Below are 47,526 nucleotides of genomic sequence, written 5' to 3'. Positions count from 1 at the left end.
GATGTCTGGATATATAGGGGCAAATCCAGCTTCTGATGCGCAAGCTGAAGAAAAATGAGCATGGAGAATAATATGAATTTTTTAATGCGCGCTATATTCAGTCTGTTGTTGCTTTTTACTCTCTCTATTCCTGTCATTTCTGACTGTGTTGCAATGGCCATTGAAAGTCGCTTCAAATATATGATGCTACTTTTTTAAATGGTTTTTACCTGTCGGCATCCGCTCAAAACGGGCGGTTGTCGATAAACGCTCTCTTGGTTAATCATTTCACTCTTCAATTATCTATAATGATGAGTGATCAGAATTACATGTGAGAAATTATGCAAACGGAACACGTCATTTTATTGAATGCACAGGGAGTTCCCACGGGTACGCTGGAAAAGTATGCCGCACACACGGCAGACACCCTCTTACATCTCGCGTTCTCCAGTTGGCTGTTTAATGCCAAGGGGCAATTATTAGTTACCCGCCGCGCACTGAGCAAAAAAGCGTGGCCTGGCGTGTGGACTAACTCGGTTTGTGGGCACCCACAACTGGGAGAAAGCAGCGAAGACGCGGTGATCCGCCGTTGCCGTTATGAGCTTGGCGTGGAAATTACGCCTCCTGAATCTATCTATCCTGACTTTCGCTACCGCGCCACCGATCCGAGTGGCATTGTGGAAAATGAAGTGTGTCCGGTATTTGCCGCACGCACCACCAGTGCGTTACAGATCAACGATGATGAAGTGATGGATTATCAATGGTGTGATTTAGCTGATGTATTACGCGGTATTGATGCCACGCCGTGGGCGTTCAGTCCGTGGATGGTGATGCAGGCGACAAATCGCGAAGCCAGAATACGATTATCTGCATTTACCCAGCTTAAATAAAAAACCCCGACATTTGCCGGGGTTGTGAGCATAACGTAATGCTTATTTCACCGGACGCATCGCCGGGAACAGAATAACGTCGCGGATGGTATGGCTGTTGGTGAACAGCATTACCATACGGTCGATGCCAATCCCCAGACCTGCTGTCGGCGGTAAGCCATGTTCCAGTGCGGTAACGTAATCTTCATCGTAGAACATCGCTTCGTCGTCACCTGCGTCTTTCGCGGCAACCTGATCCAGGAAGCGTTGCGCCTGATCTTCCGCGTCATTCAGCTCGCTAAAGCCGTTACCGATTTCACGACCACCGATGAAGAACTCAAAGCGGTCTGTGATTTCCGGGTTAATGTCGTTACGACGCGCCAGCGGAGAAACTTCTGCCGGATATTCAGTAATGAAGGTCGGCTGAATCAGATGTGCTTCTGCCACTTCTTCGAAGATCTCGGTAACGATACGGCCCAGACCCCAGCTCTTCTCAACGTGGATACCGATAGATTCAGCAATCGCTTTCGCAGAGTCGAAGTTATCCAGATCCGCCATGTCGGTTTCCGGGCGATATTTCTTGATCGCTTCACGCATGGTCAGTTTTTCGAACGGTTTACCGAAGTCCAGCGTCACGTCGCCGTAGGTCACTTCCGTCTTACCGAGAATATCCTGTGCCAGAGTACGGAACAGCGATTCGGTCAGCTCGATCAGATCTTTGTAATCTGCGTAAGCCATGTAGAGTTCCATCATGGTGAACTCTGGGTTATGACGTACGGAAATACCTTCGTTACGGAAGTTACGGTTGATTTCGAATACACGCTCGAAGCCACCGACCACCAGACGCTTGAGGTACAGTTCCGGCGCGATACGCAGGTACATGTCGAGATCCAGCGCATTATGGTGGGTGATAAACGGACGCGCAGCGGCACCGCCTGGGATCACCTGCATCATCGGCGTTTCAACTTCCATAAAGCCGCGGTTCACCATGAACTGGCGAATACCAGAGAGGATCTGCGAGCGTACTTTAAAGGTGTTACGGGATTCATCGTTAGAGATGAGATCCAGATAACGCTGACGATAGCGCGCTTCCTGATCCTGCAAGCCGTGGAATTTATCCGGCAGCGGACGCAGTGCTTTGGTCAGCAGACGCAGCTCGGTACAGTGGATAGACAGTTCGCCGGTTTTGGTTTTGAACAGTTTACCTTTCGCGCCGAGGATGTCGCCGAGGTCCCATTTTTTGAACTGCTCGTTGTAAACGCCTTCCGGCAGATCGTCACGGGCAACGTACAGCTGAATGCGGCCACCCACATCCTGCAGGGTAACGAAAGACGCTTTACCCATAATACGGCGGGTCATCATGCGGCCAGCAACGGCGACTTCGATGTTCAGCGCTTCCAGTTCTTCGTTCTCTTTACCGTCGAATTCTGCGTGCAATTGGTCAGAGGTATGATCGCGACGGAAATCGTTCGGGAAGGCAATTCCCTGCTCACGCAGGTTCGCCAGCTTCTCACGACGCGTTTTCAGTTCATTGTTAAGATCGACTACCGCGTCAGCGCCCTGTGCGTGTTGTTCAGACATGTTGGTTCCTCATAACCCTGCTTTCAAACTTGCTTCGATAAATTGATCCAGGCTGCCGTCCAGCACGGCCTGCGTGTTGCGGGTTTCTACCCCGGTGCGCAGATCTTTAATGCGGGAGTCATCAAGGACATAAGAACGAATCTGGCTGCCCCAGCCGATGTCAGATTTGTTATCTTCCATCGCCTGTTTCTCGGCATTTTTCTTCTGCATCTCCAGTTCATAAAGCTTCGCTTTCATCTGCTTCATGGCCTGATCTTTGTTCTTGTGCTGGGAACGGTCGTTCTGGCACTGGGTCACGATCCCGGTCGGGATGTGGGTAATACGCACCGCAGATTCGGTACGGTTAACGTGCTGACCGCCCGCGCCGGACGCGCGATAAACGTCAATGCGCAGATCCGCCGGGTTGATTTCGATATCAATATCATCATCAACTTCCGGATAAACAAACGCAGAGCTGAACGACGTGTGGCGACGACCGCCGGAGTCAAACGGGCTTTTACGCACCAGGCGGTGAACGCCAGTTTCTGTACGCAGCCAGCCGTAAGCGTAATCGCCGGAGATTTTGATCGTCACGGATTTAATACCCGCCACTTCACCTTCCGACTCTTCGATGATTTCAGTTTTGAAACCACGCGATTCTGCCCAGCGCAGATACATACGCTCAAGCATGCTCGCCCAGTCCTGTGCTTCCGTACCGCCAGACCCCGCCTGAATATCGAGGTAACAGTCGGCGCTGTCATATTCGCCAGAGAACATACGGCGGAACTCAAGCTGCGCCAGTTTTTCTTCCAGGGCGTTGAGTTCAGCAACGGCTTCGTTAAAGGTTTCTTCGTCGTCAGCTTCTACAGCCAGTTCCAGCAGACCAGAAACATCTTCCAGCCCCTGTTTCATTTGGTCGAGGGTGTCGACAACGGCTTCGAGGGAGGAACGCTCTTTACCCAGCGCCTGTGCGCGTTCGGGTTCGTTCCAGACATCCGGCTGTTCCAGCTCGGCGTTTACTTCTTCCAGACGCTCTTTCTTGGCGTCGTAGTCAAAGATACCCCCTAAGAACGTCGGAGCGTTCCGTGAGGTCCTGAATGCGATTATTTACCGGATTAATTTCAAACATGGTCTGATTTCTTTTATTGAGCTAGTCAAAATGCGGTGATAAGAGCGGGATTGTACCCAATCCACGCTCTTTTTTATAGAGAAGATGACGCTAAATTGGCCAGATATTGTCGATGATAATTTGCAGGCTGCGGTTGCCGCGAAACTCGTTGATATCGAGCTTATAAGCCAGTTGCACTTCGCGCACGCCGTTATCCGGCCAGAGAGCGGTATCGACATTAAAAGCAATACCATCCAGCAGTGGACCGCCGCCGACCGGTTCGACCATCACCTTCAAATGACGTTCGCCCACCAGCCGCTGTTGCAGCAGACGGAAATGACCGTCAAACAGCGGCTCCGGGAACATCTGCCCCCACGGGCCAGCATCGCGCAGCAGCTGCGCCACTTCCATGGTCATTTCGGCCGGGCTTAACGGACCGTCTGACACCACTTCGCCTTGCAATAGCGAAGGGGCCAGCCACTCAGTAACCAGTTCGCCAAACCGTTGTTGAAAGAGTTCGAATTTATCCTCTTCCAGCGACAAACCCGCCGCCATCGCATGACCGCCAAACTTGAGCATCATGCCGGGGTAGAGTGTGTCTAATCGCTCCAGCGCATCACGCATATGCAGCCCCTGAATGGAGCGACCGGAACCTTTCAGCGTACCGTCACCTGCTGGCGCAAAGGCGATAACCGGACGGTGAAAACGCTCTTTGATACGCGAAGCCAGAATACCGACAACGCCCTGATGCCATTCGGGGTGATACATTGCCAGCCCGCCGGGTAGCGTGTCACGGCTGCGCTCCAGTTTCTCGCACAGGGTCAGGGCTTCAACCTGCATTCCTTGTTCGATCTCTTTTCGCGTCTGGTTTAGCGCATCGAGTTCATTTGCCAGCACGCGCGCTTCGCCGATGTTGTCGCACAGCAACAGCGCCACACCAACGGACATATCATCCAGTCGCCCGGCAGCATTGAGACGCGGTCCCAGCGCAAAACCTAAATCGCTGGCGGCTAGTTTTTGTGCATCGCGATTTGCCACTTCCAGCAGCGCTTTAATCCCTGGACGGCACTTTCCGGCACGGATGCGACTCATCCCCTGCCAGGTCAGAATGCGATTATTAGCGTCCAGCGGCACGACGTCCGCTACTGTCCCCAGCGCTACCAGATCCAGCAGTTCTGCCAGGTTAGGAATTGCGATGCCGCGCTCATCAAACCAGCCCTGATCGCGCAAAAAGGTGCGCAGCGCCAGCATCAGATAAAACGCCACACCCACGCCTGCCAGTGATTTCGACGGGAAATTACAGTCGCGCAAGTTAGGGTTAATGATCGCTTCCGCTGCGGGTAATGTGTCGCCCGGCAAATGGTGATCGGTAACAATAACCGGGATGCCCAACGAGCGAGCGTGCTCAACTCCCGCATGGGAGGAAATACCGTTATCCACCGTGACAATTAACTGCGCGCCACGGGCATGGGCCTGATCGACCACTTCCGGGCTTAAGCCGTAACCGTCTTCGAAACGGTTTGGTACCAGGTAGTCGATATTGCTGCAACCAAGCGAGCGCATCGCCAGCACGCTTAGAGCCGTGCTGGTCGCGCCGTCGGCGTCGAAATCACCGACCACAATAATCCGCGTTCCTTCGCGAAAAGCGTTGTAAAGGATCTCAACGGCCTTTTCGACACCGCTTAGTTGCTGCCAGGGCAACATACCTTTAACACTGCGTTCCAGTTCTTGCGCACTGCGTACTCCCCGGCTGGCGTATAAACGGCGCAGCAAGGGAGGCAATTCAGCGGGCAAGTCTGCCGTTTCATCGACTTCACGGCGACGAAGTTGTATCTGTTGTTTCACGCGAATTATTTACCGCTGGTCATTTTTTGGTGTTCGTCGAGGAATTCTTTCATGTCTTTCGGCGGCTGGTAACCCGGAACAAGTGTGCCATTGCTCAGCACAACTGCCGGAGTACCGCTAACGCCAAGCTGGACGCCAAGTGCGTAATGGTCGGCAATATCCACGTCGCAGCTGGCTGGTGCGACGCTTTTACCTGCCATCACATCATCAAACGCTTTGTTTTTATCTTTCGCACACCAGATAGCTTTCATTTCTTTCTCTGCATCGCTGTCCAGCCCCTGGCGCGGGAAAGCAAGATAACGCACGGTGATCCCCAGCGCGTTATAGTCTGCCATTTGCTCATGCAGTTTGTGGCAGTAACCACAGGTAATATCAGTAAACACGGTGATGACGTGTTTTTCCTGCGGCGCTTTATAAACGATCATCTCTTTTTCAAGCGCATTCAACTGCTTTAACAGCATCTTATTGGTGACATTGACCGGAGCCGTGCCACTAACGTCATACATTGGCCCCTGAATGATATGTTTACCATCATCGGTGATGTACAACACACCGCTGTTAGTCAGAACTGTCTTCATGCCAGCTACGGGCGCGGGCTGAATATCGCTGCTTTTGATGCCCATTTTGGCTAACGTTTGTTGAATTGCCGCGTCATCAGCCTGAGCAAAGCCTGAAAACGCCGCTAACAAAGTAAACAACATAAAACCTTTCTTCATAAATCTTCCCGTTCTTTTCAGACATCACGCCCGCGGGTGATGCTGTTGATGAAGTTGCCGCAGACGCTCGGTAGCGACATGCGTATAAATTTGCGTGGTGGAAAGATCGCTGTGGCCCAGTAGCATCTGCACCACGCGTAAATCCGCACCATGATTTAATAAATGAGTGGCAAAAGCGTGACGCAACACATGCGGTGACAGCTTTTCGCTGTCGATACCCGCCAGCACGGCATAATGTTTAATGCGGTGCCAGAAGGTCTGTCGCGTCATCTGCTGCGCACGCTGGCTGGGAAACAACACGTCAATTGACACACCATTCAGCAGCCACGGACGCCCATGTTCCAGATAGGTTTCCAGCCAGTAAACCGCCTCTTCCCCTAACGGCACCAGGCGCTCTTTGTTGCCTTTACCAATGACCCGCACTACGCCCTGACGCAGGCTGATATCACTTATTGTCAGCCCGACCAGTTCAGAGACACGCAGCCCGGTAGCATACAACACTTCAAGCATGGCTTTATCGCGTAGCTCCAGTGGCTGATCAATTAATGGCGCCTGTAATAAACGTTCGACCTGCGCTTCGCTTAAATCTTTTGGCAAACGCTGGGGCAATTTCGGTGAAGCGAGATGCGCACTGGGATCGTCTTCACGAAACTTTTCGCGATAAAGATACTGGAACAATCGGCGCACTGCACTCAGCAAACGCGCTGAGCTGGTGGCTTTATACCCGCCCTCCAGCCGTTCTGCCAGTAATGCCTGCAAATCGTCACTTTGCGCCGTCGCCAACGTCAACCCGCGGTGATGCAACCACTCCACCATCATTGACAGATCGCGACGGTAAGCGTTCAACGTATTTTCAGCCAGATTTTTTTCCAGCCACAGAGCATCAAGAAACTGCTCGATGCGTGTCAGATCCTGTTTCACTTGCGCCCCTTATGGTCACTCATTTGATCCATTATGCCTTATTGTGCCGTGACTAAAGCGATTCTGATACACTAGCTGCAAAAGCCACAGCAGAATCGAGAAGCTTACGTTATGAATATGGGTCTTTTTTACGGTTCCAGCACCTGTTACACCGAAATGGCGGCAGAAAAAATCCGCGATATTATCGGCCCAGAACTGGTGACCTTACATAACCTCAAGGACGACTCCCCGAAATTAATGGAGCAGTACGATGTGCTCATTCTGGGTATCCCGACCTGGGATTTTGGTGAAATCCAGGAAGACTGGGAAGCCGTCTGGGATCAGCTCGACGACCTGAACCTTGAAGGTAAAATTATTGCGCTGTATGGGCTTGGCGATCAACTGGGATACGGCGAGTGGTTCCTCGATGCGCTCGGTATGCTGCATGACAAACTCTCGACCAAAGGCGTGAAGTTCGTCGGCTACTGGCCAACGGAAGGATATGAATTTACCAGCCCGAAACCGGTGATTGCTGACGGGCAACTGTTCGTGGGTCTGGCGCTGGATGAAACTAACCAGTATGACCTTAGCGACGAGCGTATTCAGAGCTGGTGCGAGCAAATCCTCAACGAAATGGCAGAGCATTACGCCTGATCTCACTGACGGCTTAGCGCATATGCTTTGCCGTCATCTTTATCTTTGCGTCTCTTGTTGCAACAAAATCCGCCGTAAATCCCGCCATTCGGCTTCGTCCATGCTGTCGGCTGCCAGCCATAAATGTTGCCGTTTACCGCCATCAGAACGTAAACGCAGCATCATGCCGCTCTTAATCATCCACGGTGCTTTGACGATGCTCCACTCCTGCCCTTGCCAACGCAAACGCCCGTCCATCAACAAGCGAATTTCCCCCTGGCGAGCATTAATACACCGCTGGCTGCGAACGCAATCAAATACCACAAGCGAAAGTAACACCATCCATAACGGGGTGTAACTGAGCGGCCAGGGCATGAGTAAAATAACAGCGGCAACCAGCCCATGAATCAGCAAGGAAAGCCACTGTGCGCGCCAGGAGACGCGCAAATCAGATTGCCACAGGACCACGTTCCCGGTTCCGTGTCTGGATGAGTCGGACCATTATTTCCAGTTCTGCATCGGCCGGTTTACCGTGATTCATCAGCCAGTTAAACAGGTCCGGATCGTCACATTCCAGCAGACGAATAAAGATGCGTTTTTCGTCATCGCTTAAGCTGTCGTACTCATGTTCGAAAAACGGCATGATTGAAATATCGAGTTCGCGCATACCACGGCGGCATGCCCAATGAATGCGGGCTTTGTTGTTAATGTCCATCTTCTTCCTGTCTCACGAAAATCCAGTACCCGGCTATTGTAACGTGTTTTTCGACTTCTTTTACGGGAATATCAGTAAACACCATCGCGATCGCGAAATTAATTCACAACAATTCAAGGGCTTCATTTTTTTGGCAGTCGCCTCGCAGAAGGCACAGATCGCGTAGTGAAAGCACTTGCATTGCCTCATAGCTCTTTTACCATTAGTCATTAATACGCCGTTAAGCAACTCAGGACTCTATTATGGCTTTTACACCTTTTCCTCCACGTCAGCCTACGGCTTCTGCCCGTTTACCGCTGACGCTGATGACGCTTGATGACTGGGCGCTTGCCACCATTACTGGCGCGGACAGCGAAAAATATATGCAGGGTCAGGTGACAGCAGATGTCAGCCAGATGGCAGAAGATCAGCACCTGCTCGCCGCCCATTGCGACGCCAAAGGTAAAATGTGGAGCAATTTACGTCTGTTCCGCGACGGCGATGGCTTTGCATGGATTGAACGGCGCAGCGTGCGTGAACCGCAGCTGACTGAACTGAAAAAATATGCGGTATTCTCTAAAGTGACCATCGCGCCAGACGACGAGCGTGTGCTGCTTGGTGTTGCCGGTTTTCAGGCGCGCGCCGCGCTGGCAAATCTCTTTAGCGAACTGCCTTCGAAAGAAAAACAGGTAGTCAAAGAAGGCGCGACCACTTTGCTATGGTTTGAACACCCGGCAGAACGTTTCCTGATCGTAACCGATGAAGCTACTGCTAATATGCTGACCGATAAACTGCGCGGTGAAGCGGAACTGAACAATAGCCAACAGTGGCTGGCATTAAACATTGAAGCTGGTTTCCCGGTGATTGATGCCGCCAACAGCGGGCAGTTTATCCCACAGGCGACCAATCTCCAGGCGCTGGGCGGTATCAGCTTTAAGAAAGGCTGTTATACCGGACAAGAGATGGTGGCGCGAGCAAAATTCCGTGGTGCCAACAAACGCGCGCTCTGGTTGCTGGCAGGTAGTGCCAGCCGACTGCCGGAAGCTGGTGAAGACTTAGAGCTGAAAATGGGCGAGAACTGGCGTCGTACCGGTACGGTGCTGGCTGCGGTAAAACTGGAAGATGGTCAGGTCGTGGTACAGGTCGTCATGAATAACGATATGGAACCGGACAGCATCTTCCGCGTACGCGACGATGCGAATACACTGCATATCGAGCCGCTGCCGTATTCGCTCGAAGAGTAAATCTCTGTATCGCATCAGGCATTTATCGCCTGATGCGACGCTGACGCGTCTTATCATGTCTGGGATTTGATGCCTTTATCACAACAGGGACGAGGCCCGTAGATCGGATAAGGCGTTCACGCCGCATCCGGCGGTTGCGCTCCGATGCCTGATGCGACGCTGACGCGTCTTATCAGGCCTACAAAGGCATACCCATTACGCCTGCCCAATATACAAATAGATCGCCAGAAAGTGGCACACACTACCGCCGAGCACGAAGCCGTGCCAGATGGCATGGTTGTATGGAATGCGTTTGCAGACGTAGAAAATCACCCCGAGCGAATAAACCACGCCGCCTACCGCCAGTAAGGTAACGCTGCCCGCCGCGAGCTTAACTGCCATTTCATAAATTACCACCAGCGACAGCCAGCCCATCGCCAGATAAGTCACCAGAGATAAAATTTTGAATCGGTGCGCGATGGTCAGTTTGAACAGAATCCCCAGTAATGCTAGGCTCCAGATAACAATCATCAACCCGCGCGCTAACGGAGAATCCAGCCCCACCAGCAAAAACGGCGTGTAGGTTCCGGCAATCAACAGGTAAATAGCGCAATGGTCAAATTTCTTCAGCCACATTTTTGCCCGTTGATGAGGAATGGCGTGATAGAGCGTCGAAGCGAGGAACAGCAGGATCATACTGCCGCCATAGAGGCTGTAACTGGTTATCGCTGTGGCGCTGGCATTGAGATCCACCGCCTGAACCAGTAGCAACACCAGCCCAACGATACCAAACACCAGCCCAATGCCGTGACTGACGCTGTTGGCAATTTCCTCTGCCAGCGAATATCCCTGCTTAATGAGGGGCTTCTGAACCATAACTTACTCCAGAGAAACGTACACGCACATGTATACCTCTCCAGCGTAACTGAGAATAGTTCCAGTGAACACCTGTTAGCTAAAATAAATTCTGATTTGAGACTAATCTCCTAAAAATCATGAAATTAAATGCGAAATTTCAACAAACAGGCGTGAGTTCAATTTAAAGACATTTAAATTCAATCATATAAAATTGTGTCTGACCGGGATAGATGTCAGCAATGACCTTTTTCAGTTCAGGCAGGGTCATATTTTCCTGCTCTGCATGTTTTTCCGTCAGTGTATCCAGCGTTACGGTTGAGGTTGCGGTGACTTCAATCGTGCAAAAATAACCGTCATCTTCAAAACGTCCGACACGAAGCACATCACCCGTTTTGAAGTGCGATTCAGACTCGTCGCGGATGGTGATGGCTTTACGCCCAGCCAGAATGTCATCCTGGAAACGTTGAAAAAAAGTGATGTCGTTTGGCTGCATGGTACTATTTCCTGTAAGAATTGACTGATCTGGAGCCTATGATAGTGAAAAAACTCACCTTACCGAAAGATTTCTTATGGGGTGGCGCCGTTGCCGCTCATCAGGTCGAAGGCGGCTGGAACAAAGGCGGCAAAGGACCGAGCATTTGTGACGTTCTGACCGGTGGCGCACACGGCGTGCCGCGCGAAATCACCAAAGAAGTCTTGCCAGGAAAATACTATCCAAACCATGAAGCCGTTGATTTTTATGGTCACTACAAGGAAGACATCAAGCTATTTGCCGAAATGGGCTTCAAATGTTTTCGGACTTCCATCGCCTGGACGCGTATTTTTCCAAAAGGTGATGAAGCTCAGCCAAACGAAGAAGGGCTGAAGTTTTACGACTCTCTGTTCGATGAACTGCTGAAATACAACATCGAACCGGTGATAACCCTCTCCCACTTTGAAATGCCGCTGCATCTGGTGCAGCAATACGGTAGCTGGACCAACCGTAAATTCGTTGATTTCTTTGTCCGTTTCGCGGAAGTGGTATTCGAACGCTACAAGCATAAAGTCAAATACTGGATGACCTTCAACGAAATAAACAACCAGCGTAACTGGCGTGCGCCGCTGTTTGGTTACTGCTGCTCCGGCGTGGTGTATACCGAGCATGACAACCCGGAAGAGACGATGTACCAGGTGCTGCATCACCAGTTTGTCGCCAGCGCCCTGGCAGTGAAAGCCGCGCGTCGCATTAACCCGGAGATGAAAGTCGGCTGTATGCTGGCGATGGTGCCGCTCTATCCCTACTCATGTAACCCGGACGATGTGATGTTCGCTCAGGAGTCGATGCGCGAACGCTACGTCTTTACCGATGTGCAGCTATGCGGCTATTACCCGTCCTATGTATTGAACGAGTGGGAACGTCGCGGATTTAATATCAAAATGGAAGACGGCGATCTCGATGTACTGCGCGAAGGCACCTGCGATTATCTTGGTTTCAGCTATTACATGACCAACGCAGTGAAGGCCGAAGGCGGCACCGGCGATGCGATCTCTGGTTTTGAAGGCAGCGTACCGAACCCGTATGTTAAAGCGTCTGACTGGGGCTGGCAGATTGATCCAGTAGGTCTGCGCTATGCCCTTTGCGAACTGTATGAGCGTTATCAGAGGCCGCTGTTTATTGTCGAAAACGGTTTTGGCGCTTACGACAAAGTGGAAGAAGATGGCAGCATCAACGACGACTACCGCATTGACTACCTGCGCGCCCATATTGAAGAGATGAAAAAAGCAGTGACTTACGATGGTGTGGATCTGATGGGCTACACACCGTGGGGCTGCATCGACTGCGTGTCATTCACTACCGGGCAGTACAGCAAACGCTACGGCTTTATCTATGTGAATAAACATGACGACGGTACTGGCGATATGTCGCGTTCACGTAAGAAGAGCTTTAACTGGTACAAAGAGGTGATTGCCAGCAACGGCGAGAAGCTTTAAGTCGATGAAGTACCGGATGCAATACTTGTTGCATCCGGTCAGACAACTTTCCTGTTTTATTTCCCGCCCGCCAAATCGATAAAACTTCCCGTGACGTAAGAGGCTTTATCACTTAGTAGCCAGACAATGGCCTGCGCGACCTCTTCTGCCTGTCCACCACGCTGCATGGGGATGTTCGACTTAACGCGATCGACGCGTCCAGGCTCGCCGCCGCTGGCGTGCATTTCGGTATAAATAAACCCTGGCCGCACGCAGTTAACGCGGATCCCCTGCGCGGCGACTTCCAGCGATAGTCCGGTGGTTAACGTATCAATCGCCCCTTTCGATGTCGCGTAATCAACATATTCCCCTGGCGAACCCAACCGTGAGGCCACCGAAGAGACATTGACGATAGCGCCGCCACTGCCACCATTTTTAAGCGCCATGCGTTTTACCGCCTCGCGGCAGCAGAGAAAATATCCCGTCACGTTGGTGGAAAGTACTCGGTTGATTCGCTCTGCGGTAAGGTTTTCAACGGTGCACTGGGTAAACAAGATCCCGGCGTTATTGACCAGCGCTGCTAGCGGTTCATCGTGCTGATCGATTGCTGTAAACATCGCAACGACCTGGTTTTCGTCGCTGATATCCGCCTGGAGCACGAATGCTTTGCCACCGGCTTGCATTATTAAGTTCATCACTTCCTGCGCCGCGTGGAGGTTTTGCTGATAATTAACCGCCACCGTATACCCTTCTTGCGCCAACAGTAATGCAGTTGCCCGCCCGATGCCGCGACTGCCACCGGTCACAAGTGCTATAGCCATTTGTTTTTCCGAGAAAAATTAATTCGTTGACGTATCTTTGAGATTGCTAACAAACTGGCTCAATCTTCAATGTTGGCACGCTTTTCCCCCTCGCCCTTTCAGGGAGAGGGTCGGGGTGAGGGTAAATATTCGCGCCAGTGCCGGCCTGTTCCCCTCACCCTAACCCTCTCCCCAAAGGGGCGAGGGGACTGTCTGAGCACTTTTGTACTTTGTCATCTGACTAAAAAGGCGCCGAAGCGCCTTTAGAAAATACTCGAATCAGTGAATTACTGGTATTCGCTAATCGGTACGCAGGAGCAGAACAGGTTACGGTCGCCGTAAACATCATCCAGACGTTTCACCGTCGGCCAGTATTTGTCTGCCACGCCTGCCGGGAATACCGCAACTTCACGGCTGTACGGATGCGCCCACTCGGCGACCAGTTCGCTCTGAATGTGCGGCGCGTTCACCAGCGGGTTATCTTCCAGCGGCCAGACACCGGCTTTCACCTGGTCAATTTCTGCGCGGATAGCCAGCATCGCGTCGATAAAGCGATCCAGTTCCACTTTGCTTTCAGATTCAGTCGGTTCAACCATCAGCGTACCCGCCACCGGGAACGACATCGTCGGCGCGTGGAAACCGTAGTCGATCAGGCGCTTGGCAATATCCAGCTCGCTGATGCCGGTTTCTTCTTTCAGCGGGCGAATATCGAGAATACATTCGTGCGCCACGCGACCGTCGCGACCGGTATACAGCACCGGGAAGGCATCCTGCAGGCGGCTGGCAATATAGTTGGCGTTGAGGATTGCCACCTGGCTTGCTTTTTTCAGCCCTTCTGCGCCCATCATGCGGATGTACATCCAGCTGATTGGCAGGATAGAGGCGCTACCGAACGGTGCCGCAGAAACTGCGCCCTGACGGGTTAACATGCCTTCGATTTGCACCACGCTATGACCCGGTACAAACGGTGCCAGATGCGCTTTCACACCGATCGGTCCCATACCCGGACCACCACCGCCGTGCGGAATGCAGAAAGTTTTATGCAGGTTGAGGTGCGAAACGTCCGCGCCAATAAAGCCCGGCGAGGTGATGCCAACCTGGGCGTTCATGTTCGCGCCATCAAGGTAAACCTGACCGCCGAACTGATGCACGACTTCACACACTTCACGGATCGTTTCTTCATACACGCCGTGGGTAGAAGGATAAGTCACCATGATACAGGAGAGGTTATCGCCCGCCTGTTCCGCTTTCGCGCGCAGATCAGTCAGATCGATGTTGCCGTTTTTATCACACGCCACAACCACCACCTGCATTCCTGCCATATGTGCAGAAGCGGGGTTAGTTCCGTGCGCAGAAGCCGGGATCAGGCAGATATCGCGATGCCCTTCGTTGCGGCTTTCATGATAATGACGAATCGCCAGCAGGCCCGCGTATTCGCCCTGTGCGCCGGAGTTCGGCTGCATACAAACGGCGTCGTAACCGGTCAGTTTCACCAGCCAGTCAGCCAGCTGCGCAATCATCTGCTGATAACCTTCAGCCTGTTCCGGCGGGCAAAACGGGTGCAGTTCGGCAAATTCCGTCCAAGTGATTGGGATCATCTCGGCGGCGGCGTTCAGTTTCATGGTGCAGGAACCCAGCGGGATCATCGCCTGATTCAGCGCCAGATCTTTACGCTCCAGCGAGTGCATATAGCGCATCATTTCGGTTTCGCTGTGATAGCGATTAAACACCGGATGGGTGAGGATTTCGTCGTCGCGCAGCATCGCAGGCTGGATAGAGCGGCTGTCGTGAGCCACGTCTTTGTCCAGCGTGTCGATCTCCAGCCCGTGGTTATCGCCCAGCAGCACACTGAAAAGCTGCATTACGTTTTCACGCGTGGTGGTTTCATCAAGGGTGATCCCCACGGCGTTCAGGATATCGCTACGCAGGTTGATTTCAGCCGCTTCGGCACGCGTCAGTACGCCCGCTTTGTCGGCCACTTCCACACACAAGGTGTCGAAATAGTGCGCATGGCGCAGTTTCAGACCTTTTTGTTGCAGGCCCGCCGCCAGAATATCGGTCAGACGGTGAATGCGGTTAGCGATACGTTTCAGGCCAACCGGGCCGTGATAAACGGCATACAGGCTGGCGATGTTTGCCAGCAGTACCTGGGAAGTACAAATGTTGGAGTTCGCTTTCTCACGACGAATATGTTGCTCGCGAGTCTGCATCGCCATGCGCAGCGCGGTATTGCCAGCTGCATCTTTCGATACACCGATAATACGGCCCGGCATTGAGCGTTTGTATTCATCTTTCGCCGCAAAGAATGCCGCGTGTGGGCCACCGTAGCCCATCGGCACGCCGAAGCGTTGCGCCGAACCAAAAACAATATCCGCGCCCTGTTTACCCGGCGCAGTTAACAGCACCAGCGCCATAATATCGGCGGCAACGCTGACCACAATTTTGCGTGATTTCAGTTCGCTAATAAGCGCAGTGTAGTCGTGAATTTCACCGGTAGTGCCTACCTGCTGTAACAGCACGCCGAAGACGTCCTGATGGTCGAGCACTTTTTGCGCGTCATCGACAATCACTTCAAAACCAAAGGTTTCGGCACGAGTACGGACCACATCCAGCGTTTGCGGATGCACATTGGAAGCCACGAAGAAGCGGTTGGCATTTTTCAGTTTGCTGACGCGTTTCGCCATCGCCATTGCTTCGGCGGCAGCAGTGGCCTCGTCCAGAAGAGAAGCAGAGGCCATATCCAGTCCAGTCAAATCCAGCGTTACCTGCTGGAAGTTGAGCAGTGCTTCAAGGCGGCCCTGGGAGACTTCAGGTTGATACGGAGTGTACGCGGTATACCAGCCCGGATTTTCCAGCATGTTACGCAGGATAACCGGCGGTAGCTGCACGGCGGTGTAACCCATGCCGATGTAAGACGTGAAGCGTTTATTGCGACTGGCAATAGCCTTGAGTTCTGCCAGTGCGGCGTATTCGGTCGCCGGTGCGCCAACCTGCGGTGGTGTCGCAAGCTGAATATCTTTCGGCACAATCTGGCCGGTCAGCGCGTTTAACGATTGTGCACCAACGGCATTCAGCATTTCTTGCTGTTGCGCGGCGTCCGGTCCGATATGGCGTTCAATAAAAGCGCCGCTGTTTTCAAGCTGGCTTAACGTCTGTGTCATGAGCGATGGTTCCTGAAACGTGCAGTGAATTGTGAACCTCTCTCCTTACGAAGAGAGTGAGGGTGAGGCATAAATTTTCCTCACCCTGATCCTCTCCCGCAGAAGAGGAATAAAGCCGTTACTCATCTTCTAACAATGCTTCGTATGCGGTCGCATCCAGCAGTGATTCCAGTTCGCTTTCATCGCTGGCTTTGATTTTAAAGATCCAGCCGCCTGCATACGGTTCGCTGTTCACCAGTTCCGGGGAATCGCTCAGTGCGTCGTTTACCGCCACGATTTCACCGCTTACTGGCGCATAAATGTCTGACGCCGCTTTTACCGATTCGGCAACCGCGCAGTCATCGCCCGCGCTAACCGTTGCGCCCACTTCCGGCAGGTCAACAAACACCATATCGCCTAACAGCTCCTGAGCATGTTCGGTAATACCAACGGTGTAAGTGCCGTCGGCTTCTTTACGCAGCCATTCGTGTTCTTTGCTGTATTTCAGTTCTGCTGGTACGTTGCTCATCAATCAATCTCCAAAAAAGTAAATCACGCGACGGCTTTGCCGTTACGCACAAAAACAGGTTTTGTCACTTTAACCGGCATTTCACGGTTGCGAATTTGCACAATCGCCGTTTCGCCAATACCTTCCGGCACGCGCGCCAGCGCAATGCTGTAACCCAGCGTCGGGGAGAAAGTACCGCTGGTGATAATGCCTTCATGCTGGTTGCCCTGCGCATCGGTAAAGCGTACCGGCAGTTCATTACGCAGCACGCCTTTTTCGGTCATCACCAGACCAACCAGTTTTTCTGTACCATGCTCACGCTGCACTTCCAGGGCTTCACGACCGATAAAGTCACGATCTGTCGGTTCCCAGGCGATAGTCCAGCCCATGTTGGCGGCTAAAGGAGAAATAGTTTCGTCCATCTCCTGACCATAAAGATTCATGCCCGCTTCCAGACGCAGCGTGTCACGCGCCCCCAGACCGCAGGGCTTAACGCCCGCTTCCACCAGCGCACGCCAGAAATCGGCCGCTTTTTCATTGGGCAGCGCAATTTCATAGCCCGCTTCACCGGTATAACCAGTGGTGGCAATAAACAGATCGCCCACCTGCACGCCAAAGAACGGTTTCATCCCTTCCACCGCCTGAAGCTGAGCATCATTAAACAGTGTGGCAGCTTTTGCCTGAGCATTCGGCCCTTGCACGGCAATCATGGAAAGGTCATCACGAACGGTAATTTCGATGCCGAAAGGTTCAGCGTGTTGGGTAATCCAGGAGAGGTCTTTTTCGCGGGTGGCGGAGTTAACAACGAGGCGGAAGAAATCTTCAGTAAAGTAGTAGACGATGAGATCATCTATCACACCGCCAGAGGCATTCAACATCCCCGAGTAAAGGGCTTTGCCGCTTTTGGTGAGCTTCGCCACATCGTTCGCCAGCAGATAACGCAGAAACTCCCGGGTGCGGCTGCCGCGGAGATCGACGATGGTCATATGCGACACATCAAACATTCCGGCATCGGTACGTACCGCATGATGTTCGTCGATTTGCGAACCGTAATGCAGCGGCATCATCCAGCCGTGGAAATCCACCATGCGAGCGCCGCAAAGCGTGTGTTGTTCGTACAAAGGAGTCTGTTGTGCCATCTTGTCCTCATTGAATAAGCGGGGCTGACAACTTTTTCATGGTGAAATTATCACCACAAAACCCAGCATCGGAGCCACTCCCGGTCCCCAACGCAATCGTTCTCTTTTGCCTGAACTTACCACCGAAACAGACTGTTAACCATAAGGTAAAATTGATCATCACATTAGCTTATGGTTAAAAAATGCAAAAATCGCGACAGAATAAAAAACCAAAAAATACACCAATTTCTATACAAAGATGATGTGATGAGAAAGTCAATTTGAATAAGACAATATTAAGAGCTAAAAAAATGTCAAAAAACACTAAATCAAAAAATCATGGCATTAGAAAATATAATGCGAAAACGGAGGTGAAATTAGTTTATTTCAAATGAGGAAAATCTCCCGGCGAAAAAACCGGGAGATGAAAGTGTGATGGGTATCAAATAAACAACAGAGGAGAAATTTTTAACGCAGCCATTCAGGCAAATCGTTTAATCCCATTGCCTGGCGGATAAGTTGCGGCTTAACGCCAGGAAGCGTGTCGGCCAGTTTCAAACCAATATCACGCAGCAGTTTTTTCGCCGGATTAGCGCCGGAAAAGAGATCGCGAAAACCCTGCATACCAGCCAGCATCAGCGCCGCGCTGTGCTTGCGGCTACGTTCATAGCGGCGCAGGTAAATGTACTGCCCGATGTCTTTACCCTGACGATGCAACCGTTTCAGTTCAGCAATCAGCTCTGCGGCGTCCATAAATCCGAGATTAACGCCCTGCCCCGCCAGTGGGTGAATGGTATGCGCGGCGTCGCCCACCAGCGCCAGACGGTGTGCGGCAAACTGGCGCGCATAACGCCCCGTCAGCGGGAACACCTGACGCGCGCTCTCAACCTTGCATAAGCCAAGGCGATTATCAAAAGCGATATTTAACGCGCGATTAAATTCGTCTTCACTTGCCTGCTGCATCCGCTGCGCTTCCTCTGGCGACAGTGACCAGACAATCGAGCAAAGATGCGGATCGCTAAGCGGTAAAAAGGCCAGAATGCCTTCGCCATGGAAAACCTGCCGCGCCACCGCATCATGCGGTTCTTCCGTGCGAATGGTCGCTACCAGCGCGTGATGCTGATAATCCCAGAAAGTCAGCGGAATATCTGCTTTGTTGCGCAACCAGGAATTAGCACCGTCCGCGCCAATCACCAGACGCGCCGTTAACATGCTGCCATCTTTCAGCGTCAGGAAGGTTTCATTTTCTCCCCAGGCGACCTGCTGTAATTCTGTGGGGGCCAACAGAGTAATATCTGACGACTGCTGCGCTTTGTTCCACAGCGCGTAGTGAATCACTGAGTTTTCAACGATGTGCCCAAGATGGCTATAGCCCATGCTTTGATCGTCAAACGAGATGTGACCAAAACTGTCTTTGTCCCACACTTCCATGCCGTGATAGCAACTGGCCCTACGAGCGAGAATGTCCTGCCAGACGCCAAGACGGGTGAGTAATTTTTCGCTGGCGGCATTGATAGCCGAAACGCGCAGTTGTGGTAGTGCATCTACCGCCAGAGGTTCCGGTACGCGCTGCTCCAGTACGGCAACGCGTAAGCCGCTCCCCTGTAAGCCGCAGGCAACCGCCAGCCCCACCATGCCGCCGCCAACAATGGCTACATCAACACTTTGCATTGTTTATTCCTTAAAACCGCCTTCAACGCGCCACCCAACCGAGGGTGCGCTGCGCCAGCACATCGCGTGCCGGGGTGAATAATTCCATCGTCATCAGTCCGATGTTGCGCCCGACAACCAGCGGTGCCCAACGGTTGGCAAAAAGATGTACCAGGCTGTCCGTGACGCCGATGGTTGCTTCGCGATCGCTCTGTCGATGCTGCTGATAGCGGCACAATATGCCGTAATCACCGATGTCTTCTCCGCGCTCATGCGCCTGAGTCAGGGTTTCCGCAAGGCTCATGACATCTCGCATACCGAGGTTAAACCCTTGCCCGGCAATCGGGTGCAGAGTTTGCGCCGCATTGCCCACCAGCACAGTGCGATGGGTAATCGGTCTGGCGGCGCGGGTTAATGCCAGCGGATAAGCACTGCGTTTACCGGCGTGGGTAATTTGCCCCAGTCGCCAGCCAAAGGCAGACTGGAGTTCACGGCAAAACTTCTCGTCGCTCCACGACAGCACCTCTTCGCGCCGTTCCAGTGGATGACACCAGACCAGCGAACAGCGTCCGTCAGACATCGGCAACATCGCCAGCGGGCCATGTTGCGTGAAGCGTTCAAAAGCGCGGCCTTCGTGCGCAACAGAAGTAGCAACGTTGGCAATCACTGCCAGTTGTTCGTAAGGCTCCTGCTGCCAATCAACGCCGCACGCGGTGGCTAACGCTGAATGGGTGCCATCAGCGGCTATCAGCACGCGGCCCGTCAGCATCTCGCCGCTCTCCAGCGTCACTTCAACGTGACTCTGAGTACGGGCAACGTTAGCTACGCGATCGGGGCAATGCAGCATTACGCCAGGTGCTTTTCGCAGCAATGCAAACAGCCGTTGCCCGACATTATGCAATTCGACAACCTGCCCCAGCGCCGCCAGTTGGTAATCTTCTGCGGCGAGGGTGACGAATCCAGCATGACCACGATCGCTGACATGCACGGTAGTGATGGCGGTTGCGCAATCAGCCAGAGATTGCCAGACGCCGATGCGCGCCAGTTGCTGACAGGTACCCGCCGCCAGCGCTATCGCTCGTCCATCAAAGCCCGGATGAGCATGTGACTCTGGCGCAGTCGCTTCAATCAAATGTACCGGCAGCGCCCCGTGACTTAACCGGGAAATAGCCAGCGCCAGCGTCGCGCCCGCCATGCCGCCACCGACGATGATTACGCTCATTGCTTTCTCGCAGCAGCCATCAACGCTTCGATTTCTTCCGGCTTTTTCACCACGCTGGCGGTGAGGTTTTCGTTGCCGGTTTCGGTAATCACAATGTCGTCTTCAATACGAATGCCGATACCGCGATATTGTTCTGGCACATCCGCATCCGGCGCGATATACAGACCAGGCTCTACGGTCAGTACCATCCCCGGTTCCAGAATGCGCGAGCGATCCTGACCATAAACGCCAACGTCATGGACATCCAGTCCTAACCAGTGACTAAGGCCATGCATAAAGAAAGGACGATGGGCGTTCTGAGCGATCAGTTCATCAACATTACCTTTCAGGATGCCGAGTTTTACCAGGCCGCTAACCATGATGCGCACCACTTCACCAGTGACTTCCAGAATGGAAGTTCCCGGACGATACAGGCGCAGGCTGGTTTCGAGAGACTCCAGCACAATGTCGTAGATTTCACGCTGGGCCTGGGTGAATTTGCCGTTGACCGGGAAGGTGCGGGTAATATCGCCCGCGTAACCTTTGTATTCACAACCCGCGTCAATCAACACCAGGCCACCGTCGCGCAGTTCACTCTCGTTTTCGGTGTAGTGCAGAATGCAGCCGTTTTCACCGCTGCCTACAATGGTGTTATAGGAAGGATAGCGCGCACCGTGGCGGTTAAATTCGTGGTGAATTTCGCCTTCCAGATGGTACTCGAACATTCCCGGACGGCATTTTTCCATCGCCCGTGTATGTGCCATGGCGGTGATTTCTCCCGCGCGGCGGAGTACGGCAATCTCTTCTGGCGATTTGAACAGGCGCATTTCATGAACAACAGGACGCCAGTCGATCATCGTTGCCGGTGCGGTGAGATTTTGCCGCGAACCTTTACGCAGTTTTTCCAGCGCACTGTTCACGATTTCATCAGCATATGCATATTCGCCCTGGGCATGGTAAACCACATCCAGGCCGTTAAGTAGTTGATAAAGTTGCTGATTGATTTCGCTGAATGCCAGTGCGCGGTCAACGCCCAGTTTCTCTGGCGCGGCATCCTGGCCTAAGCGACGGCCAAACCAGATCTCCGCCGTCAGGTCGCGAACGCGGTTAAACAGAACGCTGTGGTTATGAGTGTCATCGCTTTTAATCAGCACCAGCACCGCTTCCGGTTCGTTAAAGCCGGTGAAGTACCAGAAGTCACTGTTCTGACGATAGGGGTATTCGCTGTCGGCGCTACGTGTTACTTCTGGTGCAGCAAAAATCAGCGCGGCGCTGCCGGGTTGCATTTGCTCCACCAGGGCCTGACGGCGACGCTGAAACTCTTGCCGGGATATCTCACTCATAACACTCTCCTTACGTTTTTTGTTTTTAGTGTAGAGTCGGTTTTTGTACTTCTGGCGCGGTCGGTTGCGGATGAGTAAAGGTGTCGTGGCATAACAGCGCGGCAACACGAACGTATTCGATGATCTCTTCAAGCGACATTTCAAGCTCTTCCTGATCTTCGTCTTCGTCGTAGCCCAGCTGCGCGATGTTACGCAGATCGTCGATGGCTTCACCGGTTTCGCCGGTCACTTTGTCCAGCTTCGGTTGCGTAACGCCAAGACCAAGCAGGAAGTGATTGACCCAACCTGCCAGTGCATCAGCCCGATCGAAAACGCTGACATCATCGCCATCAGGCAGATAAAGCTGAAAAAGGAAGCCGTCATCCTGCAGGGCATCGCTGGTGGCAGAGTGCATTTTACGCAGTGCCTGTGCCAGCTCATGACCGAAAGCCATGCCTTCGTTCGTCAGGTCGTGAAGTAGCGGCAGCCATGAGCTGTCATCGTTACCGCCACATATCATCCCACTGATTAAACCATGCATCTCGGCAGGGGTCAGACCCGTCCCTTGTTGGTTCAGATACTGGTTCATTTCGTTGTAACCAGGCATTTCGTTCTGTATAGACATAAGCATTCGTCGTCAAAGGGAGGAATATTCATGATATGCTACCACTTTGGGCCCTGGTGGACCAGAAAAGGGCTTGTCTCTTCTCATCAGGGTAGCTATAGTGTCGCCCCTTCGCAGACCATGGGTCTAAAGACGAAGGCAGCGCAGTCAATCAGCAGGAAGGTGGCATGTCTGCACAACCCGTCGATATCCAAATTTTTGGCCGTTCACTGCGTGTGAACTGCCCGCCTGACCAAAGGGATGCGTTGAATCAGGCAGCGGACGATCTGAACCAACGGTTGCAAGATCTGAAAGAACGCACTAGAGTCACAAATACTGAACAGTTGGTCTTCATTGCCGCATTGAATATCAGCTATGAGTTAGCGCAAGAAAAAGCAAAGACTCGTGACTACGCGGCAAGTATGGAACAGCGTATTCGGATGCTGCAGCAGACCATAGAACAAGCGTTACTTGAACAAGGTCGCATCACCGAAAAAACTAACCAAAACTTTGAATGACACTTTTCGGTTTACTGTGGTAGAGTAACCGTGAAGACAAAATTTCTCTGAGATGTTCGCAAGCGGGCCAGTCCCCTGAGCCGATATTTCATACCACAAGAATGTGGCGCTCCGCGGTTGGTGAGCATGCTCGGTTCGTCCGAGAAGCCTTAAAACTGCGACGACACATTCACCTTGAACCAAGGGTTCAAGGGTTACAGCCTGCGGCGGCATCTCGGAGATTCCCTTCTTATCTGGCACCAGCCATGACGCAACTACCAGAGCTCCCACTGACATTATCCCGACAAGAAATCCGCAAAATGATTCGGCAACGTCGTCGTGCGTTAACGCCGGAACAACAGCTGGAAATGGGTCAACAAGCCGCTACCCGGATGATGACTTATCCCCCGGTGGTGATGGCGCATACGGTCGCTGTATTCCTCTCTTTTGATGGTGAACTCGACACCCAGCCGCTAATAGAACAACTCTGGCGCGCCGGTAAGCGCGTATATCTTCCAGTTTTGCATCCCTTTAGTGCCGGTAATTTGCTGTTCCTGAATTACCATCCGCAAAGCGAACTGGTGATGAACAGGTTGAAGATCCATGAGCCAAAACTGGATGTGCGTGACGTGCTACCCCTTTCCCGATTAGACGTGCTGATCACACCGCTGGTCGCCTTTGATGAGTACGGTCAGCGCCTGGGAATGGGCGGTGGTTTTTATGATCGGACCTTACAAAACTGGCAGCACTATAAAACGCAACCGGTGGGTTATGCGCATGATTGTCAGTTGGTGGAAAAACTCCCCGTTGAAGAGTGGGATATCCCTCTTCCTGCGGTGGTTACACCGTCGAAAGTCTGGGAGTGGTAAGGGCGATACACCTGTATCGCCCTGATTGACATCGTTGATTCTTTAACCTAATTTAGTGAGTAAGGGTAAGGGAGGATTGCTCCTCCCCTGTGACTGACTGTTAATAAGCTGGGAAACTTATGAGTAACAGTACAATCAGTATGATGGCAAGTCGCATCATACCCCTTCTCCTTCAAGCCCTCGCTTCGGTGAGGGCTTTACCGTTACAGCCCCATGCTGCCCAGCTATCGTAAGATCTCTTTAAATAACCACAACGCATTGATCTACCTTTAAATCTTTTCTTCGAGCGTGCTCGAAAAACCCCATGCAAAACAGAGATAATTTTTGGGAAAAAGGATCTATTACGGCAGTAAACGTGGGCGATGAAGTGGCTATCAAAAAGTTCGGTTCAGGGCGATGCACCCCGCATCGCCCTGATTGACATCGTTGATTCTTTGACCTAATTTAGTGAGTAAGGGTAAGGAAGGATGACTCCTCCCTTGAGACTGACTGTTAATAAGCTCCGAAACTTATCAGTAACAGTACAATCAGTATGATGACAAGTCGCATCATAACCCTTCTCCTTTAAGCCCTCGCTTCGGTGAGGGCTTTACCGTTACAGCCCTATGCTGTCCCGCCATCGTAAATCCCCATTAAATAAACACAACGCATTGATCTGACTTTGATTTATTTTCTGGAGCAGACTCGCAAAGTAGAATGCGCAACGCGGCAACGGTGTGGAGAAGGGATAAAAAAACGGGCAAGTCAGTGACCTGCCCGTTAATTTTCAGAGAAGGGGAATTAGTACAGCAGACGGGCGCGAATGGTACCCGGAATAGCTTTCATTGCCTGCAGCGCTTTTTTGGCAACGTGTTCGTCAGCTTCAATATCAATAACTACATAACCCATCTGGGCGGAAGTTTGTAGATATTGCGCGGCGATGTTGACGCCCTGCTCGGCGAAGATTTTGTTCAGCGCAGTTAGCACGCCCGGACGGTTTTCGTGGATGTGCATCAGACGACGACCACCATGCAGTGGCAGCGAGACTTCCGGGAAGTTCACCGCAGAGAGCGTTGAGCCATTGTCAGAATACTTGATCAATTTACCCGCAACTTCCAAGCCGATATTCTCCTGCGCTTCCTGAGTCGAACCGCCAATGTGTGGCGTCAGAAGGACGTTGTCGAATTCACACAGTGGAGAGGTAAATGGATCGCTATTGGTCGCCGGTTCCGTCGGGAATACGTCGATTGCCGCCCCCGCCAGATGTTTGCTCGCCAGCGCATCACACAGCGCCGGAATATCCACCACAGTACCGCGCGAGGCATTAATCAGCAGCGAGCCGGGCTTCATTAGCGAAATCTCTTTCGCGCCCATCATATTTTTGGTGGACGGATTCTCTGGTACATGCAGACTCACCACATCGCTCATATTCAGCAGGTCAGAAAGATGCTGTACCTGAGTGGCGTTGCCCAGCGGCAGTTTGTTTTCAATATCATAAAAGTAAACATACATTCCCAGCGATTCAGCCAGAATGCCCAATTGCGTACCAATATGACCATAGCCGATGATACCCAGCTTTTTGCCGCGCGCTTCAAAAGAACCCGCCGCCAGTTTGTTCCACACGCCACGGTGCGCTTTAGCATTGGCTTCCGGCACGCCGCGCAATAGCAGCAGCAGTTCGCCAATCACCAGCTCCGCAACAGAGCGCGTATTTGAGAACGGTGCGTTAAATACCGGGATCCCGCGCTTTGCCGCCGCATCCAGATCAACCTGGTTTGTTCCGATACAGAAACAGCCAATAGCGACCAGTTTTTCTGCGGCGTTGATCACGTCTTCAGTCAGATGGGTACGGGATCGCAGGCCGATGAAGTGGGCATCGCGGATGGATTCTTTTAATTGTTCATCATCCAGCGCGCCTTTGTGAAATTCGATGTTGGTGTAACCAGCTGCACGAAGGCTTTCCAGCGCCTTTTGGTGCACGCCTTCTACCAGCAGAAACTTAATCTTGTCTTTCTCCAGCGATACCTTTGCCATTTACCCAATCCTGTCTTTTGAAATGTTGTGTGCGGATTTGCATCCGCCTTTCAACATATCAAAAAATAATATTGCGGCAATATGAACGTTTGCGTCGCGATGTTGAGGAAATATCACGCAAAGGTAATTCTTGGATGAATATGCTGGTTTAGAGGATTTATTTAGAGCAATCGACAATTGCCTGGTAAAAGCGTGACACATGTCACCAAATTTAATGAAGAGAATTTTTTTAACGGGGGAGGTTCCCCCGTCAGATCATTTCACAATGGTTTTGACACCGTCAGGTGTGCCAATCAGCGCAACGTCCGCGCCACGGTTAGCAAACAAGCCAACAGTCACCACGCCAGGAATCGCATTTATGGCGTTTTCCATCGCTATCGGGTCAAGGATTTCCATGCCGTGGACGTCGAGGATCACGTTGCCATTATCGGTCACCACGCCCTGACGGTATTCCGGACGACCGCCCAGTTTCACCAGCTGGCGCGCCACTGCACTACGTGCCATCGGGATAACTTCTACTGGCAGCGGGAATTTACCCAGAATATCAACCTGCTTGGAGGCGTCGGCAATACAGATAAATTTTTCCGCAACCGAAGCAATGATTTTTTCACGGGTCAGCGCCGCGCCGCCGCCTTTGATCATTTGCATGTGGCCGTTGATTTCATCTGCGCCATCAACGTAGATGCCAAGGCTGTCGACTTCGTTGAGATCAAAAACGTGAATGCCGAGGCTTTTCAGTTTTTCAGTGGAAGCATCTGAACTGGAAACGGCCCCTTCAATCTGGCCTTTCATCGTGCCGAGCGCGTCAATAAAGTGTGCGGCGGTGGAACCTGTACCTACACCAACAATGGTGCCGGGCTGAACATACTGAAGTGCCGCCCATCCTACTGCTTTTTTCAATTCATCCTGCGTCATGATCGTTTCGCCTGTGGTATGAAATTTCACACGCATTATATACAAAAAAAGCGATTCAGACCCCGTTGGCAAGCCGGGTGGTTAACTCATCCATAAAATATCGCGCAATGGCGGGCATCCCCTTTCGCCCCGCAAATAAAGCATACAACGGTCTGGGTATGCCGCTCCACGGTGCGAACAGAGGCAATAACGCCACGCCATTCAACATAACCAGGGCGCGAAGTCGCTAAGCGAAATGCAATAGCGCAAATCCCTGATCTTTTAAGCTGCGCGTTTAACCATTGATACAAATGTTACCCGCCGACGGCTTCGGTATATGCAACCTGACACAAAATTGTGTCATAGTGCAGGAAAAAGCATTTACCAGGAGCAGACAACAGCAATGAAACGCCCGGACTACAGAACATTACTGGCACTGGATGCGGTGATACGTGAACGAGGATTTGAGCGCGCGGCACAAAAGCTGTGCATTACACAATCAGCCGTCTCACAGCGCATTAAGCAACTGGAAAATATGTTCGGGCAGCCGCTGTTGGTGCGTACCGTACCGCCGCGCCCGACGGAACAAGGGCAAAAACTGCTGGCACTGCTGCGCCAGGTGGAGTTGCTGGAAGAAGAGTGGCTGGGCGATGAACAAACCGGTTCGACTCCGCTGCTGCTTTCACTGGCGGTCAACGCTGACAGTCTGGCGACGTGGTTGCTTCCGGCACTGGCTCCTGTGTTGGCTGATTCGCCTATCCGCCTCAACTTGCAGGTAGAAGATGAAACCCGTACTCAGGAACGTCTGCGCCGCGGCGAAGTGGTCGGCGCGGTGAGTATTCAACATCAGGCGCTGCCGAGTTGTCTTGTCGATAAACTCGGTGCGCTCGACTATCTGTTCGTCAGCTCAAAACCGTTTGCCGAAAAATATTTTCCTAACGGCGTAACGCGTTCGGCATTATTGAAAGCGCCAGTGGTCGCGTTTGACCATCTTGACGATATGCACCAGGCCTTTTTGCAGCAAAACTTCGATCTTCCTCCTGGCAGCGTACCCTGCCATATCGTTAATTCTTCAGAAGCGTTCGTACAACTTGCTCGCCAGGGCACCACCTGCTGTATGATCCCGCACCTGCAAATCGAGAAAGAGCTGGCCAGCGGTGAACTGATTGACTTAACGCCTGGGCTATTTCAACGACGGATGCTCTACTGGCACCGCTTTGCTCCTGAAAGCCGCATGATGCGTAAAGTCACTGATGCGTTACTCGATTATGGTCACAAAGTCCTTCGTCAGGATTAATCCATCAAATAATGCCTGATAGCACATATCAGGCGTTGTCCTCACTTCTTTTTGTATTCCTTGAATCACATCACAAAATAGACAAATCTCAGGCGGCAAAAAACGACGTCTGAATGCATTTTTTTTGCTGGCGACAAACCCACGTAAAAAGCTCACCGTAAGCGCAAATACCCTCATTTTGATTGCGTTTTACGGAGCAAATAATGTCTAACGAGCAGGAGTGGCAACAGCTTGCCAACAAGGAATTGAGCCGTCGGGAGAAAACTGTCGACTCGCTGGTTCAGCAAACCGCGGAAGGGATCGCCATCAAGCCGCTGTATACCGAAGCCGATCTCGATAATCTGGAGGTGACAGGTACCCTTCCTGGTTTGCCGCCCTACGTTCGTGGCCCGCGTGCCACTATGTATACCGCCCAACCGTGGACCATCCGTCAGTATGCTGGTTTTTCAACAGCAAAAGAGTCCAACGCTTTTTATCGCCGTAACCTGGCCGCCGGGCAAAAAGGTCTTTCCGTTGCGTTTGACCTTGCCACCCACCGTGGCTACGACTCCGATAACCCACGCGTGGCGGGTGACGTCGGCAAAGCGGACGTCGCTATTGACACCGTGGAAGATATGAAAGTCCTGTTCGACCAGATCCCGCTGGATAAAATGTCGGTTTCGATGACCATGAATGGCGCAGTGCTACCAGTACTGGCGTTTTATATCGTCGCCGCAGAAGAGCAAGGTGTTACACCTGATAAACTGACCGGCACCATTCAAAACGATATTCTCAAAGAGTACCTCTGCCGCAACACCTATATTTACCCACCAAAACCGTCAATGCGCATTATCGCCGACATCATCGCCTGGTGTTCCGGCAACATGCCGCGATTTAATACCATCAGTATCAGCGGTTACCACATGGGGGAAGCGGGTGCCAACTGCGTGCAGCAGGTAGCATTTACGCTCGCCGATGGGATTGAGTACATCAAAGCAGCAATCTCTGCCGGACTGAAAATAGATGACTTCGCTCCTCGCCTGTAGTTATTCTTCGGTATCGGCATGGATCTGTTTATGAACGTCGCCATGTTGCGTGCGGCACGTTATTTATGGAGCGAAGCGGTCAGTGGATTTGGCGCACAGGATCCGAAATCACTGGCGCTGCGTACCCACTGCCAGACCTCAGGCTGGAGCCTGACTGAACAGGATCCGTATAACAACGTTATCCGCACCACCATTGAAGCACTGGCTGCGACGCTGGGCGGTACTCAGTCACTGCATACCAACGCCTTTGACGAAGCGCTTGGTTTGCCTACCGATTTCTCAGCACGCATTGCCCGCAACACCCAGATCATCATCCAGGAAGAATCAGAACTCTGCCACACCGTCGATCCACTGGCCGGATCCTATTACATTGAGTCGCTGACCGATCAAATCGTCAAACAAGCCAGAGCTATTATCCAACAGATCGACGAAGCCGGTGGCATGGCGAAAGCGATCGAAGCAGGTCTGCCAAAACGAATGATCGAAGAGGCCTCAGCGCGCGAACAGTCGCTGATCGACCAGGGCAAGCGTGTCATCGTTGGTGTCAACAAGTACAAACTGGATCACGAAGACGAAAACGATGTACTTGAGATCGACAACGTGATGGTGCGTAACGAGCAAATTGCTTCGCTGGAACGCATTCGCGCCACCCGTGATGATGCCGCCGTAACCGCCGCGTTGAACGCCCTGACTCACGCCGCACAGCATAACGAAAACCTGCTGGCTGCCGCTGTTAATGCCGCTCGCGTTCGCGCCACCCTGGGTGAAATTTCCGATGCGCTGGAAGTCGCTTTCGACCGTTATCTGGTGCCAAGCCAGTGTGTTACCGGCGTGATTGCGCAAAGCTATCATCAGTCTGAGAAATCGGCCTCCGAGTTCGATGCCATTGTTGCGCAAACGGAGCAGTTCCTTGCCGACAATGGTCGTCGCCCGCGCATTCTGATCGCTAAGATGGGCCAGGATGGACACGATCGCGGCGCGAAAGTGATCGCCAGCGCCTATTCCGAATCTCGGTTTCGACGTAGATTTAAGCCCGATGTTCTCTACACCTGAAGAGATCGCCCGCCTGGCCGTAGAAAACGACGTTCACGTAGTGGGCGCATCCTCACTGGCTGCCGGTCATAAAACGCTGATCCCGGAACTGGTCGAAGCGCTGAAAAAATGGGGACGCGAAGATATCTGCGTGGTCGCGGGTGGCGTCATTCCGCCGCAGGATTACGCCTTCCTGCAAGAGCGCGGCGTGGCGGCGATTTATGGTCCAGGTACACCTATGCTCGACAGTGTGCGCGACGTACTGAATCTGATAAGCCAGCATCATGATTAATGAAGCCACGCTGGCAGAAAGTATTCGCCGCTTACGTCAGGGTGAGCGTGCCACGCTCGCCCAAGCCATGACGCTGGTGGAAAGCCGTCACCCACGTCATCAGGCGCTAAGTACACAGCTGCTTGACGCCATTATGCCGTTCTGTGGTAACGCCCTGCGACTGGGCGTTACCGGCACACCCGGCGCGGGGAAAAGTACCTTTCTTGAAGCCTTTGGCATGTTGTTGATTCGTGAGGGATTAAAGGTTGCTGTTATTGCGGTCGATCCCAGCAGCCCGGTCACTGGCGGTAGCATTCTCGGGGATAAAACCCGCATGAATGACCTGGCGCGTGCCGAGGCGGCGTTTATTCGCCCGGTACCCTCCTCCGGTCATCTGGGCGGTGCCAGTCAGCGAGCACGGGAATTAATGCTGTTATGCGAAGCGGCGGGTTATGACGTAGTGATTGTCGAAACGGTTGGCGTCGCGCAGTCGGAAACGGAAGTCGCCCGCATGGTGGACTGTTTTATCTCGTTGCAAATTGCCGGTGGCGGCGATGATCTGCAGGGCATTAAAAAAGGGCTGATGGAAGTGGCTGATCTGCTCGTTATCAACAAAGACGATGGCGATAACCATACCAATGTCGCCATTGCCCGGCATATGTACGAGAGTGCCCTGCATATTCTGCGACGTAAATACGACGAATGGCAGCCACGGGGTCTGACTTGTAGCGCACTGGAAAAACGTGGAATCGATGAGATCTGGCACGCCATCATCGACTTCAAAACCGCGCTAACTGCCAGTGGTCGTTTACAACAAGTGCGGCAACAACAATCGGTGGAATGGCTGCGTAAGCAGACCGAAGAAGAAGTACTGAATCACCTGTTCGCGAATGAAGATTTCGATCGCTATTACCGCCAGACGCTTTTAGCGGTCAAAAACAATACGCTCTCACCGCGCACTGGCCTGCGGCAGCTCAGTGAATTTATCCAGACGCAATATTTTGATTAAAGGAATTTTTATGTCTTATCAGTATGTGAACGTTGCCACTATCAACAAAGTGGCGGTCATTGAGTTTAACTATGGACGAAAACTTAATGCCTTAAGTAAAGTCTTTATTGATGATCTTATGCAGGCGTTAAGCGATCTCAACCGGCCGGAAATTCGCTGTATCATTTTGCGGGCGCCAAGTGGATCCAAAGTCTTCTCCGCAGGTCACGATATTCACGAACTGCCGTCTGGCGGTCGCGATCCGCTCTCCTATGATGATCCATTGCGTCAAATCACCCGCATGATCCAAAAATTCCCGAAACCGATCATTTCGATGGTGGAAGGTAGTGTTTGGGGTGGCGCATTTGAAATGATCATGAGTTCCGATCTGATCATCGCCGCCAGTACCTCAACCTTCTCAATGACGCCTGTAAACCTCGGCGTCCCGTATAACCTGGTCGGCATTCACAACCTGACCCGCGACGCGGGCTTCCACATTGTCAAAGAGCTGATTTTTACCGCTTCGCCAATCACCGCCCAGCGCGCGCTGGCTGTCGGCATCCTCAACCATGTTGTGGAAGTGGAAGAACTGGAAGATTTCACCTTACAAATGGCGCACCACATCTCTGAGAAAGCGCCGTTAGCCATTGCCGTTATCAAAGAAGAGCTGCGTGTACTGGGCGAAGCACACACCATGAACTCCGATGAATTTGAACGTATTCAGGGGATGCGCCGCGCGGTTTATGACAGCGAAGATTACCAGGAAGGGATGAACGCTTTCCTCGAAAAACGTAAACCTAATTTCGTTGGTCATTAATCCCTGCGAACGAAGGAGTAAAAATGGAAACTCAGTGGACAAGGATGACCGCCGATGAAGCGGCAGAAATTATCCAGCATAACGACATGGTGGCATTTAGCGGCTTTACCCCAGCGGGTTCGCTGAAAGCCCTACCCGCCGCGATTGCCCGCAGAGCTAACGAACAGCATGAGGCCAAAAAGCCGTATCAAATTCGCCTGCTGACGGGGGCGTCAATCAGCGCCGCCGCTGACGATGTACTTTCTGACGCCGATGCTGTTTCCTGGCGTGCGCCATATCAAACATCGTCCAGTTTACGTAAAAAGATCAATCAAGGCGCGGTGAGTTTCGTTGACCTGCATTTGAGCGAAGTGGCGCAAATGGTCAATTACGGTTTCTTCGGCGACATTGATGTTGCCGTCATTGAAGCATCGGCACTGGCACCGGATGGTCGAGTCTGGTTAACCAGCGGGATCGGTAATGCGCCGACCTGGCTGCTGCGAGCGAAGAAAGTGATCATTGAACTTAATCACTATCACGATCCGCGCGTTGCAGAACTGGCAGATATTGTGATTCCTGGCGCGCCACCGCGGCGCAATAGCGTGTCGATCTTCCATGCAATGGATCGCGTCGGTACCCGCTATGTGCAAATCGATCCGAAAAAGATTGTCGCCGTCGTGGAAACCAACTTGCCCGACGCTGGTAATATGCTGGATAAGCAAAATCCCATGTGCCAGCAGATTGCCGATAACGTGGTCACGTTCTTATTGCAGGAAATGGCGCATGGGCGTATTCCGCCGGAATTTCTGCCGCTGCAAAGTGGCGTGGGCAATATCAATAATGCGGTAATGGCGCGTCTGGGGGAAAACCCGGAAATTCCTCCGTTCATGATGTATTCGGAAGTGCTACAGGAATCGGTGGTGCATTTACTGGAAACCGGCAAAATCAGCGGGGCCAGCGCCTCCAGCCTGACAATCTCGGCCGATTCCCTGCGCAAGATTTACGACAATATGGATTACTTTGCCAGCCGCATTGTGTTGCGTCCGCAGGAGATTTCCAATAACCCGGAAATCATCCGTCGTCTGGGCGTCATCGCTCTGAACGTCGGCCTGGAGTTTGATATTTACGGGCATGCAAATTCAACGCACGTAGCCGGGGTCGATCTGATGAACGGCATCGGCGGCAGCGGTGATTTTGAACGCAACGCGTATCTGTCGATCTTTATGGCTCCGTCGATTGCTAAAGAAGGCAAGATCTCAACCGTCGTGCCAATGTGCAGCCATGTTGATCACAGCGAACACAGCGTCAAAGTGATCATCACCGAACAAGGGATCGCCGATCTGCGCGGTCTTTCCCCGCTTCAACGCGCCCGCACTATCATTGATAATTGTGCACATCCTATGTATCGGGATTATCTGCATCGCTATCTGGAAAATGCGCCCGGCGGACATATTCACCACGATCTTAGCCACGTCTTCGACTTACACCGTAATTTAATTGCAACCGGCTCGATGCTGGGTTAATGGTTTGTCCCGTCACGATCTTCAGCAATATGCTGAAGATCGTGGCGGTATAACGATGATTTCTGATTGAATAAAGATATTCCTGCATATACATCGGCCTGTGCGGCGCATCAAAATATTTCAGCGTTGCCGGATTCACCAGTCGCCAGGCAAAATGCGGGATCACCGTCAGAAAATGTCCGCGCTCCACGGCGCTGATTTTGGCCATAAAACTGTAGGGACGATAAATAATGGTGGGATTGATCCCACAAGGTCGCATATTCGCATCAATCATTGCTTCGAAGTTAGCCCGGTTTTGAAAGCGCATTTGTAGCTAGGGCAGCTCCTGAAGCAGCTCTTGCTCTTGACGCTCTTCATAACGGCGAGAAACGAGAAAGCCCAATCGCAGCGGTGGTAATTCACTGATAGTCAGGTTTTCCAGTTCCTGAACTCGTGCAGATACATGCTGTGGGGAGATAATAAAATCTAACTGACGGTCAAAAAGATTATCGATAACGCCGTTTTCGCTGAACTCAACTGGCTGGGCGGTCACGCCTTCATACTTATCTCCGAGACTAATCAACTGATCGAAAATAATTGTCGGATAAGTATTATCTATGCCAATCACAATTTCTCGTGAACGACGCCCTGAGTTATGGATTTCATTATCAATCGCAGAAAGTCGTTGATAAACCGGGAACAGTTTTTGATACAGTTCCTGACCGGCTTTATTGAGGCTGATATTATTATCTTTGCGGGTAAATAGCGTATAGCCAATTTGTTCTTCCAGCGCGGCAATGCTTTTACCAAATGGCGAAGCCGTCATATGGATTTTTTCTGCCGCCCGGGCAATATTATTGGTTTGCGCTAATAAAATGAAATTGCGCATCTTTTTCGAAATAAAAATGTCCATCCCCCCTCCCCGCATCCTTGTCCGCTTAACCGTTTCAGTCAGCCTATCCTTGATGAAACCGCGAGCAAAGATAGGTGATTACGTCATGGTTTTACAGAAAATTACAGAAAAAGGAGGCAATATCGGGTAAAGGCATTAGCCCGACGAATACGTCGGGCTACAAGTATTATTGTGCTGCAGGTGTTTTAGCGGGTTGTTGATCCACAGGTTCTAACTGGAAGACCACATCGACCTGATCATCAAACTGAATAGCGGCCTGCTCGTAAGTTTCCTGGGCAGACACCGGCGCGGCATCGGCTTTCATCATCCGCACCATTGGGCTGGGCTGATAGTTGGAAACATGGTAGCGCACGCTATATACCGGCCCCAGTTTACGATGAAAGCCGTTCGCCAGTTCCTGCGCCTGATGAATCGCGTTATCAATCGCTGCCTTACGCGCTTTGTCTTTATAGGCATCCGGCTGCGCCACGCCCAGCGACACAGAACGAATTTCGTTAAGACCCGCCTTCAGCGCGCCATCCAGCAAGGAATTCAGTTTGTCTAACTGACGGAGCGTGACTTCCACCGTTCTCACAGCTCGGTAGCCTTTCAGGATACTTTTACCATCCTGATAGTCATAATCTGGCTGGGTGCGTAAATTCGCTGAGCTGATATCTTTTTTCGCGATCTGATTGAGTTCAAGGAAGGAAATGTATTGTGCGACACGCTCATCTGCCTGTTTCTTGGCTGTAGCGGCATCCTTCGCGGCCACGTTAACTTCAATCGCAAGAGTGGCAATGTCTGGCACCGCATCCACACTTGCCGTACCGGAGGTGACAATATGCGGTCCATCCGGCAATTCGTTAGCCTGCGCTGCCATCCCGCTAATACCCATTAATGCCGCCAGGGCGATAACTTTGAACTTCACGTTAGTCTCTCCGTGTTAATTGACTTGCCCAAAATTCAGGACCTCTGGAGGCAAGCTTAGCGCCTCTGTTTTATTTTTCCATCAGATAGCGCCTAACTGAACAAGGCTTGTGCATGAGCAATACCGTCTCTCGCCAGCTGCAAGGCTATAAACCACATGACACATCCCACTACCAGATTGATAATGCGCTGTGATTTTGCCGTGCGCAAACCAACGTTTTGGTTCGACGTCAAGCTGCCCGCCAAGGCTGCCCAGTACAACAAAAGTATCCAGGTAAACATGCGGATTCAGCCAGGTCACTGCCAACATGGTGGCGATAATTTTCCATCTGCCTTGCTTCAGGACTTCGGCACTAGCTAACTCAATATTACTACTCATCGCTGTTTTAAAAGCGCCAAAACCATACCAGAGCAAGAAGACTACGCCGCCCCAGGTGACCAGCGCCAGCAACCACGGCGACTGCATTAATAACGCGCTACCACCAAAAATCCCCGCGCAAATCAGGACCAAATCGCTGATAGCGCAAAGTAAGGCAATCATAATGTGGTACTGACGACGAATGCCCTGATTCATCACAAAAGCATTTTGTGGGCCGAGCGGCAGAATCATAGCTGCCCCAAGAGCAAGACCTTGAAAGTAATAAGAAAACACGTTGGATATTCCGAATTAAGTATCTGATGCAGAGACTATATCGCGGGATTGTTATTAGCGGAAATTGATAATATTAATTGGCAATCAGAATAACTAATAAGAGAGAGGCCAGAGAGTATTATCTGGCCTCAGCGTTGATTACGCAGCTTTGTCTTCTTTCACCCGCTTAAAGTTCACATCCATTTGCGGGTACGGGAAGCTGATACCGGCGGCATCAAATTCACGTTTAATACGCTCCAGCACATCCCAGTACACGTTTTGCAGATCGCCGCTGTTGCTCCAGACGCGGACCACGAAATTAATCGACGATGCACCAAGTTCGTTCAGGCGCACAGTCATTTCGCGATCTTTCAAAATGCGATCTTCAGACTGGATAATATTGGTCAGGATCTGCTTAACCTGATCGATATCGGAATCATACGCCACGCCAATAATAAATTCGTTACGGCGAACTGGCTCGCGGGAGAAGTTAATAATATTTCCGGCAATAATTTTACCGTTCGGAATAACGATAATTTTACCGTCTGCAGTACGCATGGTGGTGGAGAAAATCTGCACACTCAGCACAGTACCGGCTACGCCGCCGAGGTCAACATATTCTCCGGCACGGAACGGGCGGAACATGACAAGTAACACGCCAGCGGCCAGGTTAGAAAGTGACCCCTGCAAAGCCAGACCAACAGCTAAGCCTGCGGCACCGAGTACAGCAATGACTGACGCTGTTTGTACACCCACGCGTCCCAAGGCAGCGATTAGCGTAAAGGCGATAATACCGTAACGGACTAATGCAGAAAGAAAATCAGCAACAGTGGCATCGATTTTACGGGAGATCATCAGGCGATTCACCGCGTTGGAAATCATCCGCGCGATAATCAAACCAACGATGATGATCGCGAGTGCCGCCACGATGTTTACTGCATAACTTAGCAGCAGCGCCTGGTTAGCTACCAGCCAGCTTCCCGCGCCGTTTATGCTATCGACAACATTCAAATCTTCCATTCAATATTCCTTTTCAACTGACTCAAAATGGAGAAATACACTCCGCCGCCTTATGACGGGCAGTCTGACAAGGGTAAACAATAAAGCATAATTTTGCCAAATAGATCACAGATTTCTCATCTGAATCACCTTGCTTTTGGCGAAAAAAAGACCCGCAGAGCGGGCCTTGAGATAAGCAGAAAGGAATGACTTACAGAACGTCGATCGCGTTCAGTTCCTGGAATGCTTTTTCCAGACGAGCGATCATCGAAGTCTGACCGGCACGCAGCCATACGCGCGGATCGTAGTATTTCTTGTTCGGCTGATCTTCGCCTTTCGGGTTACCCAGCTGACCCTGCAGATAAGCTTCGTTCGCTTTGTAGTAGTTCAGAACGCCTTCCCAGGTTGCCCATTGGGTATCGGTATCGATGTTCATTTTCACTACGCCGTAGCTTACGGAGTCTTTGATTTCCTGAGCAGTAGAACCGGAACCACCGTGGAATACGAAGTTCAGGCTGTTGTGCGGCAGGTTGTGTTTCTTAGAAACATATTCCTGAGAATCACGCAGGATGGTCGGAGTCAGAACCACGTTACCCGGCTTGTAAACACCGTGTACGTTACCGAAGGACGCAGCGATGGTGAAACGCGGGCTGATTTTGCTCAGCTCGGTGTATGCGTAATCAACGTCTTCCGGCTGGGTGTACAGTGCAGAAGCGTCCATGTGGCTGTTGTCCACGCCGTCTTCTTCACCACCGGTGCAACCCAGTTCGATTTCCAGAGTCATGCCGATTTTGGACATACGCTCCAGGTATTTAGAGCAGATTTCGATGTTCTCTTGCAGAGATTCTTCAGACAGGTCGATCATGTGAGAAGAGAACAGCGGCTTACCGGTAGCTGCGAAGTGTTTTTCACCCGCGTCCAGCAGACCGTCGATCCACGGCAGCAGTTTCTTCGCGCAGTGGTCAGTGTGCAGGATAACCGGAACACCATAATGTTCAGCCATCTGGTGAACGTGATGCGCACCAGAGATCGCGCCCAGGATAGCAGCACCCTGCGGAACGTCAGATTTCACGCCTTTACCAGCGATAAAGGAAGCACCACCGTTGGAGAACTGAACGATAACCGGCGCTTTAACTTTAGCAGCAGTTTCCAGTACGGCGTTGATGGAGTCAGTACCGACGCAGTTTACTGCTGGCAGTGCGAAGTTGTTTTCTTTTGCTACCTGGAAAACTTTCTGTACGTCATCACCAGTGATTACGCCAGGTTTTACGAAATCAAAAATCTTAGACATGTCTCTTGTCCTGTATCGTCGGGCCTTATACTCATAATACTTCAAGTTGCATGTGCTGCGTCTGCGTTCGCTCACCCCAGTCACTTACTTATGTAAGCTCCTGGGGATTCACTCTCTTGTCGCCTTCCTGCAACTCGAATTATTTAGAGTATGAAAAAATGCGTGCTCTAAAAGCGCGCTGAAACAAGGGCAGGTTTCCCTGCCCTGTGATTTTTTACTTCTTAGCGCGCTCTTCGAGCATCGCTACTGCAGGCAGTACTTTACCTTCCACGAATTCGAGGAATGCGCCGCCGCCAGTGGAGATGTAGGAGATTTTGTCAGCAATGCCGAACAGGTCGATTGCTGCCAGAGTGTCGCCGCCGCCAGCGATGGAGAACGCTTCGCTGTCTGCGATAGCGTTAGCCACGATTTCAGTACCTTTGCGGAAGTTCGGGAATTCGAACACGCCAACCGGACCGTTCCACAGAATGGTTTTCGCATTCTTCAGGATTTCAGCCAGTTCCTGAGCGGAAGCATCACCGATATCCAGGATCTGCTCGTCAGCTTTCACATCGTTAACAGATTTCAGGGTAGCCGGTGCAGTTTCAGAGAACTCGGTTGCTACGCGAACATCAGACGGAACCGGGATGTTGCAGGTGGTCAGCAGACGTTTAGCTTCGTCAACCAGGTCAGCTTCGTACAGGGATTTACCCACATCGTGGCCTTGTGCCGCGATAAAGGTGTTAGCGATACCACCACCAACAATCAGCTGGTCAGCGATTTTAGACAGGGAGTCCAGAACGGTCAGTTTGGTAGATACTTTAGAACCACCAACGATAGCCACCATCGGGCGAGCAGGTTCTTTCAGTGCTTTACCCAGCGCGTCCAGTTCAGCTGCCAGCAGCGGGCCTGCGCACGCAACGTCAGCGAATTTACCGATACCGTGAGTAGAAGCCTGCGCGCGGTGAGCAGTACCGAATGCGTCCATTACGAACACGTCACACAGTGCAGCGTATTTTTTGGACAGGGTTTCGTCGTCTTTCTTCTCGCCTTTGTTGAAGCGAACGTTTTCCAGAACAACCAGTTCACCTTCAGCAACGTCAACGCCGTCGAGGTAATCTTTAACCAGACGAACCGGGTTAGACAATTTGTCTTTCAGGTAGTTAACAACCGGCAGCAGAGAGAATTCTTCGTTGTACTCGCCTTCGGTAGGACGACCCAGGTGGGAAGTTACCATCACTTTTGCGCCTTGTTTCAGGGCCAGTTCGATGGTCGGCAGAGAAGCACGGATACGCGCGTCGCTGGTTACTTTCCCGTCTTTTACTGGTACGTTCAGATCCGCACGGATAAATACACGTTTCCCAGCAAGATCCAGATCGGTCATCTTAATTACAGACATGGTGAATCCTCTCGTTGATTCTAAAAGTTTTGCAGACGCTGCTTGCGTCTTACCTGAAAGCAACAGTAGCCATAGCTAACGTCGTGTCGAGCATTCGGTTAGCAAAGCCCCATTCGTTATCGCACCAGACCAACGTTTTGATCAGGTGTGCGCCACTGACCCGGGTTTGGGTGCCATCGACAATGGCACTGTGCGGATCGTGGTTAAAATCTACAGAGACCAACGGCAATTCCGTATAGTCAACTATACCATGAAATGCACCTTGTGCTGCTTTTTGCAGCAACAGGTTGACTTCATTGGCTTTTACAGGTTTCTTCACCGTCACGCTTAAATCGATTGCCGTCACATTTATGGTTGGCACACGTACCGCAATCGCTTCAAAGCGATCGTTAAATTGCGGAAAAAATCGTGTGATACCAGCGGCCAGTTTAGTATCGACCGGAATGATCGACTGGCTGGCTGCCCGGGTGCGACGCAGGTCAGGATGGTATGCATCAATAACCTGTTGATCGTGCATGGCGGAGTGAATTGTGGTCACAGTGCCGGACTCAATACCGTACGCATCATCTAACAATTTGATGACGGGAATTATGCAATTCGTGGTACAGGAAGCGTTAGAAACGATGCGGTGTTCCGCACGAAGTTGATCCTGATTGACGCCGTAAACAACGGTCGCGTCGAGATCGTTACTGCCAGGATGTGAAAAGAGCACTTTTTTGGCCCCGGCGGCAATATGCGCTTCGCCATGCTCGCGGGAGCCATATACGCCGGTGCAGTCGAGGACTACATCAACGCCAAGTTCACGCCAGGGGAGCGATTGCAGTGAACGTTCATGCAATACGCGGATGGCGTCATCACCAACAAAAAGTTGATCGCGTTCCTGTCGTACTTCCCATGCAAAACGGCCATGGCTGGTGTCATATTTCAACAAATGTGCCATGCCCGCAGCATCCGCCAGTTCGTTGATTGCCACCACGGTAATTTCCGCCCGGCGTCCGGATTCATACAAAGCACGAACCACATTACGCCCGATGCGACCGAAGCCATTTATCGCTACGCGTACGGTCATAGATCTCCTGCAAGGTTTTCCCTGAGCAAATTTGCCAGACAGAGTAATCCAGCAAATCGTCCGGGGAAACCTTACCTGTCGCAAACTGCGACTGATTGGTTAATTGTCGAACATTTAATCGACTGAAACGCTTCAGCTAGGATAAGCGAAACGTTGAATAAAAGGAATGATTGTCCAGTCAAAGAAAGCAATTATCTGACTTACGTCACGTTTTCAGCCCCGCCCCTGTGGAATTTATTCCACTTTGCAGAATCACGAATAAGCGTAGCAAAATCTTTTCGTTGTGCCGTCACAAACCCTGACTTATATCAGAATATGACTGATGCAGCGTCGATATTATCCGCAATACGTCCGAGTTTCGGAGTACTCCAATGATGACATTGCCCTACCCATATTCTTCCTCCGCACGCTTTTACGCACTGCGCCTCCTCCCCGGGCAGGAAGTTTTTTCCCAGCTACACGCTTTTGCACAGCAACATCAACTTCATGCCGCCTGGATTGCAGGCTGTACCGGTAGCCTGACTGACGTCGCCTTGCGCTATGCCGGGCAAGAAGGCACCACGCTCCTGAACGGTACATTCGAAGTGATCTCACTAAACGGCACGCTGGAACAGAGTGGTGAGCATCTTCATCTCTGCGTTTCCGATCCACACGGCACGATGCTTGGCGGTCATATGATGCCCGGCTGTACCGTGCGGACCACGCTTGAACTGGTGATCGGTAGCCTTGAGGAACTGGCGTTTAGCCGCCAACCTTGCGCGCTTTCTGGTTACGACGAGTTGCATATTTCCCCCGTTAAATAACTACTTTCAAAGAGGTTTTCTTATGGCGCGTAGCCACTTTTCCAGTCAGGCACTGGTGTTGATCGTTATATCTATCGCCATCAATATGATCGGCGGGCAACTGGCCAGCATGGTCAAATTACCTATATTTCTCGACTCCATCGGCACACTTATTAGCGCGGTACTGCTTGGTCCGGTGATCGGAATGCTGACCGGCTTACTGACCAATTTACTCTGGGGATTGCTGACCGACCCGATCGCCGCCGCATTTGCACCCGTCGCGATGGTCATCGGCCTGGTCGCCGGTTGGCTGGCGCGAGCGGGTTGGTTTCGCACCCTGCCAAAAGTCGTTGTCAGCGGCGTGATTATTACGCTTGCGGTAACGGTCGTCGCTGTACCGCTGCGTACTGCGCTGTTCGGCGGTGTCACCGGTAGCGGAGCCGATTTGTTCGTTGCCTGGATGCACTCGATGGGGCAAAACTTGGTGGAGTCGGTGGCGATTACGGTGATAGGCGCGAACCTGGTCGATAAAATTCTTACAGCGGTGATTGTCTGGCTTTTACTGCGCCAGCTGCCGATTCGCACCACGCGCCATTTTCCGGCAATGGCTGCCGTGCGCTAAATGCATCCATTTACCTCATTAACACTGTGGGCATTGGCGGCCTGCACCACGCTTATCCTGCCCGCGCAGACCATTTTGCCGATCTATAGCGCGGCGACCTTTTTCTGCCTTATTGCGCTAAAGGCCACGCGGCGGCGGGCAAAATATGTCGTCTGGCTGATGTTCTCGCTGGGAGCCGGGCTGTGGCTGGTACACGGTGGCTGGCTACCAGAATGGCTAAGCGGCACGCCACGCTCGCCAGAACGGTGGTCGCATGCTATTACGCTCTGGTTGCTGATTCTGGCGATTGTTTCAACCTCACAGTTGTGAATGCAGTACGTCCCCGTGCAATGTTTTATTCGCGCTCTGTTTGCTTCTCGCCTGCCGCCAGGCGTCGCTTATCTGTTTGCCGGGCCGTTATTGGTCGTTGAGCAGTTAAAACGGCAATTAGCGATTATTCATGAAGCGCAGCGTGCCCGCGGCGTGCCGCTGGATGAGGGCTGGTATCAGCGTTTACGTGCTATGCCCGCGTTAATTATTCCGCTAACACACAATGCGCTTAACGATCTGGCTGTCCGTGGTGCGGCGCTGGATATGCGGGCATTTCGGATCCACAACCGACGAACAACGTTGTGGGCACCAGCCGATAGCACCCTACAACGCGTAGCGCGTTACACCATGATCTTGCTGATGCTGACAGAATTCGGAGCGTGGATATGGTTACGTTAGAACAGTTCCGTTATTGCCCGACACACTCAACGCATCCTCCGTTCTGTTATGACTTTCACTATGTCAAACCGGGGATGGTCGCCATCTTTGGTGACAACGGCAGTGGCAAAAGTACGCTGGCACAGCTGATGGCGGGCTGGTATCCGGACTTTCTGCCAAGAGAGATAACAGGTACGGGGACGCTCCTCGGTACGCCCATTGGGCATCTCCCGCTTAATGAACAATCCGCCACCATCCAGCTCGTCCAGCAATCGCCCTATTTGCAGCTCTCCGGCTGTACCTTTAGCGTGGAAGAAGAAGTTGCCTTTGGGCCAGAAAATCTGTGTCTTGCTGAAGCAGAGATTATGGCGCGGATTGATGCCGCCCTGACTCTGACCGAGTGCCAGCCGTTGCGCCATCGTCACCCGGCAACACTCTCCGGTGGAGAGACACAGCACGTGGTCATCGCCTGCGCCATCGCGATGCAGCCAAAGCTCTTAATTCTTGATGAAGCCTTTAGCCGCCTGACGCCGCAGGCCAGCGAAATGCTGTTGCAGCGCTTACAACACTGGGCGTTTGAACGTGGTTCGCTGATTATTCTTTTTGAACGTCATCGCACACCTTTCCTGAACTACTGCCAGCAAGCGTGGCAATTGCAAAACGGAGCGCTCCAGCCACTATGTTAACGTTAAATAAGATATCTTATCGCTGGCCTGGCGCGGCAACGGATTGTCTTTGCGACATTTCTCTGCAACTCAAACAAGGTGAATGGTTGGCGCTGACCGGTGACAATGGCGCAGGGAAATCGACGCTGTTACGAGTAATGGCAGGTCTTCTTACGCCCACAGCCGGTACGGTTATGCTGCAACAACAGGCGATGAAAAACCTGAAAAACCGCCAGCGCGCGGCAAAGGTTGGCGTACTGTTTCAGGAAGCGGAAAACCAACTTTTTCACAGCACCGTCGCTGACGAGATCGCATTTGGTTTGAAACTGCAAAAATGCCCGGCGGATGAAATCACTCAACGTACCCATGCTGCCCTGCAATGTTGTCAGTTAGCAGACACTGCCAACTCGCACCCGTTGGATCTGCATAGTGCGCAGCGACGGATGGTCGCCGTCGCCTGCCTGGAAGCACTCTCTCCGCCACTATTACTGCTGGACGAGCCGAGTCGGGATTTTGACGAAAATTGGTTGAGCGTGTTTGAAAGCTGGCTGGAGAAGTGCCGCCAGCGAGGCACGAGCGTGGTAGCAATCAGTCATGACGCCGCATTTACCCGGCGTCATTTCTCTCGTGTGGTGCGACTGGAAGATGGTGTAATCAGGAACGTTAATCCACCAGACGATATTCACCCGTAGCGGTCATCATTAAGGTCAAATTTGCAGGCAGACTCTCTTCCAGCACCCGGCGAACATTCGGCCCGTCGGTACGGTCATAAAAGGCTTCTGCATCTGCCAGCGATACCCCTCCCGCCAGCTTGCGCCCCACCAGACGCTCCCGCAACGCAGTAGCTGGCGCGTTGATAAAGATCGAGAAATCACAAAATTGCGCAAGCTGGCACCACTTCTCGTCGTCCAGCAACAACCAGTTTCCTTCGACGATGACGAGTGGTGCGGTAACGTGCAACGCATCTTCAACAGGATCATGCTTTTGTCGATCGTACTGCGGCCACGTACAATCCCCTTCCACCACCTGGCGCAGATTTTCCGCCAGTTTCGCAACGTCAAATGTCTCTGGTGCGCCTTTGAAGGGGCGCAATTGATGCGCGTCCAGCCAGCTATTGTAATGGTGAAAACCATCCATCGGGAGCGTCTGAATAGCGGGCAGCTCCGGGTCTTGTTGCGCGAGATATTCCCAGAAGGTGGTTAGGGTAGATTTACCCGTCCCCGGCGGAGCGCAAAGAAAAACCACCGTACGCCGCTGCGGATTTACCGTCTGTAAGGCCGCCAGCATACGCAGCAACGGTTTATGCACGCGTTCTATCTCTTCATCATGGTACTGCGCTTGCACGTTCAGCCCATTCACCGTTAATTCAATTTTCACGGCGTTAATTCCTTTAAGGTGGTCGTTACTGCCAGCGTCAGCGCCGTTTTGACCATTCCGCTAAAACGCGCCTCTGACCAGACGGCGAAATCGGCGAACTTCATCGCTTTTAACGCATCGTAGAGCGTCGCATTGCGAGTTATACTGTTGACATTGCTGATAAAATCCCAGGTTATATCATCGGCAAATCCGGGCGTTTCATCCTGTTCGTTCAGGTAATGCCAGTACTGGGAAAAGTGCGTGATATCGGCATACAGCCATTTATCCATTTTCCCCAGCGCATAAATCAAACGCAGCGCAACATCAATATCGTCAAGCGGGCCGCTTTGGGCGAGTAACGGCTTCACTGCATATTCGACGATCTCTTCATCGTTATCGACAAACAGCGACGGCAGAAACTGGCGTATCCCCTGGAGCAAAATAGAATGCGCAGTTTTCATAAATGAAAATAAATTGTCCTGTGCATCCAGTTGCTCAAGCACATCATCTTCTGTCAGCGTCGCCATTGGTCTTCCGATAGATCACCATCAATGCAGGGAGTCTATTATATTACACGTTTGGTCCGCGCCGCCGATCAGTAATGTCTGCGTCCGCACCCCATTCGCCGTCTGTTGGATACCGTTCACCAACTCGCCGCCCGTCACGCCCGTAGCGCTAAAGAGGATATCGTTCCCCCTCACCAGTTCATCGAGCGAGTACACACGGTTAACGTCAACGCCCATTGCCTTACAACGCTTGCGCCCCTGCTCTGCAATCTGCCGATTTTCCGTGTAATCCCCTTTAGCCTGACAAAAGTCAATCAGCTCGGCCTGCATATCCCCGCCTAACGCTTTAACGGCACAGGCAGAAATCACGCCTTCTGGCGCACCGCCGATGGTGTACATCACATCGTAAGGATTATCCTGCCAGCAGGTCAGCACGCTGGCGGCGACATCGCCATCCGGCAGGGCAAAAACCTTCACGCCCAGCTGTGTTGCTTCTTCAATCGCGGCACTCAGACGCGGTTTATCCAGCGTAACCATGCGCAGCTTGTCCAGCGGTTTACCTAACGCCCGCGCCACGTTACGCAAGTTGTCCGCCAGAGGCAAAGACAGATCAATCGCCCCGGCAGCCAGTCGATTAACAACCAGCTTTTTCATATACATATCGGGCGCATGTAACAGGCTATCTCGAGGAGCGAAAGCCATGACCGCCAGCGCATTGCTCTGCCCCATCGCCACCATCCGCGTGCCTTCAATGGGATCAACCGCGATATCGACTTCTGGCCCATCGCCTTTGCCCACCTCTTCGCCAATCCACAGCATCGGCGCATGGTCAATTTCTCCTTCGCCGATAACCACTCGTCCACGAAAAGCGACGTCGTTTAATGCCTGGCGCATCGCGGTGACCGCCAGGCCATCAATTTTATTTTTGTCGCCACATCCGGTTTGCGGCCAGGCAGCCAACGCTGCCTGTTCCGTAACGCGAAATAATGGCCACGCCAGGGACATCATTGCGCGGCCTCCCCGATATCAACGCCAAATTGTGCCAGCAGATATTTCTCGGCCTGTTCATTCCAGATGCCGTGCGTTTCCTCAACCAGCCGCGCCAACTCTTTAAACAGCGGATCGGTTTTGCCTTTTTCGGCAAAATCGGCAATGGCAGTGAGCGGCATGGTCACGCCGTTATAAATGAGTTTTTTACCGCCAGGGATATCCGGCAGATTGAGCACGGTTTCTGGCACCGCATCCAGGCCACCAATATGGGTCACCATAAACGACGGCTGTAACTGTCCTGTGGCGCTAAGGGCAATCGCCTCTTTCATGTCGTCCGTTGAACCGCCGGATGTACCGACTACGTGCGTACTGTTGTAATGGACGTTGTAGAAATTAAACGGCACTTTGAAGTTTTTATCCGTCAGCCCGGCAAAGAAGTTCAGACAGCCATCTTCCGCCAGTAATTCGTCAGCCATCTCAACGACAGCAGGCACCGCCGCATAAACAAAAATGTCATCGAACCCGACATCTCCTGTCAGCGCCCGCAGCATCTGGATAGGATCGCTCATCCCTTTGGTATTCACATACACCAGCTCAATGCCTTTACTGGCCGCCAGATCCACCGGCAGCAGCTTCTGCACCTGCGCTAGGCGTTTGTCGTCGATATCGACCACCACCACCCGTGACGGTTGTATGCCACCGTTAATGGCGTAATCGATAGCGCCAATGCCCATCGGACCCGCACACGCCAGCAGTGCAATATTGCCGCCAGGTTTGACGCCCATGCGATGCTCATAAACATATTGCGTGGTGTGATAATTGGCATGATAAGCACCAATAATGCAGCACATAGGCTCTGCCAGCGACGC

47 protein-coding genes, 1 other RNA gene and 4 pseudogenes are annotated in these 47,526 nt (G+C 52.1%); 19 read left to right on the top strand and 33 right to left on the bottom strand.

Annotated elements, in window-relative coordinates; all coding sequences use genetic code 11:
• Positions 1–72: 72 nt before the first annotated feature.
• Complete coding sequence (gene yqfG, locus ACUU1M_RS04885; RefSeq protein WP_001010156.1) at positions 73–198, top strand: protein YqfG; 126 nt, start codon at positions 73–75, stop codon at positions 196–198.
• On the opposite strand, the gene ACUU1M_RS04880 is transcribed toward yqfG, so the two are convergent.
• The gene (locus ACUU1M_RS04880) at positions 195–266 is read right to left on the bottom strand and encodes a hypothetical protein (protein ID WP_128567310.1); all 72 of its coding nucleotides are present in this window, start codon (positions 264–266) and stop codon (positions 195–197) included. The genes yqfG and ACUU1M_RS04880 overlap by 4 nt on opposite strands.
• Positions 267–320: 54 nt before the next feature.
• Between ACUU1M_RS04880 and idi the strand changes: the two genes are divergently transcribed.
• Positions 321–869 carry an isopentenyl-diphosphate Delta-isomerase gene (gene idi / locus ACUU1M_RS04875; protein WP_001192805.1) on the top strand — a complete coding sequence of 183 codons (549 nt, stop codon included), beginning with the start codon at positions 321–323 and terminating at the stop codon, positions 867–869.
• Between the two features lie 42 nt (positions 870–911).
• Here the strand turns inward: idi and lysS are convergent, their stop codons facing one another.
• The 5 genes from lysS to xerD form a co-directional block, all read right to left on the bottom strand.
• Entirely contained in the window at positions 912–2,429 is a 1,518-nt protein-coding gene (gene lysS, locus ACUU1M_RS04870; RefSeq protein WP_000003068.1) for a lysine--tRNA ligase, read from the bottom strand.
• Between the two features lie 9 nt (positions 2,430–2,438).
• Positions 2,439–3,537 (bottom strand): peptide chain release factor 2 gene (gene prfB / locus ACUU1M_RS04865; protein WP_134797987.1). Its coding sequence is split into 2 segments (ribosomal slippage): positions 2,439–3,461 and positions 3,463–3,537, totalling 1,098 coding nucleotides; the frame shifts between segments, so codons are not numbered across the junction.
• 90 nt (positions 3,538–3,627) lie between these two features.
• A complete protein-coding gene (gene recJ, locus ACUU1M_RS04860; protein WP_000813187.1) occupies positions 3,628–5,361 on the bottom strand; it encodes a single-stranded-DNA-specific exonuclease RecJ in 1,734 nt (577 codons plus the stop codon).
• Positions 5,362–5,366: 5 nt separating this feature from the next.
• Entirely contained in the window at positions 5,367–6,077 is a 711-nt protein-coding gene (dsbC, locus tag ACUU1M_RS04855) for a bifunctional protein-disulfide isomerase/oxidoreductase DsbC (RefSeq protein WP_000715213.1), read from the bottom strand.
• Between the two features lie 24 nt (positions 6,078–6,101).
• Positions 6,102–6,998 carry a site-specific tyrosine recombinase XerD gene (gene xerD, locus ACUU1M_RS04850; RefSeq protein ID WP_000806656.1) on the bottom strand — a complete coding sequence of 299 codons (897 nt, stop codon included), beginning with the start codon at positions 6,996–6,998 and terminating at the stop codon, positions 6,102–6,104.
• Between the two features lie 111 nt (positions 6,999–7,109).
• On the opposite strand from xerD, the gene fldB reads away from it, so the two are divergent.
• Positions 7,110–7,631: a flavodoxin FldB gene (gene fldB / locus ACUU1M_RS04845; RefSeq protein ID WP_001055867.1), complete on the top strand. Its 522-nt coding sequence runs from the start codon at positions 7,110–7,112 to the stop codon at positions 7,629–7,631.
• A 39-nt stretch (positions 7,632–7,670) separates the two neighbouring features.
• Here fldB and ACUU1M_RS04840 read toward each other — a convergent pair whose 3' ends face one another.
• Together ACUU1M_RS04840 and sdhE are read right to left on the bottom strand one after the other, a co-directional pair.
• A complete protein-coding gene (locus ACUU1M_RS04840) occupies positions 7,671–8,078 on the bottom strand; it encodes a protein YgfX (protein ID WP_000244767.1) in 408 nt (135 codons plus the stop codon).
• Positions 8,059–8,325: an FAD assembly factor SdhE gene (sdhE, locus tag ACUU1M_RS04835; RefSeq protein WP_000354044.1), complete on the bottom strand. Its 267-nt coding sequence runs from the start codon at positions 8,323–8,325 to the stop codon at positions 8,059–8,061. Before sdhE ends, ACUU1M_RS04840 begins: the two co-directional genes overlap by 20 nt.
• 242 nt (positions 8,326–8,567) lie before the next feature.
• On the opposite strand from sdhE, the gene ygfZ reads away from it, so the two are divergent.
• A complete protein-coding gene (gene ygfZ, locus ACUU1M_RS04830) occupies positions 8,568–9,548 on the top strand; it encodes a tRNA-modifying protein YgfZ (protein ID WP_000886062.1) in 981 nt (326 codons plus the stop codon).
• A gap of 195 nt (positions 9,549–9,743) precedes the next feature.
• Here ygfZ and trhA read toward each other — a convergent pair whose 3' ends face one another.
• Positions 9,744–10,403, bottom strand: coding sequence for a PAQR family membrane homeostasis protein TrhA (trhA, locus tag ACUU1M_RS04825; protein ID WP_000250274.1), 660 nt, complete (start codon positions 10,401–10,403; stop codon positions 9,744–9,746).
• Positions 10,404–10,566: 163 nt separating this feature from the next.
• Positions 10,567–10,878 (bottom strand): N(4)-acetylcytidine aminohydrolase, encoded by a 312-nt coding sequence (gene yqfB, locus ACUU1M_RS04820; protein WP_001182938.1) that lies wholly within the window; start codon positions 10,876–10,878, stop codon positions 10,567–10,569.
• 44 nt (positions 10,879–10,922) lie between these two features.
• On the opposite strand from yqfB, the gene bglA reads away from it, so the two are divergent.
• A complete protein-coding gene (gene bglA, locus ACUU1M_RS04815) occupies positions 10,923–12,356 on the top strand; it encodes a 6-phospho-beta-glucosidase BglA (RefSeq protein WP_005076748.1) in 1,434 nt (477 codons plus the stop codon).
• A gap of 56 nt (positions 12,357–12,412) precedes the next feature.
• Here the strand turns inward: bglA and ACUU1M_RS04810 are convergent, their stop codons facing one another.
• The 4 genes from ACUU1M_RS04810 to gcvT all read right to left on the bottom strand — a co-directional run bounded on the left by ACUU1M_RS04810 (position 12,413) and on the right by gcvT (position 17,922).
• Positions 12,413–13,156 (bottom strand): SDR family oxidoreductase, encoded by a 744-nt coding sequence (locus tag ACUU1M_RS04810; protein ID WP_000951960.1) that lies wholly within the window; start codon positions 13,154–13,156, stop codon positions 12,413–12,415.
• A gap of 266 nt (positions 13,157–13,422) precedes the next feature.
• A complete protein-coding gene (gcvP, locus tag ACUU1M_RS04805) occupies positions 13,423–16,296 on the bottom strand; it encodes an aminomethyl-transferring glycine dehydrogenase (protein ID WP_000195082.1) in 2,874 nt (957 codons plus the stop codon).
• 118 nt (positions 16,297–16,414) lie between these two features.
• Positions 16,415–16,804 carry a glycine cleavage system protein GcvH gene (gene gcvH / locus ACUU1M_RS04800; RefSeq protein ID WP_001295377.1) on the bottom strand — a complete coding sequence of 130 codons (390 nt, stop codon included), beginning with the start codon at positions 16,802–16,804 and terminating at the stop codon, positions 16,415–16,417.
• A gap of 23 nt (positions 16,805–16,827) precedes the next feature.
• Positions 16,828–17,922, bottom strand: a complete 1,095-nt coding sequence (gene gcvT / locus ACUU1M_RS04795) for a glycine cleavage system aminomethyltransferase GcvT (RefSeq protein ID WP_000068696.1) — start codon at positions 17,920–17,922, stop codon at positions 16,828–16,830.
• A gap of 290 nt (positions 17,923–18,212) precedes the next feature.
• On the opposite strand from gcvT, the gene ACUU1M_RS04790 reads away from it, so the two are divergent.
• Positions 18,213–18,296 carry a hypothetical protein gene (locus ACUU1M_RS04790; RefSeq protein WP_122985416.1) on the top strand — a complete coding sequence of 28 codons (84 nt, stop codon included), beginning with the start codon at positions 18,213–18,215 and terminating at the stop codon, positions 18,294–18,296.
• 73 nt (positions 18,297–18,369) lie between these two features.
• Here the strand turns inward: ACUU1M_RS04790 and ubiI are convergent, their stop codons facing one another.
• From ubiI to ygfB, 4 genes are read right to left on the bottom strand one after another with little or no spacing between them, the layout of a single operon-like run.
• Entirely contained in the window at positions 18,370–19,572 is a 1,203-nt protein-coding gene (gene ubiI / locus ACUU1M_RS04785; RefSeq protein ID WP_001192220.1) for an FAD-dependent 2-octaprenylphenol hydroxylase, read from the bottom strand.
• Positions 19,573–19,594: 22 nt separating this feature from the next.
• Positions 19,595–20,773, bottom strand: a complete 1,179-nt coding sequence (ubiH, locus tag ACUU1M_RS04780; protein ID WP_000111172.1) for a 2-octaprenyl-6-methoxyphenyl hydroxylase — start codon at positions 20,771–20,773, stop codon at positions 19,595–19,597.
• A complete protein-coding gene (gene pepP, locus ACUU1M_RS04775) occupies positions 20,770–22,095 on the bottom strand; it encodes a Xaa-Pro aminopeptidase (RefSeq protein ID WP_001290131.1) in 1,326 nt (441 codons plus the stop codon). The genes ubiH and pepP overlap by 4 nt, the downstream gene beginning before the upstream one ends.
• A 25-nt stretch (positions 22,096–22,120) precedes the next feature.
• Positions 22,121–22,699: a UPF0149 family protein YgfB gene (ygfB, locus tag ACUU1M_RS04770; protein ID WP_001295378.1), complete on the bottom strand. Its 579-nt coding sequence runs from the start codon at positions 22,697–22,699 to the stop codon at positions 22,121–22,123.
• Positions 22,700–22,866: 167 nt separating this feature from the next.
• Here ygfB and zapA point away from each other — a divergent pair, with 167 nt between their 5' ends.
• The 3 genes from zapA (at position 22,867) to ACUU1M_RS04755 (ending at position 24,044) form a co-directional block, all read left to right on the top strand.
• Positions 22,867–23,196, top strand: a complete 330-nt coding sequence (gene zapA / locus ACUU1M_RS04765) for a cell division protein ZapA (RefSeq protein ID WP_001276008.1) — start codon at positions 22,867–22,869, stop codon at positions 23,194–23,196.
• A 41-nt stretch (positions 23,197–23,237) separates the two neighbouring features.
• A non-coding RNA gene (gene ssrS / locus ACUU1M_RS04760) (6S RNA) lies at positions 23,238–23,421 on the top strand.
• 20 nt (positions 23,422–23,441) lie between these two features.
• Complete coding sequence (locus tag ACUU1M_RS04755; RefSeq protein ID WP_000192745.1) at positions 23,442–24,044, top strand: 5-formyltetrahydrofolate cyclo-ligase; 603 nt, start codon at positions 23,442–23,444, stop codon at positions 24,042–24,044.
• A gap of 100 nt (positions 24,045–24,144) precedes the next feature.
• On the opposite strand, the gene ACUU1M_RS04750 is transcribed toward ACUU1M_RS04755, so the two are convergent.
• The 4 genes from ACUU1M_RS04750 to rpiA form a co-directional block, all read right to left on the bottom strand.
• Complete coding sequence (locus ACUU1M_RS04750) at positions 24,145–24,204, bottom strand: type I toxin-antitoxin system Ibs family toxin (RefSeq protein WP_001387035.1); 60 nt, start codon at positions 24,202–24,204, stop codon at positions 24,145–24,147.
• A 332-nt stretch (positions 24,205–24,536) separates the two neighbouring features.
• A complete protein-coding gene (gene ibsC / locus ACUU1M_RS04745) occupies positions 24,537–24,596 on the bottom strand; it encodes a type I toxin-antitoxin system toxin IbsC (protein ID WP_071524576.1) in 60 nt (19 codons plus the stop codon).
• A 228-nt stretch (positions 24,597–24,824) separates the two neighbouring features.
• Positions 24,825–26,057, bottom strand: coding sequence for a phosphoglycerate dehydrogenase (serA, locus tag ACUU1M_RS04740; protein ID WP_001151606.1), 1,233 nt, complete (start codon positions 26,055–26,057; stop codon positions 24,825–24,827).
• Between the two features lie 255 nt (positions 26,058–26,312).
• Complete coding sequence (gene rpiA / locus ACUU1M_RS04735; RefSeq protein WP_000189743.1) at positions 26,313–26,972, bottom strand: ribose-5-phosphate isomerase RpiA; 660 nt, start codon at positions 26,970–26,972, stop codon at positions 26,313–26,315.
• A gap of 382 nt (positions 26,973–27,354) precedes the next feature.
• Here rpiA and argP point away from each other — a divergent pair, with 382 nt between their 5' ends.
• The 5 genes and pseudogenes from argP (at position 27,355) to scpC (ending at position 33,883) form a co-directional block, all read left to right on the top strand.
• A complete protein-coding gene (gene argP, locus ACUU1M_RS04730) occupies positions 27,355–28,248 on the top strand; it encodes a DNA-binding transcriptional regulator ArgP (protein ID WP_005076854.1) in 894 nt (297 codons plus the stop codon).
• A gap of 203 nt (positions 28,249–28,451) precedes the next feature.
• Positions 28,452–30,597, top strand: a pseudogene (scpA, locus tag ACUU1M_RS04725) (methylmalonyl-CoA mutase).
• Positions 30,590–31,585 carry a methylmalonyl Co-A mutase-associated GTPase MeaB gene (gene meaB / locus ACUU1M_RS04720; RefSeq protein ID WP_000606499.1) on the top strand — a complete coding sequence of 332 codons (996 nt, stop codon included), beginning with the start codon at positions 30,590–30,592 and terminating at the stop codon, positions 31,583–31,585. Before scpA ends, meaB begins: the two are co-directional and overlap by 8 nt.
• 10 nt (positions 31,586–31,595) lie before the next feature.
• Positions 31,596–32,381, top strand: coding sequence for a methylmalonyl-CoA decarboxylase (gene scpB, locus ACUU1M_RS04715; protein ID WP_000122063.1), 786 nt, complete (start codon positions 31,596–31,598; stop codon positions 32,379–32,381).
• Positions 32,382–32,404: 23 nt separating this feature from the next.
• On the top strand, positions 32,405–33,883 hold the full coding sequence (gene scpC / locus ACUU1M_RS04710) for a propionyl-CoA:succinate CoA transferase (RefSeq protein WP_152028885.1): 1,479 nt from the start codon (positions 32,405–32,407) through the stop codon (positions 33,881–33,883).
• On the opposite strand, the pseudogene srsR reads toward scpC, so the two are convergent.
• The 7 genes and pseudogenes from srsR to epd all read right to left on the bottom strand — a co-directional run bounded on the left by srsR (position 33,880) and on the right by epd (position 41,049).
• Positions 33,880–34,775 (bottom strand): annotated as a pseudogene (gene srsR / locus ACUU1M_RS04705) (LysR family transcriptional regulator SrsR). The gene scpC and the pseudogene srsR overlap by 4 nt on opposite strands.
• Before the next feature lie 166 nt (positions 34,776–34,941).
• Positions 34,942–35,682, bottom strand: a complete 741-nt coding sequence (locus ACUU1M_RS04700) for an oxidative stress defense protein (RefSeq protein ID WP_000669834.1) — start codon at positions 35,680–35,682, stop codon at positions 34,942–34,944.
• Positions 35,683–35,774: 92 nt separating this feature from the next.
• A pseudogene (gene argO / locus ACUU1M_RS04695) lies at positions 35,775–36,333 on the bottom strand (arginine exporter ArgO).
• A gap of 138 nt (positions 36,334–36,471) precedes the next feature.
• Positions 36,472–37,332, bottom strand: a complete 861-nt coding sequence (mscS, locus tag ACUU1M_RS04690) for a small-conductance mechanosensitive channel MscS (RefSeq protein ID WP_000389818.1) — start codon at positions 37,330–37,332, stop codon at positions 36,472–36,474.
• 190 nt (positions 37,333–37,522) lie between these two features.
• Positions 37,523–38,602 (bottom strand): class II fructose-bisphosphate aldolase, encoded by a 1,080-nt coding sequence (gene fbaA, locus ACUU1M_RS04685; protein WP_000034372.1) that lies wholly within the window; start codon positions 38,600–38,602, stop codon positions 37,523–37,525.
• Between the two features lie 214 nt (positions 38,603–38,816).
• Complete coding sequence (gene pgk, locus ACUU1M_RS04680; RefSeq protein WP_000111269.1) at positions 38,817–39,980, bottom strand: phosphoglycerate kinase; 1,164 nt, start codon at positions 39,978–39,980, stop codon at positions 38,817–38,819.
• 49 nt (positions 39,981–40,029) lie between these two features.
• On the bottom strand, positions 40,030–41,049 hold the full coding sequence (gene epd, locus ACUU1M_RS04675) for an erythrose-4-phosphate dehydrogenase (RefSeq protein WP_000218480.1): 1,020 nt from the start codon (positions 41,047–41,049) through the stop codon (positions 40,030–40,032).
• 371 nt (positions 41,050–41,420) lie between these two features.
• Here epd and ACUU1M_RS04670 point away from each other — a divergent pair, with 371 nt between their 5' ends.
• The 5 genes and pseudogenes from ACUU1M_RS04670 to ACUU1M_RS04650 all read left to right on the top strand — a co-directional run bounded on the left by ACUU1M_RS04670 (position 41,421) and on the right by ACUU1M_RS04650 (position 44,497).
• A complete protein-coding gene (locus tag ACUU1M_RS04670; protein WP_000988693.1) occupies positions 41,421–41,852 on the top strand; it encodes a PPC domain-containing DNA-binding protein in 432 nt (143 codons plus the stop codon).
• Positions 41,853–41,874: 22 nt separating this feature from the next.
• Positions 41,875–42,453, top strand: a complete 579-nt coding sequence (locus tag ACUU1M_RS04665) for an ECF transporter S component (RefSeq protein WP_000124312.1) — start codon at positions 41,875–41,877, stop codon at positions 42,451–42,453.
• Positions 42,454–43,161: pseudogene (locus ACUU1M_RS04660) on the top strand (energy-coupling factor transporter transmembrane component T).
• Complete coding sequence (locus ACUU1M_RS04655; protein ID WP_000256978.1) at positions 43,149–43,826, top strand: ABC transporter ATP-binding protein; 678 nt, start codon at positions 43,149–43,151, stop codon at positions 43,824–43,826. The pseudogene ACUU1M_RS04660 and the gene ACUU1M_RS04655 overlap by 13 nt, the downstream one beginning before the upstream one ends.
• A complete protein-coding gene (locus tag ACUU1M_RS04650; protein WP_000956873.1) occupies positions 43,820–44,497 on the top strand; it encodes an ABC transporter ATP-binding protein in 678 nt (225 codons plus the stop codon). Before ACUU1M_RS04655 ends, ACUU1M_RS04650 begins: the two co-directional genes overlap by 7 nt.
• Here the strand turns inward: ACUU1M_RS04650 and ACUU1M_RS04645 are convergent.
• The 4 genes from ACUU1M_RS04645 to ACUU1M_RS04630 form a co-directional block, all read right to left on the bottom strand.
• Positions 44,469–45,182, bottom strand: a complete 714-nt coding sequence (locus tag ACUU1M_RS04645; protein ID WP_000687763.1) for a nucleoside/nucleotide kinase family protein — start codon at positions 45,180–45,182, stop codon at positions 44,469–44,471. The genes ACUU1M_RS04650 and ACUU1M_RS04645 overlap by 29 nt on opposite strands.
• Positions 45,179–45,688 carry a fumarase E gene (gene fumE / locus ACUU1M_RS04640; RefSeq protein ID WP_000224135.1) on the bottom strand — a complete coding sequence of 170 codons (510 nt, stop codon included), beginning with the start codon at positions 45,686–45,688 and terminating at the stop codon, positions 45,179–45,181. The genes ACUU1M_RS04645 and fumE overlap by 4 nt, the downstream gene beginning before the upstream one ends.
• Before the next feature lie 21 nt (positions 45,689–45,709).
• Positions 45,710–46,675 carry a class II fructose-bisphosphatase gene (gene glpX / locus ACUU1M_RS04635; protein ID WP_152028884.1) on the bottom strand — a complete coding sequence of 322 codons (966 nt, stop codon included), beginning with the start codon at positions 46,673–46,675 and terminating at the stop codon, positions 45,710–45,712.
• Positions 46,672–47,526, bottom strand: an 855-nt coding sequence (locus ACUU1M_RS04630) for a zinc-binding dehydrogenase (protein ID WP_449144647.1), incomplete at its 5' end; no start/stop codon positions are given. The genes ACUU1M_RS04630 and glpX, both read right to left, overlap by 4 nt.

This window comes from Shigella sp. SIG6 (genome assembly GCF_053555815.1).
Note: the sequence above shows the minus strand (reverse complement) of the source record. Positions and strands in the feature narration are given on the sequence as shown.

Excerpts from the sequence above, each read along its gene's own strand:
- yqfG (WP_001010156.1), top strand. The coding sequence starts at position 73 with ATGAATTTTTTAATGCGCGCTATATTCAGTCTGTTGTTGCTTTTTACT.
- idi (WP_001192805.1), top strand. The coding sequence starts at position 321 with ATGCAAACGGAACACGTCATTTTATTGAATGCACAGGGAGTTCCCACG.
- lysS (WP_000003068.1), bottom strand. The coding sequence starts at position 2,429 with ATGTCTGAACAACACGCACAGGGCGCTGACGCGGTAGTCGATCTTAAC.
- dsbC (WP_000715213.1), bottom strand. The coding sequence starts at position 6,077 with ATGAAGAAAGGTTTTATGTTGTTTACTTTGTTAGCGGCGTTTTCAGGC.
- fldB (WP_001055867.1), top strand. The coding sequence starts at position 7,110 with ATGAATATGGGTCTTTTTTACGGTTCCAGCACCTGTTACACCGAAATG.
- sdhE (WP_000354044.1), bottom strand. The coding sequence starts at position 8,325 with ATGGACATTAACAACAAAGCCCGCATTCATTGGGCATGCCGCCGTGGT.
- ygfZ (WP_000886062.1), top strand. The coding sequence starts at position 8,568 with ATGGCTTTTACACCTTTTCCTCCACGTCAGCCTACGGCTTCTGCCCGT.
- trhA (WP_000250274.1), bottom strand. The coding sequence starts at position 10,403 with ATGGTTCAGAAGCCCCTCATTAAGCAGGGATATTCGCTGGCAGAGGAA.
- yqfB (WP_001182938.1), bottom strand. The coding sequence starts at position 10,878 with ATGCAGCCAAACGACATCACTTTTTTTCAACGTTTCCAGGATGACATT.
- ACUU1M_RS04810 (WP_000951960.1), bottom strand. The coding sequence starts at position 13,156 with ATGGCTATAGCACTTGTGACCGGTGGCAGTCGCGGCATCGGGCGGGCA.
- gcvP (WP_000195082.1), bottom strand. The coding sequence starts at position 16,296 with ATGACACAGACGTTAAGCCAGCTTGAAAACAGCGGCGCTTTTATTGAA.
- gcvH (WP_001295377.1), bottom strand. The coding sequence starts at position 16,804 with ATGAGCAACGTACCAGCAGAACTGAAATACAGCAAAGAACACGAATGG.
- gcvT (WP_000068696.1), bottom strand. The coding sequence starts at position 17,922 with ATGGCACAACAGACTCCTTTGTACGAACAACACACGCTTTGCGGCGCT.
- ACUU1M_RS04790 (WP_122985416.1), top strand. The coding sequence starts at position 18,213 with ATGTCAAAAAACACTAAATCAAAAAATCATGGCATTAGAAAATATAAT.
- ubiI (WP_001192220.1), bottom strand. The coding sequence starts at position 19,572 with ATGCAAAGTGTTGATGTAGCCATTGTTGGCGGCGGCATGGTGGGGCTG.
- ubiH (WP_000111172.1), bottom strand. The coding sequence starts at position 20,773 with ATGAGCGTAATCATCGTCGGTGGCGGCATGGCGGGCGCGACGCTGGCG.
- pepP (WP_001290131.1), bottom strand. The coding sequence starts at position 22,095 with ATGAGTGAGATATCCCGGCAAGAGTTTCAGCGTCGCCGTCAGGCCCTG.
- ygfB (WP_001295378.1), bottom strand. The coding sequence starts at position 22,699 with ATGTCTATACAGAACGAAATGCCTGGTTACAACGAAATGAACCAGTAT.
- zapA (WP_001276008.1), top strand. The coding sequence starts at position 22,867 with ATGTCTGCACAACCCGTCGATATCCAAATTTTTGGCCGTTCACTGCGT.
- ACUU1M_RS04755 (WP_000192745.1), top strand. The coding sequence starts at position 23,442 with ATGACGCAACTACCAGAGCTCCCACTGACATTATCCCGACAAGAAATC.
- serA (WP_001151606.1), bottom strand. The coding sequence starts at position 26,057 with ATGGCAAAGGTATCGCTGGAGAAAGACAAGATTAAGTTTCTGCTGGTA.
- rpiA (WP_000189743.1), bottom strand. The coding sequence starts at position 26,972 with ATGACGCAGGATGAATTGAAAAAAGCAGTAGGATGGGCGGCACTTCAG.
- argP (WP_005076854.1), top strand. The coding sequence starts at position 27,355 with ATGAAACGCCCGGACTACAGAACATTACTGGCACTGGATGCGGTGATA.
- meaB (WP_000606499.1), top strand. The coding sequence starts at position 30,590 with ATGATTAATGAAGCCACGCTGGCAGAAAGTATTCGCCGCTTACGTCAG.
- scpB (WP_000122063.1), top strand. The coding sequence starts at position 31,596 with ATGTCTTATCAGTATGTGAACGTTGCCACTATCAACAAAGTGGCGGTC.
- scpC (WP_152028885.1), top strand. The coding sequence starts at position 32,405 with ATGGAAACTCAGTGGACAAGGATGACCGCCGATGAAGCGGCAGAAATT.
- mscS (WP_000389818.1), bottom strand. The coding sequence starts at position 37,332 with ATGGAAGATTTGAATGTTGTCGATAGCATAAACGGCGCGGGAAGCTGG.
- fbaA (WP_000034372.1), bottom strand. The coding sequence starts at position 38,602 with ATGTCTAAGATTTTTGATTTCGTAAAACCTGGCGTAATCACTGGTGAT.
- pgk (WP_000111269.1), bottom strand. The coding sequence starts at position 39,980 with ATGTCTGTAATTAAGATGACCGATCTGGATCTTGCTGGGAAACGTGTA.
- epd (WP_000218480.1), bottom strand. The coding sequence starts at position 41,049 with ATGACCGTACGCGTAGCGATAAATGGCTTCGGTCGCATCGGGCGTAAT.
- ACUU1M_RS04670 (WP_000988693.1), top strand. The coding sequence starts at position 41,421 with ATGATGACATTGCCCTACCCATATTCTTCCTCCGCACGCTTTTACGCA.
- ACUU1M_RS04665 (WP_000124312.1), top strand. The coding sequence starts at position 41,875 with ATGGCGCGTAGCCACTTTTCCAGTCAGGCACTGGTGTTGATCGTTATA.
- ACUU1M_RS04655 (WP_000256978.1), top strand. The coding sequence starts at position 43,149 with ATGGTTACGTTAGAACAGTTCCGTTATTGCCCGACACACTCAACGCAT.
- ACUU1M_RS04650 (WP_000956873.1), top strand. The coding sequence starts at position 43,820 with ATGTTAACGTTAAATAAGATATCTTATCGCTGGCCTGGCGCGGCAACG.
- fumE (WP_000224135.1), bottom strand. The coding sequence starts at position 45,688 with ATGGCGACGCTGACAGAAGATGATGTGCTTGAGCAACTGGATGCACAG.
- glpX (WP_152028884.1), bottom strand. The coding sequence starts at position 46,675 with ATGATGTCCCTGGCGTGGCCATTATTTCGCGTTACGGAACAGGCAGCG.